The organism is Leucobacter muris (genome assembly GCF_004028235.1).
GTDB lineage: Bacteria > Actinomycetota > Actinomycetes > Actinomycetales > Microbacteriaceae > Leucobacter > Leucobacter muris.
This window is the reverse complement of sequence record NZ_CP035037.1, coordinates 225551-281802: the sequence shown is the minus strand read 5'-3', so window position 1 is coordinate 281802 and position 56252 is coordinate 225551. Positions and strand designations below refer to the sequence as shown.

Here is a 56252-nt window from a genome sequence, read left to right as displayed (position 1 = left end):
GCTGTCATCGCACCTGCTGAGCGAGGTGCAGCAGACCGTCGACGACGTGGTCGTGATCCGCCGCGGCGAGCTCGCCTTCGCGGGTACGCTGGCCGAGCTGCAGCACGGCGACGGCGAACGCACCGTGCTGGTCTCGGCCGCGGATCGGCCGGGCCTCGCGCAGGCGTTGCAGCGGGCGGGCGCCCAGGTGCACGGCGTGCGGGGCGAGACGATGCGCGTGAGCGGCCTCGAACCCGACGCCGTCGGCGAGGTCGCACTCGCGGCGGGGATCGCCCTCTCCCACCTCAGCGTCGAGGAGAGCGAGCTCGAGCAGAGCTTCCTCGAATTGATCGAGGGCGGCGCAACCGACCGGGCGCCTGCTCAGGCGGCCGGGGGCGCGACCGCCCCGACGGCCGCCGCTTCGATGGAAGGGGGTGCACGATGAGCGGATCGCGCATGGTTCGCAGCCTGTCGTCCGAGTGGCGCAAGGTGCTCGCGACCAAGATGTGGTGGATCCTCGCGATCGTGATCGCGGCCTACTCCGCGATGATCGCCTCGATGTTCGCGTTCATGTTCGGCGCGATGGGCGACGCACTCGCGGGGGCGGGCCCGGGAGCGCCCGAGCTGCCCGCGCAGGACGCCGCCAACATGGTCTACTCGTCGGTGTCGACCTTCGGCTACGTGGTGCCGCTGCTGCTCGGCGCGCTCGCGGCGACCGGCGAGCTGCGCCACCGCACGCTCGGGCTCACCTTCACACTCGAACCGCGCCGGGGGCTCGTGCTGCTGAGCAAGACGCTGGTGCTGGTGGTCTTCGGCGTCGCGCTGGGCGCGGCCGGGCTCCTCGGCGCCGTCGGGGCGGGGGCCGGTGTGACCGCCGCGACCGGCGGCGATCCGATGCTCGGCTCGCCCGAGTCGTGGGCGGTGATCGGCCGCGTGCTGGCGGCGCTCGGGATCTGGGCGATCATCGGGTTCGGCATCGGCGTGCTCGTTCGCAGTCAGGCCATCGCGATCGTGATCGCGCTCGTCTTCACCCAGTTCGTCGAACCGCTGCTGCGCACGGGGGCGCAGTTCTGGGAGTGGAGCGCGCAGGTCGCGAAGTTCCTGCCCGGGGCGGCGACCGACTCGTTCGTGGGGGCGAGTGTGATGAGCAGCCTCTCGTCGCTCGACCCCTCGGCTCCGCAGGGATCGAGCGCGCTCGGCATCTGGGCCGGCCTCGCCGTGCTCGTCGCGTACGCGGCGGTGTCGATCGCGGCCGGCTGGGCGCTGCGCTGGCGGCGCGACGTGATCTAGGCCGCCTCCGCACGCCCTCGAGCGGCGACCCCGCGGCACCCCGCGGCGACCGGTCGCCGACGGTCAGTCTCCGCGGGTCTCGGCGAGGCGCAGGTCCACGTTGCGATCCCGGATCGCGGCGACCGCCGCCTCGCTGAGCCCCGCGTCGGTGACGATGGTGTCGAAGTCGGCGAGGGCCGCCACCCGGTAGGCGCTGTACTGGCCGTACTTCGTCGAGTCGACGAGCAGCACACGATCCGTCGCGGCGGCCATCACGGCGCGCTTCACGTCGACCTTCGTCGGCACGGGGGTGGTGACGCCGTGCTTCAGGCTCCACGAGGACGCGCTGATGAAGGCGATGTCGAGGTTGAGCTGCTCGAGGATGCGAGTGGCGAGCGTGCCGACGGTCGAGCGGTTGGTGTGGTCGACGAAGCCCCCGATGTGGATGGTGCTCGCTCCGACGGCGCCCAGAGCCTCGACGATCACGAAGTCGTTGGTGACGACGGTGAGGTTCTTGCGTGCGGCCAGCTCGGGCAGCATCGCGAGCGTGGTGGTGCCCGCGTCGAGGTAGAGCACCATGTCGTCTTGCACGAGCGCGGCCGCGTCTCGGGCGATGGCCTGCTTCTCGGCCGTCTGCAGCAGCGACTTGTGCTGCCGCGAGGGCTCGGTCGAGATGTTCGTGGCGAGTTTCACCCCGCCGGGCACCGAGAGGGCCTGCCCTTCGCGCTCAAGCGCCGCGATGTCGCGACGCACGGTCATGTGCGAGACCCCGAGCAGGTCGGTCAGCTGGTGCACGCTGAGCACCTTCTCGCGGTGCAGCGCGCGCAGCAGGGTCTCTCGTCGCTGATCGGGGATCACCCGAACCTCGCTCTCCTCCTGCGCAGACATGTCTCATACGATATCGACACCAACGCGCGCTCACGAACACCGGCGCGCGGCTCCGCCCGTGCAGACCTGCCGCACAGGCGCCGGGGACCCGGGCGCCTGTGCGCCCGGCGACCGGGCCGGGCGCGCGAGCCGGGCGCGGGCCGCGCACCCGGCCCGCACGATTCAGCCGGCGGTGATGGGCTGCGGCCGGTAGACGCGCTCGGCGGTGCCGTGGAACACCGCGCGCTGCTGCTCGGGGGCGAGCGCGGCGAGCACGTCGCGGTACGTCGAGATGAGCCCGGCGTAGTCGGCGAACATGCCGTCGACCGGGAAGTTGCTGCCGAACATCACCCGGTCGGCGCCGAAGATCTCGACCATGTCGAGGATCGGTCCGCGCTGATCCTCCGTCGCCCACTCCCGACCCTCGACGCACAGCCCCGATGCCTTGATCACCGTGTTCGGCACGGCCGCGACAGTGCGCAGCGCCTCGCGCCAGTCGGCGAGCGTCGGCTCGTCGCGCGACGCGATCACGCCGGAGTGGTTGACCACGAGGGTGGTCTCCGGGAAGTCGCGCGCCAGGTCGGCCGCCTCGGGCAGATTCCACCACGGGGTCTGCAGGTCGAAGTGCAGCCCGTGCTCGGCGAGCCTCGCGTAGCCGGCGCGCCAGGCGTCGTCGCTCATGAGCGTGCGCACGCCCTGCTGCACCTCCTGCGGCGAGGTCGGGCCTCCCGGCTTGTGGCGCACGCTGCGCACGAGGGGGAAGGAGGCCTGCGCGGCGAGCACCTCGGCGGCATCGGGCGCGTCGAGCCAGGCCTGGGCGACCATGGCTCCCGGCACGCCGGTCTCCGCGTGCACGTCGTGGATGTAGCGGGTCTCGCCCAGGGGGTCGCTCGGATCCCACTCGGCCTCCATGTACACCGATGCCACGACGCCCTGCCCCGCGATGTCCGCGAGGTAGTCGGCGGCGCGGTAGCTGCGCTTGATCGCCGAGTAGTCGCCGTAGCGGTGCGGCACGAGAGTGCCGGGCTCGAGCCAGGGGTAGAGGTTGGTCTCGAGGTCCCACAGGTGATGGTGGGCGTCGATGACGGGTCCGTCGTAGAGATCAGACATGGACGGCGGCCTTCGGCTGCTTCTTGCCCTCGAAGTCGATCGAGAGCGAGCCGACGAGGTAGACGGCCGCGCAGATCGCGAGGTAGACGAGCACCGCGGTGTAGCCGCCGGTGAACTGCACGAGCAGGCCCGCGACGATCGGCACGATGATGCCCGAGGAGGTGCCGGCGAAGTTCATGACGCCGCCGACGAGGCCGACCTTGTCGGGCTTCGCGAGCATGCCCGGGATGGTCCAGTAGAGGCCGCCGAAGAGGTTGAAGAACACGCCGATGCAGAGCAGCGTGACCGCGGTGCCGGGGTCGGAGACGAAGGGCAGCATGGCGAGGGCGATGAGGCTGAGGGCGCCGGAGCCGCCGAAGAGGATCTTGAACGCGCGGTTGCGGTTCATGCGCTTCTGCAGGTAGTCGGCGAGCAGGCCGCTGAGGATCTCGCCCGCGGCGCCGCAGAGGAAGATGAGGAAGGTCGCGAAGCCCATCGCGGCGAGGTCGAGGCCTCGGGCGTTGGTGAGGTAGTTCGGGCCCCAGGTGACGAGACCCCAGAAGACCATCGCCCAGCCCATGCGGCCGACGACCATCCACACGAGGGTGGCGCGGCTCACGCCGGGGCGCTCCTCCTCGACGACGAGCTCGCCCTCGTTGGTGCGGATCAGCTCTTCCTCGGCGCGGTTGACGAGCTTGTGCTCGCCCGGGGTGTTGCGCACGTAGAGGTACACGCCCACGCCGATGAGGATCGTGGCGAGGCCGATGATCACGAACGACCAGCGCCACGAGCCGGTGGTAGTGATCAGGCCGGCGACGATGAGACCGCCCAGCGCGGAGCCGAGGGGCGCGCCGGAGTCGATGAGCGTGACGCCCGAGGCGCGGCGCTTCGGGGGCATCCACTTGGACACGAGCTTGCTGGCCGAGGGCATGTAGGGCGCCTCGAACGCGCCGAGGCCGAGGCGGGCGATGATGAGGGTGACCGCGTTCCAGGCGAGGCCGGCGAAGGCGGTGAAGGCGCCCCAGATCGCGGCCGCGACGCCGATGACCCCGCGGGGCCCGAACTTGTCGGCGGCCAGGCCGCCGGGGATCTGGAAGAGGCAGTAGGTCCAGAAGAAGGCCGAGAGGATCAGGCCCTGAACGGCCGGCTCGAGCAGGAACTCGGCGCTGATCGTGGGCAGGGCGACCGAGAGGGAGGCGCGGTCGATGCAGTTCACCGTGTAGAAGAGGAACAGGATGACGATGACCGACCAGCGGATGTTGGTCGGCCGGGTGCGGCGGGGGGCCGCCTCGCTTGCGACAGCGCTGTCTGCGCGATTCATGGGTGGGTACTCCTTGGGTTCAGAGGGGGCGGAACGATGACGTGATGAAAGTGGGGGCGACCGGTTCGGCGGTCAGGGGCGGAGGAACCCGTCGGCGAAGGCGTCGAGCGCGACGGGTGCGACGCCGTCGAGGTCGTCGAGTCCGATGAGCTCGCCCGCGGCGATGTCGCGGCGCAGGGTTGCGCCTCCGAGCAGGTAGTAGGCGGCAGCGCCGCGTCGCGCCTCGGATCCCGGCAGCATGACCGGTGCGACCCCGGCCACCTCGTGGTGGTGGCCCTCGACCGCGAGGCGGGTGCCCGAGGCGAGGTCGCGGCTGGCGCGGGCCGCGAGGAGGGTGTGGGGCGCGGGGGCGCGCGGGATCTGCGGCGCGACGGCGCCGCGGCCGGTTGCTGCGGCGATGGTGAGCGGCGTCTCGACGCCCATCGCGTGGTAGGGCCAGTAGATGCAGGCGTGGGATCCGTCGCGGCTGACCACGTGGCCCTTGCTGCGCAGCAGCTCCCAGGTCACGGGATCGCCCGTGCGCACGACGGCGAAGACGCCGCCGGCGAAGCTCGCCTCGCCGGGCAGGCGCAGCATGGAGAAGACGTCGACGGCGCCGGGCTCGGCGATCAGGCCGCCGCGCTCGCGCTCGGCGTAGATGTCGGCGAGCTCGTCGGGGCGCGCGACGGGGTAGTGCATCGACTCGGTGTCGGCGAGGTATCCGGAGTACTGCGAGACCACGGTCATCTCGCAGGAGTCGGCGGCGGCGGAGCGCTTGAGGCCGGTCACGGCTTCGGCGCGCGCGGCGAGCGTGGCCGCCGCGTCGTCGCCCAGTTCGAGCAGCTCGGCGAGGCTCGGCGCGTCGATCTCGACGTCGAGCTGCCGCACCCGGCCGGTGGCGGGATCGAGGACGAGGTCGTACTCGCTCGACTTGCCGCAGGCCACGACCTCGAGCCCCACCCGCTCGATCCAGTCGAGCAGGCGCAGCAGGTTGGCGGGCTGGTCGCCGTCGCCGGGCAGGTAGCTCACGCCCGCCGCGGCTGCCCGTCGGTGGAGGGCGATGCCGGCGACGGTCTCGATCTCCTTGCTCACCATCACCACGTGCACGCCGTGCTCGATCGCCCGCACCGCGTAGGCGGTGCCCACGTCGACGCGGCCGGTGGCCTCCACGAGCACGTCGACGGCGCCCCAGGGCAGTGCCTCGGCGCCCGGGACGAGGGCGATGCGTCCCGCGTGCACCGCGGCTTCGGCCGCGGCTCGATCGTCGGTGACGGTCATGCCGTCCTCGGCGCAGCCGAGTTCGAGCAGCATCTGCCGCACGCCGGCGGTGTCGGGGTCGACGAGCACGGCGGCGGTCTGGTCGCTCACGTGCCGCAGCTGCGCGAGCAGCGTGCGCCCGTAGCCGCCGCGCGCCCCGGTGACGGCGACGCGCACGGGCGCGCCGCTCGGGGGACGCTGGAGTCGTCGGGGGCGATCGCCCCGTCGCGGTGCTGAATCATGCCGTGCCTTTCACCCGGTGCGGGCTCCGGCGGAGTCCCGATTTCGCAAGGTAATCATAAATTCACATTAGAGTCAATTAGATTCACACTTTAGAACATGTACTCTGGTACTCCATCCCGCACGAACGGAGACCTCATGCGCAGACTCGGCTGCATCGCCGATGACTTCACGGGCGCCACCGACGTCGCCTCGGTGCTCGCGAGCGTCGGACGCGACGTCGTGGTGGCCTTCGGCCCGCAGCGGCTCACGGGCTCCGAATTCGCCGACGCCGACGCCGTCGTCATCGCCCTGAAGTCGCGCACCGCCCCCGTCGAGGAGTGCGTGAGCGACGTGCTCGACGCTGCCCGGGCCCTGCGCGCGTGGGGCGCCACTCAGTTCTACCTCAAGTACTGCTCCACCTTCGATTCGACGAGCGACGGCAACATCGGACCGAGCATCGACGCCCTGCTCGCAGAGCTCGGCCTCACCACCGCGCTCGCCGCCCCGTCGTACCCCGCCAACGGTCGCACCGTCTACCAGGGCCATCTCTTCGTCGGCCACGAGCGCCTCGACGAGAGCCCCATGCGCGACCATCCCCTCACCCCCATGCGCGACTCGCAGCTGCGCCGTCTGCTCGCACCGCAGACCGCGCAGCCCGTCGCCAACCTGTTCCTCGACGAGGTGCGGGCCGGCGGCGAGACGATCCGCGAGGCCCTCGCCCCTGAATCGCCCCGCACCGTCATCGCCGACGCCATCGACGACGACGACCTGCGCGCCCTCGCGCGCGCCTCGGACCCCCACGTCCTGCTCACCGGCGGCGCCGGCCTCGCCCTCGGTCTCGGCGCCGAGGGCGAGGCCGCGGATCGTCCGCTCCCCCACGGCGCCCCGCAGGGCGGGCGCCTCGTGGTCTCCGGATCCGCGTCGTCGAAGACGCGCAGCCAGATCGCGCACGCCCGCTCCGAGCTGCCCTCGCGCAAACTCGACCTGCAGCGCCTCGCCGCCGGCGAATCGCTCGCCCCCGAGCTCGCCGAGTGGGTCGTCGAGCAGTGGGCGGCGGAGGCGCACCGCCCCGTGCTCGTCTACGCGACCGACAGCCTCGACGACCTCGCAGCCATCCCCGCCGACGAGCGAGCCGGCGTCGCCGACCGCATCGAACGCACCCTCGCCGACCTCGCGGCCGCGACCCTCGACCACGGCCTCGGCGCGCTGCTCGTCGCCGGCGGCGAGACGAGCGGCCGCGTGGTGCAGACGCTCGGCATCGATGCGATCCGCATCGGCCCGCAACTCGCCCCCGGAGTCGTCTGGGCCGAAGCCGCCGTCGCGTCCGCCGCCGCGGCCTGCGACGGCTCCGCCGACCCCGCACTCCCGACACGATCGGCGCCGGAGCAGACCCGACGCATCGCGATCGCCCTCAAGTCGGGCAACTTCGGCGACGAACGCCTCTTCACCGACGCCTGGGAGCAGCTCCGATGACCTCACGCACCGAAGCCGCGAACCTCCTCGTCGCGGCGGCGGCCGAACTCGCGTCCTGCGGCATGAGCCCCGGTCGCTCCGGCAACATCAGCGTGCGCGACGGCGACCGCCTGCTCATGTCGCCCACCGACTCGAGCCTCGCCGCCCTCGACCCCGACCGGCTCTCGGTGCTGTCGCTCTCGGGCGAGCACCTCGACGGCCCGAGGCCCTCGAAAGAGGTGCCGCTGCACCTCGCCCTCTACCGGCGCGACGCCGCCCACACCGCGGTCGTGCACCTGCACTCCCCGCTCGCCGTCGCCGCCGCCTGCCGGGAGCCGTGGTCCGAGCACCACGCGATCCCGCCGCTCACCCCCTACATCTTCCTGAAAGTGGGGCAGGTGCCGCTCATCCCCTACTTCGGCCCCGGCGACCCCCGCCAGGCCGACGCCATCGACGCGAACCCGCTCGCGTTCCGCGCGGCGCTGCTCGCGAACCACGGCCAGGTGGCAGCCGCCGAGACCCTCGACGCCGCGGTGACCTCGGCGATCGAGATCGAGGAGGCCGCGCGGGTCGCGCTCACCCTCGCGGACGGCGGCTCCCGCCTGCTCGACGAGCACGACATCGAGGAGCTCGTCGCTCGCGGCGGCACCCCGTGGCGCGCCCTGCGCCCCGCCCTCGCCTCAGCGGGCCCCGGGGCGGAGCGGTGAGTGCTGCCCCACCCATGAGAACATGGCGACGGCGGCTGCCGCGCTCGCGTTGATCGAGCGGGTCGACCCGTACTGGGTGATCTCGACCACGGCCTGCGCCGCCGCGATCGCCTCGGCCGTGAGCCCCGGCCCCTCCTGACCGAACAGCATCACGCAGCGCTCGGGCCACTCGAAGGTCTCCATGGGCACGCAGCCGGGCACGTTGTCGATCGCGATGATCGGCACCCCCTCGGATCGCGCCCACTCCACGAGCGCCGCGACGTCGGGCCGGTGCACCACGTGCTGGTAGCGGTCGGTAACCATGGCGCCCCGCTTGTTCCACCGGCGGCGGCCCACGATGTGCACGGTGTCCGCGGCGAACGCGTTGGCGCTGCGCACGATCGAACCGATGTTCATGTCGTGCTGCCAGTTCTCGATCGCCACGTGGAACGGGTGCCGGTGCTCGTCGAGATCCGCCACGATCGCCTCCATGCGCCAGTAGCGGTAGCGATCGATCACGTTGCGGGTGTCGCCGTGCTCGAGCAGTTCGGGGTCGTAGTGCTCGCCGGAGGGCCACGCGTCGCGGCCTCCCGGCCAGGGGCCGACGCCCGCCGTGGTGCGCTCCGGATGCGGATCGGCCGCGGTCTCGGGGGTGCTGGGCTGTTCGGGATCCGGCTGCTGGCTCACCGCCCCATTCTCCCATCCGCGCGGCAGCGGCACGGCAGCGGCGGAGCCGGCGCGGTCGCTCAGGTCGCGGCTGGCCGCTCCCACGGCTCGACGCCACCGGGCACCTCGCGGAAGAGCGGGTGCGCGCTCGGCCCACCGGCCGCGTCCCAGCGCGCCGCGTCGTCGGGGCTGCGCTCGCGCAGCTTGCGCCCGAGGTGCTGCCACTCGTAGTCGAGCTGTCCGCGCGCGACCGGGATCGCGGCGCCGAGTTCACCGACGGGGGTCGGGCTCAGGATACGCGCGGCGTCGAAGCGGTAGCCGCGCGAGTGCGCCTCCCGCGCGACGACCCCGAGATACGCTCCCACGGCCGCGAGCGGGTCGGGCTGCGCCCGGAAGCGCTCGAGCTGCGGATGATTGCGGTAGCCGCGGGTGCGCCCGGCGAGCACCGCCTGCGCGAGCAGCGTCTCGCGCCAGCAGGCGAGCAGCCCCATGCGGTCGAGGTGCCGAGGGTGGAGCGACCAGATCCTCATCCGGGTCAGGCCGAGGCCGTCGCGAGCCGCTCGATCTCGGCCTCGCCGAGCTCGACGGCGAGCGACACGAGCAGGGCGGGCAGCTGCTCGGTGTTGCGGGCGCTCGCGATGGGCGCGGCGACCGTGGGCTGGGAGCGCAGCCACGCGAGCGAGACGGCGGCCACCGGCACCCGATGCGCCGCTGCGACCTCGTCGAGCGCGGCGAGCACGGCTCGGCCGCGGTCGTCGAGGTAGCCGACGGCGTCGCCGGCGCGCGGGCTCGCGCCGGCGACGGTCGCATCTGCCGCATCCCGGTACTTGCCCGCGAGGAACCCCTTCGCGAGCGAGAAGTAGGGGAACACCCCGAGTCGCTCGCGCTCGGCCGCCTCGCGCAGGCCGTTGCTCTCGAAGTCGCGCTCCACCAGGTTGTAGTGGGGCTGCAGCGCGACCGGCAGGTGGTAGCCGCCCTCCCGCGCGATGCGGAACCACTCGGCGACGCGATCGGCCGTGTAGTTCGAGACGCCGATCGCCCGCACCTTGCCGGCGTCGACGAGCGCGGAGAACGCCTCGACGGTCTGCTCGAGGGGGGGTCTCGGGGTCGTCGAAGTGGGCGTAGTAGAGGTCGATGCGATCGGTCTGCAGACGCTGCAGCGAGGCGTCGGCCGCGGCGCGCACGTTGTCCGGCGCGAGGCCGGAGAACTGCGGGTGGGTGGACACCTTGGTGGCGAGCACCACGTCGTCGCGGTTGCCGCGGGCGGTGAACCACTCGCCCAGGATGGTCTCGGACTCGCCTCCTCCGTTGCCGGGCGCCCAGTGCGAGTATCCGTCGGCGGTGTCGACGAAGTCGCCGCCCCCGGCGAGGAACGCGTCGAGCACGTCGAACGAGGTGTCGCGGTCGGCCGTCCATCCGAAGACGTTGCCGCCGAGGGCGAGGGCGGCGATCTCGATGTCGGACGAGCCGATGCGGGTGCGAGCGGGTGCGGTCATGTGCGGATCCTCCTTCGATCGGTACGCTGCCGACGCTATCAGCGCGACCTCGGCCGCGGCCGGGATGTGACCGAATGCGTCACGAAGCCGCGCGCCCAGTCGGGCGCGGCGCTCAGACGGGCGCTGGGCCGCGCCACTCGGCGAGGCTCACCGGGTCGTCGGTGACCACGAGGTCGACCCCGCGCTCCACCGCGGCACGCCAGCGCTTCTCGCTGTTGAGCGTGTAGACGAGCGAGCCGATGCCCACCGCTCGCAGGCGGTCGAGCAGTTCGGGGCGCTCGTCGTAGAGCTTCGTGCGGGCCCCCACCGCCGACACCTGCAGCTCACCGGCCAACCGCACCGTCGGTTCGTCCCACTCGCGGGTCAGCAGCACTCGGGCGAACTCGGGGCCGATCTGCTGCAGCATGCGCAGCGTGTGCACGTCGAACGACTGCAGCGCGACCCGGTGCACGAGCTGCCGCTCGCGCAGCAGGTCGACCACCGATGCGATCTGCTCGGGCGCCCACACGCCCTTGAGCTCGACGAGGGCGCGCGTGGGGGCGCCGCCCAGCAGGTCGACGAACTCCACGAGCGTCGGCACCGGCTCCCATGTGTAGGCGGGTGCGAACCAGCCGCCGGCGTCGAGCCGCTTGACCTGCTCGAGCGTGTGGTCGGCCACCCGCCCGCTGCCGCTCGTGGTGCGGTCGAGGGTGAAGTCGTGCATGAGGATCGGCACGCCGTCGGCCGTGAGCTGCACGTCGGTCTCGATGAAGTCGACGCCCTGGTCGATCGCGACGCGCATCGCCGAGAGCGTGTTCTCGGGGGCGAGCGCGGCTGCGCCTCGGTGCGAGATGATGCCGACGGGCCCCTCGCGGTGCAGCGCGCCGTGCAACCGGAGGGTGCTCTCGGCGGCGGCCGACTGCGGGTTGAGGCTGCACAGCAGCAAGATGAGGGAGACGAGGATCCAGGCGAGCAGCCCGTATCGCGCCAGTCGCCCGTGCCGCGCGACGGCGTGCGAGGGGGCCGCCGCGGCCGAAGCCGCCGAGGCCGTCACCAGGGTCATGTCGATCCTCCTCCCACTCGTCGTCGGGTGGTGGCTCAACAGCCTAGCGAACTCCGTTACCTTTTTGTGATCTTTTGAGCGGCGTGACCCGGATCGGGTCTACTGGTTCGAGAACGCCGAGTCGAACGAGGCCTCGGGCCGCTTCCAGAGCAGCGACCGGATGCGTCCGACCGCCTCGGCGGCGCCGTGCAGGCGGTCCATGCCGGCGTCCTCCCACTCGATCGAGATCGGGCCGGTGTAGCCGATCGACGCGAGCGCGCGGAAGCCGTCCTCCCAGTGCGTGTCGCCGTGCCCGGTGGAGACGAAGTCCCAACCGCGCCGCGGGTCGCCCCACGGCAGGTGGGATCCGAGGATGCCCGAGCGCCCGGTCGGCGGTCGCAGTCGCGTGTCCTTGCAGTCGACGTGGCAGATGCGGTCGGCGAAGTCGACGATGAAGCCGATGGGGTCGATGCCCTGCCAGACGAGGTGGCTCGGATCCCAGTTGATGCCGAACGCGTGCCGGTGGTCGATCGCCTCGAGCGCGCGCACCGTGGTCCAGTAGTCGTAGGCGATCTCGGAGGGGTGCACCTCGTGCGCGTACCGCACGCCCTCGGAGTCGAAGACGTCGAGGATCGGGTTCCAGCGCCGGGCGAAGTCGTCGTAGCCCGCTTCGATGACCTCGGCGGGCACAGGCGGGAACATTGCCACGTAGGGCCAGATCTTCGATCCGGTGAACCCGGTGACGACGTCGGCGCCGAGCTTGCGCGCGACGCGCGCGGCCCGCTGCATGTCCTCGGCGGCCCGCTGCCTCACCCCCTCGGGCTCGCCGTCGCCCCAGATGTAGGGGCGCACGATGGCCCGGTGGCGGAAGTCGATGGGGTCGTCGCAGACGGCCTGCCCGGCGAGGTGGTTCGAGATCGCCCAGACGCGCAGGCCGTGGCGGTCGAGGATCTCGAGCCGCGACCGCAGATAGGCGTCGTCCTCGTCGGCGCGGGCCAGGTCGAGGTGGTCGCCCGACGCCGCGATCTCGAGGCCGTCGTAGCCCCACTCCGAAGCCAGCCGGGCCACCTCCTCGAAGGGCAGGTCGGCCCACTGGCCGGTGAACAGGGTGACGGGGTGCGATGCCTCGTGGGTCATGGTCGACTGCTCCTTCGCTGCTGCAGATCGGTGAGGAAATCGAAGGTGATGCGGGCGAGTTCGTGCTGGCTCTCGGCGAGCGGCCGCCAGATGGACGCCGCGGTGGCGATCGTGTCGTTGTCGCCCGTGAAGCTCTCGAGGGTGAGCGGGCCCGCGTACCCGATGTCGTCGAGCGCGTCGAGGAACGCGGGCCAGTCGGTGTGATCGGGTCCGGCCGGGCCGCGGTCGTTGCCGCAGACCTGCACCACGGCGGTGTGGGATCCGGCGGCCCGGATCGCCGCCCCGGGCGAGCGCTCCTCGATGTTGAGGTGGTAGGCGTCGAGGGCCAGGCCGACGCCCGCGCCGAGCAGCGGCTCGAGTACGTCGAGCGCCTGCTCGACCGTGTTGACGAGACTCGTCTCGTAGCGGTTCAGGGGCTCGATCGCGAGCGTCACCCCGCGCTCGGCCGCGTAGCCCGCGACGGGTCGCAGCGCCTCGCGCAGCGCCGCGATCGCGGTCGCGCGCTCTGCGGGGCTCATGCGCCAGACGCGGCCCGTGCGGGCGGTGAAGGGGCCCGCGACGGTGGGCGATCCGACCACGGCCGCGACGTCGACGCAGTGGCGCAGGTAGTGCTGCGTACCCGACCGCAGCGCGTCGTCGAGCAGGTCGCGGCCCTGCCCCATCGCCCCGACCACGCGCGCGCCCATGCCGAGCGCGTCGAGCCTCTCGGCGGCGAGCACCGGCGACCAGTCTCCCGGCGACTCGACGGGCAGCTCGAGCAGCTCGTAGCCGATGCCGCGCGCCTCCCGCGCGATGCGCTCGAGGGAGGCGTCGTCGAGGGGCGAGGTCCACACCCAGGTGTTGACTCCGAGCTGTCGCTGCATCACTGCTCCTTCCGAACTCGGTCGTGCTGCGCGGAGTCGCAGGATCCACCCCGCGAACGGGGTGGATCCTGCGACTCGCGGGCGCCGCGAGATGCGGGATCGATCAGGGGATGACCCGATCCTGCCAGACCTGCGGGTACCCCGGCAGGTCCTCTCCGCCGAACTTCGCGTAGTGGCCGTCGGGCATGCCCTCGTTGCGCTCGAGGTAGTCGTCGAGCTCTTCCGCGGTGATCGGGCTCTGCGGCAGCACCCACTCGGTCGGCACCTGCTCGCCGGCGAAGATCTTCTCCATCGCGAGCAGCGGGGTGCGCCACTGGAAGTTCGAGTAGACGGGCGCCAGGCCGGTGAGGCCGGTGTCCTTCCACTTGCGCAGGAAGCTCAGCTCGTCCTCGCCCGTCATGACGGGGTAGGGCTTGCCGGCGTCCTCGAACGCCTCGATCGCCGCGACGGCGCCGTCGCCGGCGTCCATCCAGATGCCCTGCACGTCGCCCTTCGCGAGCTCGTCGGAGATGATCTTCTTGATCTCGGCGGGGTCGGCTCCGGTGAAGTAGTCGACGGCCTCGATGCCGGCCTCGTCGAACAGCTTCTCGGCCGCGGCCCAGCGCTGCTCGAGCACGTCGACGCCGGGCAGGATGCGCAGCGCCACGACCTTGTCGCCCTCGTCGAGGTTGTCGATGAGGAACTCGGCGGTGTCGATGCCCCAGGCGAAGCCGCCGATCGGGTGGATGAAGGTGACGGCGCAGTCGGTCTGCACGCCGCGGTCGAAGACGACGACGGGCTTGCCGGTCTCGCAGGCGCGCTCGACGGCCGGCGTCATCGCCGCCGTGGAGTTCGGCGAGATGATGAAGCCGTCGCAGTTGCCCTCCGCGATGAAGTAGTCGATGTCGGCGATCTGGGTGTCGTCGCTGTCCTTCGCGTCGCGGGTCTCCATCTCGGAGACCACGCCCGACGATTGCAGCTCCTTGAGCTGCTCGTTCATCGTGATCCAGCCGGTCTGCCGCCACGGGTTCGAGATGGAGGCGTTCGCGAAGCAGAGTTTCTTCGCGCCCTCCGACGCGTACTCGGCCGTGTCGCGCATCTCGGCGTTGATGGTCTGCAGGTACGGCTGCTCGGCGGGCCCCTCGGGCACGACCGAGCGCTCGGCGTCCTGCTTGTCGAAGAGCTCCTGGTCGAACCACTCGGCCGACGAGGTCTCCTCGCTCGTCTCCTCAGCCGGGGTCTCCACCGATGGATCGGTGGTGCACCCCGCCAGCAGGATGAGCGACGCCGCGCCGACGAGGCTCGCCGTAATGCTCAGCGATCGTTTCATGATCGATTCTCCTTCGTGTGTGCGCCCCGCGCGGCGACGGTGCCCGCGGGATCGGGTGACGGGGTGCTCCCCGTCGGTTCCGGCCCGGTGGTGACCCGGGGTGGTTCGTGCGCGCCACCGCTGCGGCGCCTGCGACCGCCGAACGCGATGCCCGAGTAGGCGACGGCGGCGATGATGATGGCCCCCTGAATGGCGTCGCGCATGGTCGACGGCACCGAGGTGAAGTTGAGCAGGGTGAAGAGGGTCTCGAGCGCGAAGGCGCCGGCGAGGGCGCCCCACACGGATCCCCGGCCGCCGCCGAGCACCACTCCGCCGAGCACGACCGCGGTGATGGCGGTGAACTCGTATCCGCGCCCGACCGAGGGGTGCACGCCGGCGTAGCCGACGAGCAGCACCCCGGCCACGGTGGCCGAGAGCGAGGAGATGACGAAGGCGGCGGTCTTCGTGCGCCAGACCGAGGCACCGGCGAAGACGCCCGCCGAGGGGTTGTCGCCGATCGCGATGAGCGTGCGCCCGAAGGGCCGCCTCGACAGCCAGGCCGCGAGGGCCAGCGCGGCGGCGAGGATCACCACGGCCCACGGCAGCATGCCGATCACGGGCAGCCCGTCGATGCCGCCGCGGCCGATCTGGCGGAACGAGTCGGCCGGGTTGCCGGTCGCGGCGCCGCCGGTCCACCACATCACTCCGCCGTAGAGGGCGAGCATCATGCCGAGGGTCACGATGAACGACGGCACCCTGAGCAGGGTGGTGACGAGGCCGTTCACGACGCCGACTGCGGTGCCGAGCACCACGAGCAGCAGCAGCACCGGCAGCGCCTTCTCGTCGTCCTGCCCGATGAGGGTGCCGGCGAGCACGACCTGGGTGGTGACGAGCGACCCCTGCGAGAGGTCGAACTCGCCGCTCACGATCACGAAGTACTGGCCGATCGCGACGATGGCGATCGGGGCGACGCGCTGGATGTAGCGCACGAACTGGCCCGGCTCGGCGAACGTCGGGTTGAGCACGGCGACGACCACGAGCAGCACGACGAGCAGCAGGTAGACGGCGCCGCGCGGGCTCACGAGCGTGCGCGCGAAGCGGGCGATCCCACCCCCTGCGGACTGCGCGGCGTTCATCGCGCACCTCCCTCGTTCATGGCCTCGAGCGGGGCCGCATCGGCTCCCGTACGGGTGAAGCGCTCGCGGCGGGCCACGAGTCGGCGGCGCGAGTACACGGCCACGGCGATCACGATGACGGCGCCCCGCACGACGTCCTTGAGGAACGGGGTGACCTGCAGCACGCTCATGAGGTTGTCGATCACCGCGAAGATCGCGACGCCGCCGATCGTGCCCCAGATCGAGCCGCGGCCGCCGGCGAGCAGCGTGCCGCCCAGCACGACCGCGGCGATGGAGAGGAGGTCGTACCCGCCCTGCACGCCGACGGTGGGACTGCCGACGCCGAGGCGGCTGGCGAGCAGCAGGCCGGCGATTCCCGCGAACACCGAGCACAGCACGTGCGCCCAGATGAGGGGGCGACGGGTGCGCACCCCCGAGAGCCGCGCGACCTCGGCGTTGCCGCCGACGGCGAAGAGGTGGTGTCCGAAGCCGCTGCGGGCGAGCAGGAAGGCGACGGCGCCGGCGAGCAGAAGCATCACGATCGTGGAGATCGGCACGGGCCCGACGCCGGTCGCGCCGAAGAGCTGGAAGGCCCACGGCACCGATCCGGCGGTGCCCTTGTAGTTGGTGTCGAGGTACCCCTTGAGGATGAGGCCGATGCCGAGGGTCGTCACGAAGCCGTGCACCCGCAGGAAGGTCACGATGAGGCCGTTCGCGAGCCCGATCAGGGCGGCCGCTCCGAGTGCGAGCAGCACGGCGGGCACGATCATGCCGGGCCGCCCGTCCATGGTCTGGGCGGCGATGAGGCTCGTGAGGCTGACGACGTAGGGCACGGAGAGGTCGAGGGATCCGCCGAGGATCACGAGCGTCTGGCCGATCGCGACGAAGCCGAGCACGCTCATGCCGGTGAGGATGTCGCGGATGCTGCCGGGGCTGAACAGGTTGCGGCCGGCGGTCGCGACCAGCACGGCGCTCAGGGCGAGCACCGCGATCAGCGCGATGAAGACGATCACGGTCGTGTCGAGCCCTCGCAGGCGTGCTCTCAGCCCGTCCATCACTGCTCTCCCCCGCTCCCGGCGCTGCCTTCGGTCGCGCCGCGCCCGCCGGTGGCCGCGGCCCCGGCGACGTCTTCGGCGGCGCCCGTGGCGAGCGCCAGCACGGTCTCCTCCGACGACGACGCGGGCAGTTCGCCCGCGATGCGACCGTCGCGCATCACGAGGATCCGGTCGGCCATGCCGATCACCTCGGGCAGCTCGCTCGACACGAAGAGGATGGCGACGCCCCGCTGCGCGAGCTGCCGGATGAGGCGGTAGACGGCGATCTTGGCACCCACGTCGATGCCGCGGGTGGGCTCGTCGAGCAGCACCACGCGGGGGGGCGGTCGCGAGCCATTTCGCGAGCACCACCTTCTGCTGGTTGCCGCCCGAGAGCGCCTGCACCTCCTGGCCGGGGCCGCGGCTCACGAGCTCGAGCGCGGTGAAGATGCCCGGGATCTCTGCGCGCTTGGCGCGGGTGCGGCCGGGGAAGACGCTGCGGATCGCGAGGAGCGCGTTGTCGAGGATCGACTGGTGCAGGGCGAGGCCCGTGCGCTTGCGATCCTCGGTGACGAGTGCGATCCCGCGCCGCACGGCCTGGCGGGGCCGACGGATGGTCGCCGCGGCGCCCGCGATGCGCAGCTCGCCGCGCGTGAACGGCGCCGCGCCGAAGATCGCCTCGACGAGCTCGGTGCGGCCCGATCCCTGCAGCCCGGAGATGCCCACGACCTCGCCGGCCCGCAGCTCGAGGTCGACGCCCTCGAGCTGGGCGTTGCCGCCGCCGCGAACCGACACGAGCGGGTCGCCGACCTCGGTGCCGGGTTCAGGGTCGGGGAAGTAGGCGCTGATGGGCCGGCCGACCATACGCCGCACGAGTGTCGGCTGGTCGAGTTCGGCGGCGGGGCCGCTCGACACGAGCGCTCCGTCCTTCATCACGGTGATGGTGTCGCAGAGGTCGAAGATCTCCTTCAGTCGGTGCGAGACGTAGAGGATCGCGACGCCCCGGTCGCGCAGGCGGCGGATCACCCGGTACAGGATCGCGACCTCGTGATCGGCGAGGGCAGCCGTGGGCTCGTCCATCGAGATGACCCGGGCGTCGATCGAGAGCGCCTTCACGATCTCGACGATCTGCTGCTCGGCCACGGTGAGCCCGCCGACGGTCGCGTCGGGCGAGATGCCCGCGATGCCGAGGTCGGCGAGCAGCTCGCGCGTCGCCCGACGCATCGCGGCCGTGTCGACGATGCCGAGACGGCGGGGCTCTCGCCCGAGGAAGACGTTCTGCGCGACGGTGCGGTCGGCCAGCAGGTTAAACTCCTGGAACACGGTCGCGACGCCGGCCCTGGCGGCTTCGACGGGGTGGCCGAAGTCGACGCTCTCGCCGTCGAGGCGCACGTCTCCGCCGTCGCGGCGGTGCACGCCGGCGATGACCTTCATGAGCGTCGACTTGCCCGCGCCGTTCTCGCCGACGAGTCCGTGCACCATGCCGGGCACGAGGTCGAGGGAGACGCCGTGCAGCACTTCGACGCCGAAGAACTGCTTGCGCACGTCGACGGCCGAGAGCACGGGTGCGGCCGAGCCGGTGTCGTTCACGCCTCGCTCACCTCCACCCAGCCGCCGCTGCGCGCCGACTCGAGCACGGCGTCGGTGATGGCGGCGGCGCGCGCCCCGTCGTCGAAGGTGGGCACGCCGTCGGGCCGCTCGCCGGCGGCGAGCGCGTAGGCGTCGGCGACGAACGCGTTGAACGCGTCCTGGTAGCCCTGGGGATGCCCGGAGGGGAGTGTGGAGAGGCGGGCCGCGGCGGCGGAGAGCGTGTCGGGATCGCGGCGCAGCAGCAGCGAGTGGCCTCGCCGCCCCACCCAGAGGCGCTCGGGGTCCTCCTGCTCGAAGCGCACGCTCTCGCGCGTGCCTGCGATCTCGAGCACGAGCCCGTTCTTGCGGCCGGGCGCGACCTGCGAGACGAGCAGCGAGCCGATGCCGCCGCCCGCCAGTTCGACCGTGAGCGCGACCGAGTCCTCGGTGTCGACCGCCTGACCGCCGCGCTCGGCGTGCACCGTGCGGGTCGTCGCCACGAGCCGCGCGATGCGGTCGCCGCTCACGAACTCGACGAGGTCGACGAGGTGGGATCCGATGTCGGCGAAGGCCCGCGATGGGCCGCCGGTGCCGGCCGCGACGCGCCAGTTGTCGTCGCCGGCGTCGAGCAGCCAGTCCTGCAGGTACTGCCCGGACACGGTCAGCACGGCGCCGGTTTCGCCGCCGGCGATTCGGGCGCGGGCCTCGCGCACCATGGGGTGGTACCGGTAGACGAAGGGCACGGCGCCGACGAGACCCGCCGCGCTCGCCTCGGCGGCGAGTTCGCGGGCTTCGGCGGCGTTCGTGGCGAGGGGCTTCTCGCAGACGACGTGAGAGCCGGCGCGCAGCGCCGCGCGGGCGTATCCGACGTGGCTGCCGTTGGGGGTGCAGACGTGCACGACCGGGAGGCTCCGGGCGAGCAGCTCGTCTGCGGCGAGCGCTTGCTCGTAGCCGAGCTGCTCGGCCGCGCGGGCGGCCCGCTCCGGCGAGGAAGAGGCGATCGCCGCGAGCCGGGCGCCGCCCGCGCGGGCGGCGATCGTGTGGGTGCGCGCCATGAAGCCCGCGCCGAGCATGCCGATGCTCGGCGGTCTGGAAGACAACGCTGTCTGTGACATGTGTCCATTCTGCTGCGAACGGCACCACTTTTGTCAATCTTCTTTCATAAGTGATCAAACCGTTATCAACTTTTGGCTGTGCTTTACTGAAAGGGTGGCGCTTCCTTCACTCCAGCACAGTCCCGTCATCTCGACGGCGGGCGGCCTGCTGCAACTGCTGCGTGACGGCAAACCGCGCACGCGCGCCAAACTCGCGCAGATCACCGGGCTCTCCCGACCCACCATCACCCAGCGCATCGACCAGCTGCTCGAGCTCGGCCTCATCGCCCCCGTCGAGGACGCTGCCTCGACCGGTGGCCGCCCCTCGTCGCAGATCGCGTTCAACCCGCGCGCCCGGGTGGTGCTCGCGGCCGACCTCGGCGCCCTCCACGCCCGCGTCGCCGTGACCGACCTCGACGGCGAGCTGCTCGCCGAGATGTCGTCGCCGAGAGACATCACCGACGGCCCCGAGGCCGCGATCGAGTGGATCCTGCGCTCGGCCGAAGACCTGCTCCCCGGCCTCGGCTACGCCCCCGAGCAGGTCGCCGGCATCGGCATCGGCGTGCCCGGGCCCGTCGAGTTCTCGACCGGGCGGCCCATCAACCCGCCCATCATGCCGGGATGGGACCGCTTCGACATCCCCTCCGCCATCCGCGCCCGCATCGACGCCCCCGTGCTCGTCGACAACGACGTCAACATCATGGCGCTCGGCGAACTCAGCACCTCGTGGCCCGGCGTCACCGACCTCATCTTCGTCAAGGTGGCGAGCGGCATCGGAGCCGGCGTCATCTCCGGTGGCACCCTGCGCCGCGGCGCCAACGGAGCCGCGGGCGACATCGGCCACGTCGCCCTCGCCCGCGCCGCCGACGCCCCCTGCCCCTGCGGCAACCGCGGCTGCCTCGAAGCCGTCGCCTCGGGCCGCGCGCTCGCCCACGCGCTCAGCACCGCCGAAAGCCGGTACCACCGCCCGAGCGAGGTCGTCGCCCTCGCCAAAAGCGGCGACGTCGCCGCGATCCAGGCCATCCGCCAGGCCGGGCGCGACATCGGCGAGGTGCTCACCGCCTGCGTCAGCCTCATGAACCCGTCGACCATCGTCATCGGGGGCACCATGGCTCAGGCCGCCGAGCATCTCGTGGCCGGCGTGCGCGAGGTGGTCTACGCACGGTCGATCCCGCTCTCCACCGAGCACCTCACGATCGCCCCCTCACGCGCGGCGGGCAACGCGGCGATCTACGGCGCCGCGCAGCTCGCGATCGACGCGGCGCTCTCCCCCGACCGGATCGCCGCGGCCCTCGGCGGCTGAGCGGCGCCGCCCTTGACGCCTCAGGCGAGATCCGCGCCGCGCACCGCGATCTGGATGAGCCGCGGCGGCTCCCCTCGCCGCAGGATGCGGGCGCGCCCCGGGATCGCCTGGTGCGCCACGACGCCCGGCCACAGCTGACCCTCGCCTCGCTCGCCCGACAGGAGCACACCCGTGGCGCCCAGATCCCGCAGCATCTGCAGCGCCGGCTCGTACAGCGCCCTCGCGGCCCCCGCGACCGGGCGCGTGACCCACACCGTGAGCCCGAGATCGCGCGCCTGCGGCAGATACGGCAGCAGCGGCTCGAGCGGAGCCGTGTTGCCAGCCGCGAGCACGTCGAAGTCGTCGACCACGGCGTAGATCCGCAGCTCGGGCGAGGCCTCGCCCAACCGACGCTTCTCCAGCTCCAGGGCGAGCGCGGCCGAGAGCTCCCTCGCGCGCCGCCCATCGGTCGCGCTGCCGCCGAGGTAGTCCTCCGGCACCTGGTCCGCGAGCGTACCGCGCGGGCTCATGAGCGCGACGACGGCCTCCTCCGGCGTGCGCCGAGTCACCAGACCGTCGAGCAGCACCGACAGCAGGTTCGTCTTGCCGCTGCCGCTGTCTCCGAGCACGAGCAGGTGCTGATCCTGCCCCGCCGAGTTCTCGAGGTCGAGCGCGCAGACGTCCATGGTGTCCTGTCGCAGCCCGAACGGCAGACGCAGCGGCTCCTCGGACGCGCCGGGCAGCTCGGCGACGTCGAGCACCTCGGGCAGTAGCCTGACCGGCGCCGCGGAGGGCCCCGTCCAGGAGGCGGCGGTGCGCTCCGCGAGCTCGGCGAGCGATTCGCCCACCAGCTCGTCCGGCACCGTGTCGGCGGTGGGCAGCGCCACCTGGGCGAAGAGCCGCTCGCCCGTGAGCGCACGGCCCGGCTGCGTGATCGTCGCCGCGAGCTTGCGCGCGATCGTCGACTCCCCGGGGTCGTTGAGCCGCAGTTCGATGCGGTTGCCGACGAGCGGCTGCAGGCGCATCGGAAGCTCGGCCCAGCGGGTGAGCGAGAACACCAGGTGGATGCCGAAGCTGCCGCCGCGCTGCAGCAGCTCTGACAGCGGCTCCTCGAGCATGGTGAACTCCGTGCGGGCGAGTCCGTAACCGTCGACGATCAGCACGACGTCGGCGGAGACGATCCCGGGCACCCGCCCCGCCCCGTGCAGAGCGCGGAAGTGCCCGAGCGACTCGATCTGCAGTTCGCGGAACAGGCGCTCCCGCTGCCTCAGCATGCCGTGCAGCTCCTCGAGCATGCGCGTCTGACGCTCGACGTCTCCGCGCACCCCGACGCCGCCGACGTGAGGGAAGCCCGCGATGCGCGTGAGCCCGGCGCCGGTCAGATCGAGCGCGTAGACCGTGGCGCGCGTGGGCGGCATCGTGGTCGAGATTCCGGCGGCGACCGTGCGCAGGAACGTCGAGCGCCCCGACTGGGGGGAACCGATGACGGCGAAATGCCCGCCGGCGCGATCGAGGTCGAGGGTCCAGGGGCCCTGATGCTGACGGGCCGGATCGTCGATCAGCCCCACGGGCACCTCGAGCGGCTTCCGCTCCGAGTCGATCACCGACAGCAGCGGGAAGCGCGCGGGAAGCGGCGGCAGCCAGATCGACGCCGTCGGCGGGGCGCCGTCGCGCAGCAGGCGCACGCTCTCCTCGACCACCGTCGGAGCATTCCTGCGCTCGTCGGGCACGGGTGCGGGTCGCCCGAGATAGGCGGCGAGCTGCATCTCGATGGAGTTGTCGCCGGGCAGCGGGAAGGGCACGGAGGGCACCTCCTCCGCGAGCCGGTCCGGCCCGGGCAGCGGCCCGGACACGAAGCCCGACTGGAAGCGGGTGTACACCGAGGAATCGACCTTCAGGTACCCGCCGCCGGGGGCGGACGGCAGATGGAAGGCGTCGGGCGTGCCGAGCACCGTGTGCGACTCCTGCTCCGAGAAGGTGCGCAGACCGATGCGGTACGAGAGGAACGTGTCGAGGCCGCGCAGCTTGCCCGCCTCGATCCGCTGACTCGACAGCAGCATGTGCACGCCGATGGAGCGCCCGATGCGCCCGATCTGCAGCAGCAGGTCGATGAACTCGGGTTCCGCGGTCAGCAGCTCGCCGAACTCGTCGAGCAGGATGAGGAGGTGGGGCATGGGATCGAGCGACGGCCGCAGCTCGCGCGCCGCGCGGTACTCGGTGATGGAGGCGAGCATGCCCGCGTCCTTCAGCTGCTGCTGACGGCGCACGATCTCGCCCGAGATGGAGGCGCGTGCGCGCTCGATGAGCCCGGCCTCGCCCTCGAGGTTGTCGATGACGCCCGCCACCTGCGGCAGCGGCTGGAAGGGGCTGAATGCGGCGCCGCCCTTGTAGTCGACGAGGATCATGGCCAGGTCGTCGGGGCCGTGCGATGCCGCCAGCCCGAGCACGAGGGTGCGCAGGAACTCGCTCTTGCCCGAGCCGGTCGCACCGATGCAGATGCCGTGCGGCCCCATACCGCCCTGTGCGGCCTCCTTCAGGTCGAGGGAGACGGGGGCGCCGTGCGGGCCGGAGCCGATCACGGTGGTGAGGAATCCGCGCCCGGCGGCCGCGCCCCAGCGCTCCCCGCTGAGATCCTGGATCCGCTCGACGCCCAGGATGTCCAGGCCCCCACCTCGGCGTCGGTCGTGGCCTGCGCGCGAGCCTCGGCCGAGAGCCTGAGCGGCGCGAGGGCGTGGCAGAGCCGCTCGAAGAGCTCGACGGCGGCGGCATCGTGGCGCACGCCCGTCGAGGCCGGATGGGCCCCGGGCTCGGCGCAGAGGTGCTCGATGCGCGTCTCGCCGCTCTCGTCGTCGACGGTGATGCGGGTGGTGGTCTGCTCGGGCTCGTGGAGTCGGTCGGCGACGAGCACGATCGACGAGATCCCGCACTCCGCCGAGGAGACGCCCGCGGGGGCGACGAGCGGCTTCGCCGGGCCCTCGACGAAGTCGCACAGCGCGATGAGCGGGGTCTCCGGCCGCACCACCCGTTCGCGTCCGCGCCGCGCACGCGCCGCGCGATTCTCCAGCTCGGCGCCCAGCATGCCCGCGAGGGCGGCGGGATCGTGCGCGATGCTGCGTGCGGGCAGCGGACCGTCCCAGATGCCGGGGGTGCGCAGGTGCGGCAGCAGGTCGATCCCCCGCCACTCGTCGCGCGCGGCGGGGTCGATCGCGGCGGCGAGCAGCACCTCTTCGGGAGCGTGCTGCACCACGAGCTGGCTCACGAGCGATCGAGCGAGCGAACGCCCCTGCTCGGGCGGCGCGATGATGGTCACGACCGCACCCGGGGCGAGCGGCACCGCGATGGGGAGGGAGTCCACCCGGGACGCGGTCTCCACCGTGCGCGCCGCCTCGGCGAGCAGGAACGGGTCGAACGGCTGCACCGGGTTCGGGTCCTCGGGCAGACGCAGGTCGAACCACTCCTGCCGGCCGGTCGCGGCGCGCAGCAGCAGGAAGTCGGCGTCGCCCGGCCGCCGCTCCCAGAGGCGCGCGGGCTGGGCGACGCACTGGGGCAGCAGCGCGGCGGACGGCGAGGCGAGGTGGCTCTCGGCGCGCACACGGTCGTGCAGCTCGCGGTACTCCTCGCGAACACCGTCGAGGTAGTGCAGGTAGCGCGAGCGCCCCTGCCGACGCGCACGGTTCTGCCTCCCGCGCAACGAGAAGGCCATGCCGAGCCCGCTGAGCAGCGCGACGACGAGGATCAGCGCGCCGATGACCACCATGAGCGGGTTCGAGCGCAGCACGGTCATCATGACGATCGACGAGAGCGAGCCGACGACCGGCAGCAGCGACTGCATGGGGATGCCGCTCGGGGCGTCGCCGAGCGGCGCAGGCGGCGCGAGGGTGCGCTCGCGGGGCCTCTCGGGGCCGCGGACCGTGCGCGCGGGCCGGTGGATGACGCGGGAGGTCACGGACGGGGCCCCTTCCGCTCGGCGGCCGACGCGAGCAGGCGCGCCGCGAGCTCCGCCTCGGCCGGCCCGCGCCCGCAGGAGCGGGCCCTCGGCCGGGAGCCCGTCACGAGCGGCAGCCGCACGACGGGCACGGGTGCGCGCTCCGCGATGAGCCCGGCCCAGCCGGCGCGGGATGCCGGAGGCTCGCACAGCGCGACCACGGTGGGGACGCCGGAGGGGTGCGCGGAGATCCCCTCGGCGAGCGCGATCGCCGGATCGGCGACCTCGCGCGCCGCGCTCGCCACCAGGCAGAGCGCGTGACCCCGCGCGGCGGCGGCGAGCGCCGCGTCGGGGCTCGCCGCGTGGCCGTGGTCGATGCAGACGACGTCGAAGTGCCGGTGATCGACGGCAGCGGCGGTGCCCCAGACACCCCCGGGAAGCGCGCGCAGCGCGCTTCGCACCTCGTCCGGCAGGCGCGGCAGCTGCCCGCGCCCGGGCGGCGCGAAGGAGGCGAGCCACTCCGCGCCGGCCGGGCGGGATTCGAGCAGCACGCGGCGCGGCTGCACCGCGGCCAGCGCCCGCGCGACCGCCCACGCGGCCTGGGGGCCCGCCGACGTCGGTCCGATCGAGGCGAAGACGAGCTTCCGTGCGGTCGCAAGGGGCGTGTGCATCCCCGTCAGCGTCTCCGAGAACCGAGTGCGCTGCTGCTCGCGGAGGCCTCGGATCACGAGAACACCCCGAGCATCTGCGCGTAGACGCCGAACCCGCCGAGACCGATCGGGACGACAGCGAGTGCGAGGAGCGTCTCGAGCGCGTCGCCGTACTGCCGCAGGCGCACCGAGGTGTGGGCCGCGGGGCTCGAGGCCGCGACCCCCGCGGCGAGCAGCACCGCGGCTCCGAGGCCCGCGAGCAGCATCGGCGACGGCGCCGCCAGCTGCGATCCGAGCCCCACGAGGAGGCCGCCGATCGCTGCCGACCAGAGCGCCCAACCCGGTGCCGCCAGCGGGATCACCCGCGCGCGCAGCACGACGAGCGCGGCGACGATCAGTCCGAGGCCCAGGAGCCACGGATCGCCGGAGCCGAGCAGCATGGGGATGGCGGAGAGCATCGCGCCCGCCGCCGCGAACGCCGCCCAGCGGAGCGAATCGTAGGCCGCCTCGATGCTCGCCAGCACCCGGTGGCGCTGCGGAGCGCGGTCGGACGCGGTGCCGTCGTCGAGACGGGTGAGACCGGACGCCGAGAGCGCGAGCTCGGGCAGCACCGCGAGGAAGACGAGCCCGGCCAGGGCGACGACCGCCGCCGTGCGGCCTGAGCTCAGTCCGAGCAGCTCGGCGCCGATCCCGATCGCTGACGAGGCGAGCCCCACGAACGCGCCGAGCAGCACCGACGGCCGAGCCCCGCCGAGACCGAAGACGATCCCGAGCACCCCCCAGATCGCTGCGCCGAGCAGCCAGACCGCCGCCGAGAGGGTGACGAGCGGAAGCGCCGAGAGCACGGCCGCCGACGCCGAGGCGAGCGCGACGGACAGCGCGACCCAGCTCGGCCCGCGCATCGCGAGGCGCACGAGCACCGCGCCGAGCACCGCGAACACCAGCGCCGAGATGCCGGCCGCGAGCGGCACCGCGGCACCCGGCAGCGCCAACAGCAGGAGCGCCGAGCCGACACCGGCCACGGCCGCCCCCGCGATACCGCGGTGCACATCCGACTTCGGCGCGAAGCCCTCCGGCTCCGAGACCATGGCGTCGACCACGTCCGACACCTCGGGCGGCGACGGCAGCTCCCGCGTCGGCACGATGCGCAGCACCGCCCCGTCGAGCACCCCTTGCTGCGCGAGGTTCAGCGCGGGATCGAGCTCCTCCCCCAGCCCGGTCACGAGGGCGACCAGCTCGCCGTTCGGCAGCGGCTCGTGCACCAGGGCGCACAGCGTGCCGAGATGCGCGCCGATCGGGTCGTCGCTCGGCACGACGAGCGTGGCCCGCTGGTGCGAGCCCACCACCGTGAGACGGGTGAAATCGATCACGTCGTGCTCCCTGACTCGAGCGGCGGCACCGCGGTCGGCGCCGGCTCGCTGTTGCTGATCTGCTGTCGTTCGATGCGCTGCTGTTCGAGCACGTGCTGCACGTAGCCCACCCCGACGCAGGCGGCGGCCGCGAGCGCCGCGATCACCACGCCGATCAGCAGCCGCGCGAGCATCGACCGTCGCGGCCGCTCGCGCCCCTCGGCGCCGAACAGCATCGCCGCGGCGAGCCGCGTGCGGTGCGCGCGAACCGACTCGAGCAGGTTCTGATCCGTGCTCACGCGACGACCTCCCCGTTCCTCTTGAACTGCACCGCGTGGCCTCCGATGCGCACGGTGATGAACTCATCGACGACCACGCTGCGCCCGCCCGCGACCAGGGCCGAGCGACCGTCGCGGTGCAGCAGCACCGTTCCGTTCGTCGATCCCAGATCCTGCACGATCGGCTCTCCCGCCTCGCTCAGGGTGACGCGCAGGTGGTTCTTCGACACCTCCCGTGCGAGGTCGGCGACCGCGATCGCGGTCTCGCCCGGCTGCTCGGCCGGGTTGCGGCCGAGCACGATGGGGCGGTCGAGGAACGCCGCGGCGGCGCCGTCGAGCAGCACCGTCCAGCCGCGCTCGAACGCCGGTGCGAAGATCGTTCGCTCGAGATGCTCCTGGGCGGGCTCGCGGCGCGGCGCTCCAGGCTGCACCGGCTCGCGCACCGCGGTCGGCGAGGCGACCGCGGCGGCGAACACCGGAACGGGGGTGCGCACGTCGACCGGGTCCGCCCCGCGGCGGAGATCCGCCGCGATGCGGCGCGAGTGCGGCGGCCGGTGCCAGCCGACGGCGGGGAAGCCGCCGATCGCCGCGAGGCGGATGCCGCCGAGCCGCCAGCCGGGAGTGAGGCCGCGCACCGCGAAGTCCCTGACGGCGAGCGCGACCGCGATGATCCCCGCGACCGCGATGGCCGGACCGAGCTCGGCGAAGCGCGTGCCCCGGAACGACAGGCTCGCGATGACGACCGCGGCGACGAGCGCGACGTCGACGCCGCACGCCAGCACCACCCGCCACGCGGGGGCTGCGATGACGTCGGACGTCGCGGGGCTCGGCTTCATGCGCTGACCACGGCTCCCTCCTGCGCTCGCGGTCGGGCGCGCAGTGGATCTCCCCCACCGCTCTAGCCACTCGACTGCGCCCCCTATAGCATAGGAGCAGATTGAAATCCGGAGCTGGGTTCGCATCGACATGCACCCGCTCCGTTCGTTTTTCTTCGGTATTGGAGCAACGTCATGAAGTTCGCAATGGGTGCAGAGGTGCTGACGCAGCTCACGAAGCAGACCTCGACCGCGGGCGACGACCTGGGAACGCTCGTGCGCGAGCTGGCCCAGGCCGCCGAGCCTCTCGAGGGGCGCTTCAACGGCGCCGGGCGTGCCGCGTTCGACCAGTTCAAGGCGAACTCCGAGCAGATCGCGGTCGAGCTCGATCAGGCCCTCGCCGGAGTGCTCTCCGGCATCTCGGGCATGGACCGCTCCTTCCTCGAGGGCGACGGCGAGATCGCCGATCAGACCCGCCAGACCCAGTCCTCCGTCTCGTTCGACGCCGCCCGCTTCAGCGCCTCGCGCTGATCACCGACCCGTAGAGATCTCAGGAGCAGACAGATGGTGAACCAGAACGATCGCAGAGACTACGACGTCGCGGCCTCCCAGAACGCGCAGGACAACTTCGACCGCGTGGCCTCCCGCCTCGAGTCGCTGATCGAGCAGCGCAACGCCGACGTGCGCTCGGCCATGAGCGACTATCAGGCCGACGGCGTGTCCGACGAGTACGCGTCGAAGGAGCAGCGGTGGAAGGACGCCGCGACCGGGGTGCGCGAGATCATCGCCACCCTGCGCAAGAGCCTCGAGCAGTCGGATCAGGCGGCCCAGGCCGCCATTCAGAAGGCGAAGTCCGCCGTCGACAACATCGGCTGAGCCGCAGTGTCGGGGCAGTGGAGCGTCGACGCCGCGGGCGTGATGGGCGTGCTGGCGCAGGTCGACGACGAGGGCAACGACCTCGAGACCGCTTCTCGCAAGTTCGCGAGCCTGCAGACCGAAGGCGCGAGCTCGCTCTCGGTCGACGGTCGCACGTCGCTCGCGAGCGCGTGGAACAGCTTCTGCGACGAGCGCACCGACGTGCCGCGCAAGCTGATGTGGATGCTGCAGCACCGCTGCGGTCAGGTGACCGAGGCGACGGTGGCCGTGCTCACCGGGGATGTGCAGATGGGCGACGACGTGCAGGCCGCCGAATCATACGCGCAGTCCGAGTGGGGCATCGCGTCGAAGTACCGGTACAACGCCGATTCGTACCCCGAGGGTTGAGGTTCGAGGTGAGTGAACATGGCCGTTGATCCGGCTTCGGTACACCAGGTGGTGGCGCAGAGCGCCGTCGAGTCGCTCGGCGACGAGCTGCAGACGATCGGCATCGACGCCTCGAACGCGGTGGCCACCGCCAACTCGCACTGGAAGAACCTCACCGACTGGTTCCAGGTGACGGGGGCCGAGGGCGTCTATCAGATGCTCGAACGGCCGGCGGCCGACGCGCTCGCGCTCTCGGAGGCGCTCATGGAGGCCCGTCAGCAGATCGTGCTCACGGCGCCCGTCTTCGGCACGCTCCAGACGAAGCGCGAAGAGCTGCTCAACCGCATCGACGAGGTCAACGCGGCGCTCTCCGCAGCCTCGGCGTCGGTCACGTCGACGTCCTCCGCCCTCACCTACGGCGACTTCGAATCCGGCAGTTCCGCCGAGACCGAGGCGCAGCGGAAGGCGGACGCGGCCGAGGCCGCCCTCAGCGCGCAGCAGGAGGAGGCGCGCCGGCTGAGAGAGGACATCACGCGGTTCAACGCCGACGTGATCTCGGCGGAGGACGAGCTCGCGAGCGCCCTGGGCCGGGTGTCCGGCGGCACCGACGTCTACCGCGTCGATGGAAAGCCCATGAGCTCCGAGCTCACCCAGTGGGGCGTCTACGGCAGCGACATGGACGACATCCCCATGTCCGAGCGACTGCGCAAGGCGCTCACCGACGAGGTCGAGCGGCGGCTCGACTGGTTCGTCGCCGAGGGTCGCAGCTCGAAGGAGATCAGCGACTGGATCGCGGCGCACTCGGGTTTCATCGCCGCGGTCGGCCTCGCCGATCCGGCGCGCGTGAGCCGCTGGTTCGAGGGCGTGGCCGGCACGGAGTTCCCGTCGGACTGGGAGCCGACAGGCGAGCTCGCCGTGCTGATGGCGGCCGCCCCCGGCGTGATCGGCAACCTCAACGGCATCCCTGCGCGGGTCAAGGACACCGGCAACTACCGGTATCTGCAGCAGCTGCTCGATCAGGACGATCTCGACGGGGCACGCGCGACCGGCTGGAGCAGGTCTACAACGCCCTCGTCGACGACAACGGCAAGCGCAGGGGCGACGTCTTCCTGCTCTCGCTGTTCCAGGATCTCAACGAGCCGCGGGCCGCCGTCTCCTACGGAGACATCGACCGCGCCGATCTGGTGCTCACGCTCACCCACGGCATCCGCACCGATCTCGAGCAGTTCGGAGACTGGAGCGGCACCGGACGGGACGTGCAGCGAGAGGTGAGCACGGAGCTCGAACGCCGCGGATACACCTCCGCGGACGGGCGGATCTCGATCGCCTCGGTCGTGTGGTTCGAGTACGACTCGAAGGGGGCGACCGCGGTGCAGGGCAGCATCCACGCCGAGGCCGGCGCCGCCCGCTACGCCCAGTTCGTGGGCGGCGTCTCGCAGCGCAATCCCGACTCGATCACCGCCGGCTGGTTCCACTCGTACGGCACCACGATGGGGGCGCAGGCCCAGGGCCGCCACCCCGAACTGCTCGACCAGATCTACACGGTGGGGTCGGCCGGCTGGACCGAGGACGCCGCCGCCGCCATCGGCCAGCAGAACGTGGAGGTGAACTCCACCGCCGCGGGCCGCGACTGGACCGCGTGGGCGGGCCGCAGCCCCGGCATCTCCTCGCACCCGGTCAACCCCATCGATCTCGACTACGTGACCGAGCTGAGCAGCGAGACCGGAACCGTCGACTTCGGGATCGGCGCCGACGGGAAGGTCCGCGCCCCGCAGGGCGAGCAGACCGAGGGGCACGGTTCGCACCACCACACCCCCTGGTACGAGTTCTGGAGGGGCCAGCGGGGGTACCTCGACACCGATGCCCGGTCGTTCCTCGAAGGCGTCGATCAGGCGGCCGACCTGCTGAAGGAGACGAAGTGAGCGCCCGCGATCAGAGATCCCGCCGCCGGATGGGGATCGGATTGGGCATCGCGGGGGCGGTACTCGTCGCGGCGATCGCCGGTGTCGGGATCACGGTTTGGAGAGGAGGCACGTCTGTGCCCAGTGGTGAAGAGCTTCTGACGCAGTCCGATGAGGTGCGCGCCGAGCTCAAAGAGAGCATTCATGGGGTGGCGCTGCTCATCGATCCGAGTGCGCCGTACGAGTCGCCCGACGAGGGCGACAACGACCGCGTCCAGCTGTTCGAGGAGCGGCTCGACCTGGTCGAGTGCGAGACCTCGGGCGGAGGCTACGCGTACACCCTCGACCGCAGCATCGGCAACGTCGACGGCTGGCGGTTCCCGGAGAGCCAGGAGGAGTTCCGGCAGCACGTGGCCGAGCAGCTCCACGCCGCCGGGTGGCAGGACGTGACCGGCACCAGCTACGACGGCGACGTCGACACGACCGTCGTCTACGCGCGCTACCCGGAGATCGTCGACAAGCTGACGATCATGTTCCACCCCGGGGCCGAGGCCGACGGCGTGAGCATCTCCGCCCAGGGCAGCTGCCACCCCGGTGATGTTCGCGAGGTGCGGGATCTCCGCCGCGAGCGCGCCGGCAACTGACCCGCTCGGGCCGGGCGCGGGTGGATCGGCGCCCGGACCGAGCCTCATCAACCGGGCGGTCTGGTCGGGCTGGAAGGCGATCGCGTGGGGCCTGCCGATTCTGCTGCTCGTCGTGCTGTGGACGTCGGGCAGCGACGGCTGGGACGTGCTCATCATCAGCCTGCTCTCCCCCGTGCTCATACCTACGATCGCGCTGCTCGATCTGATCCCGTACTTCCGACTGCGCAAGCGACGACCAGGCATCGGAGCGGCGCCGTCGGCGGTCACGGCCCTGATGCTCGTGCACTGGTGGGGGTTCACGATCTTCGGGCTGAGTCTGCGCGGCGTCGGCGACTCGGGTGGCCTCGATTCGGTTCTCGGCAACGCCCTGTTCCGGCTGCCCGAACAGCTCGAGGGCATGCTTGCGCTCGGCGGCGCCCTCGTCTCGGCCGCCGCCTGGCTCGCGGCGGTGGCCGTCGCGTTCGGCGCCGACGGCACCGGGCCCGCACGCGCGACCTCGCAGTGGCCCTGGGCAGCGCTCGTCGCACCGCCGGTCTTCGTGGCGATCCTGATCGGTGCGCTGTTCGGCGCGAGCCTCGACGGCGAGCGAGACGGAGCGGGCAGCACCGAGTCGGCCGTCGCGTGGATGCCTCAGGACGGGGCCCGAGCGCTGCAGCAGACGCGCTGGGACGAGACCCAGCAGCGGCTCGCGCCCCTCAGGGAGACGATCTCCGACGACGGCTGGCGCATCGACGCGGGCTTCGGCTATCTCGACGCCGGCGTGGGCTACAACACCCGACTCGACAGCAACCGGTCGGGCCCTCCGGGCTACAACCTCACCGCGGTCTGGCAGGTGCTCCGGCCCGGCTCCGCCGACGAGCTGCTCGCCGAGACGAGACGGATCGCGCTCGATCTCGGCTGGGCCGAGGCCGTCTCCGACGAGGGCGCGACGCGCTTCGAGAACGACGGCTACCGTTTGACGGTCGAGGTTCTTCCACCCGAAGCGGGCCTCTTCGGGGCGGATGCGGGTGCTGCCGGGGCGGAGGCGACCGGCGCGGAGTCGGCGACCGGCGCGGTCGAACCGCCGGACGGCGCGACGGCGCTCATCTCCCTGGTGCTCCAGAGCCCCGACTACTGGCGCGAGGGCTCATCCGTTCTCGACTGGGATGGCCTCGCCTCTCCCGATGAGCTCGACGATCTCTGGAGCGGATCCCGGTCGTTCGCGTTCGACGAGTGGCCGGAGCTGCGACTCATCGAGGCCTCCCTGAGCTGAGCGGCAGCGCAGCGGCCGCGGGATCGTCCGCCCGCCGCTCGGCCCCGCGCCGGGGGGGCGTCCAGTTCGGGATCGCCTCCCCGGCGCGATGGCTGCTCATTCGTCGAGCAGCTCGGCCTCGATCACGTCGTCGGGGCCGGACCCTCGCGATCCGCCGCCCGAGGGCATCGATCCGATGCTCTCGAGCACCAGCGAGTCGCCGTCGGGTGCGACGTCCACGCGCACGGCCTCGCCGTCGCGCACACCGCCCGAGAGGATCGCCCGGGCCAGCCGGTCGTCGATCTCGTGCTGCATGAGCCGTCGCAGCGGGCGGGCGCCGTAGATCGGGTCGTAGCCGCGCGACGCGAGCCAGGCCCGCGCCTCGGGCGTGACCCCCAGCGTGAGCCGGCGATCCGCCAGCCGCAGCTGCAGCCGGTCGATCGAGAGCTCCACGATCTGCGCCAGATCGGCCTCCGACAGCGGGTGGAAGATCACCATCTCGTCGAGGCGGTTGATGAACTCGGGCTTGAACGCGCGACGCACGGTCTCGCGCACCGCGCCCTCCTTCTCGGTCCACGACATGTCGGGATCGATGAGGTACTGGCTGCCCAGGTTGGAGGTGAGGATCAGGATCACGTTGCGGAAGTCGACCGTGCGTCCCTGCCCGTCGGTCAGGCGCCCGTCGTCGAGCACCTGCAGCAGCACGTCGAACACCTCGGGGTGCGCCTTCTCGACCTCGTCGAGCAGCACGACCGAGTAGGGGCGGCGGCGCACGGCCTCGGTGAGCTGACCGCCCTGCTCGTAGCCGACGTACCCGGGAGGGGCGCCGACGAGGCGCGACACCGAGTGCTTCTCGCCGTACTCCGACATGTCGATGCGCACCATGGCGTGCTCGTCGTCGAAGAGGAACTCGGCGAGCGCCTTGGCGAGCTCGGTCTTGCCGACGCCCGTCGGGCCGAGGAACAGGAACGAGCCGGTGGGGCGGTTCGGATCCGCGATTCCCGCGCGCGTGCGCCGCACCGCGTCGGCGACCGCGCGCACCGCGTCGCCCTGGCCGATGAGGCGCTTGCCGAGCTCGCTCTCGAGCGACAGCAGCTTCTCGGTCTCGCCCTGCAGCAGCCGGCCGACCGGGATGCCGGTCCAGGCGGCCACGACACCGGCGATGTCCTCGTCGGTGACCTGGTCGTTGACCATGCGGGGCTCGCCGCCCACCTCGCCGGCCATCTCGGCCTGCTCGGCCTCGGCGAGCTGCTTCTGGATCACCGGGATCTCGCCGTACAGCAGACGCGAGGCTCTCTCGAGGTTGCCCTCGCGCTGAGCGACCTGCGCCTGCATGTTCAGCTGGTCGAGCTTCTCGCGCAGCTCGCCCACACGGTTCAGCGAAGCGCGTTCGCGCTCCCAGCGGGCCTCGAGACCGCCGAGTTCGGCCTGCTTCGCGGCGAGGTCCTCGCGCAGCTTCGCGAGTCGCTCCTTCGACGCGTCGTCCTTCTCCTTCTTGAGCGCGAGCTCTTCGAGCTTCAGCCGGTCGACGGAGCGGCGCAGCTCGTCGATCTCGACGGGGGCCGAGTCGATCTCCATGCGCAGCCGACTCGCGGCCTCGTCGATCAGGTCGATGGCCTTGTCGGGCAGCTGGCGCGCGGTGATGTAGCGGTTCGACAGGCTCGCCGCGGCCACGAGGGCCGAGTCGGCGATGGTCACCTTGTGGTGCGCCTCGTAGCGCTCCTTGAGGCCGCGCAGGATCGCGACCGTGTCTTCGACGCTCGGCTCGCCCACGTACACCTGCTGGAAGCGCCGCTCGAGCGCCGCGTCCTTCTCGATGTACTCGCGGTATTCGTCGAGGGTGGTCGCGCCGATGAGCCGCAGCTCGCCTCGCGCGAGCATGGGCTTGAGCATCTGCGACGCCGCGACCGACGACTCTCCGCCGCCGGCGCCCATGAGGGTGTGCAGCTCGTCGATGAAGGTGATGATCTTGCCGTCGGAGTCCTTGATCTCCTGCAGCACCGCCTTCATGCGCTCCTCGAACTCGCCGCGGTACTTCGCGCCCGCGATGAGCGCGGAGATGTCGAGGGAGATGAGTTCTTTGTCCTTGAGCGACTCGGCGACGTCGCCCGCGACGATGCGCTGGGCGAGGCCCTCGACGACGGCGGTCTTGCCGACGCCGGGCTCGCCGATGAGCACGGGATTGTTCTTGGTGCGGCGGGTGAGCACCTGGCTCACGCGACGGATCTCGCTGTCGCGGCCGATGACCGGATCGAGTTTGCCCGAGCGGGCGACTTCCGTGAGGTTGACGCCGAACTGCTCGAGGGCGCTCTGCCCTTCTTCGCCCTGGGCGGGCTGCCAGTTTGCCTGCATCTGGGTCCCTTCTCGTTCAGCAGACTGCGGCGACCCGAGCCGGGCGGCCACAAACTTGAGTGATAATGACTCAAGTTTACTGCAGGGCGCTGCTTTCCGCTAGGGATCCGTGGCGAGGATATTCTCGATGATCCTCTGCACGACGCCCGTGAGCACCATCACGAACAGCGCATAGTAGCCGACCCCCGGTATCAGCAGCGCGGCCGCGAGCGCCGCGCCGAACAGCAGCACGAGCGAGAGGTCGACGGCGAGACCGGAGCCCAGCTCCCCGCGCTCCATCCGGTGCAGCACGGGATGCGCCCGCAGATACAGCCGCACGACGAGCGACATCGCGGCGGTCAGGATCAGGCTGCCGATGTAGAGCGCCTTCGCCACCCGGTCGCCATCGTCCATGCGACCCGCGACGGCGGTGGCGACCGGCAGCCAGACGATCGTGAGCAGCCAGGCGGCGAGCAGCCACATCAGCGTGGGCGTGACACGATCGACCGCCGAGAAGAGGCGGTGGTGGATCATCCAGAACATCGCGATCAGCACGAAGCTGAGCACGAAGTTCAGCAGCTGGCCGCCGTGCTGCGTGAGCCAGGCGAACGCACCGTCGCCCGCGCTCGCCACCTCGCTCACGCTGTCCATGAGGGGCAGGATCAGCAGCGTCAGCGCGATGGCCACGACCGCGTCGGCGAAGGCCTTGAACCGCTCCGCGGCGTAGCCGACCTCCGCACGAGGCTCCGATGCTGGCACCATGCGCTCAGTGTAATCTCCGGGGAGCCGATTCGGGACGGCGAGGCCGCCGGGTCGACTCAGACACCCGCCACGTTCTCGATCCAGTCGAAGACGCGCTGCGCCACCAGGCCGCGCGCGAGGGGCTCGCAGTGGCCGCCCGCGAAACTTCGTAGAGGACAGCCCTGTCAGCCGCTTCCAAAGCGCAAAGCCCGCCGCCAGTACACAAGGTATGGAATGACTATTAAGTTTCGCTAACCTTGGCATACACATGTAATGTTGCCCGCGCTGAAGACATTCGTTGTCCGCCACCCGTAGATACCTGGAGCATAGTTCTTTGCATGATGACCAGCACAACAACCAGGCCAGTTGGTCGACCTCGGGTGCGTACAGTCTGAATTGGCCTGGTTTGAGTTCCGACCGGTTTTCCTGTCAACCTGTCGGTGACAGAAGTTCCTCGGCCTCAGCATAGTAGGCCTGCTCGACCTCGATCGGGGTACGCATATCGAGCTCCCCGTGAAGGCGCTCATGGTTCCACCACCACACGTATTCGAGGGTCGCGAGTTCGACCTGCTCAACCGTCCGCCAGGGGCCCTGCTGTCGGATCAGTTCGGTCTTGTAGAGGTTGTTGACCGCCTCAGCCATGGCATTGTCAAAACTGTCGCCGACCGTCCCGGTCGAGGGCACTGCTCCGAGTTCCGCAATGCGATCCGTATAGACCATGGCGGTGTAATTCGACCCGTGATCGGCGTGATGGATCAGGCCATCGAGCCTGCCGCCCGATTGCCACGCAGCCATATCGAGTGCCTGCATCGGCAGAACCTCAGATTTCAGCGTCGCAGCGACATTCCAGCCCACGATTCTGCGCGAGTACACGTCAGTGACGAACGCGACATAGGCGAACCCAGACCAGGTGGCGACGTAGGTCACGTCGCACACCCAGAGCTTGCGCGGCCCGTCAGCGGCGAATCTCCGGTTGACGAGATCGGCAGGCAGTGCCGCCGTTTTGTTAGGGCGTGTGGTGAACACGCGCTTTGATTTCCGTACCCCGCGCACGCCGGCGAGCCGCATCAGACGCTCGGTCTGGTCGCGGCCGATCTTCCACCCCTCACGCTTCAGCAGGGCATGCATCTTCCGGCGCCCGTACACGCCATAGTGCTTCGCGTGGAGCCGCCGGATCTCAGGGAGGAGCAACTCGTCGCGCAGCTGCCTGGCTGAGGCCGACCGGGCTTTCGCGGCCCGGTATCCGCGGGAGGTGAGGAACCCACGAACTGCCGCACGCAGCGTACGACAGAGGAACTCGACCCCGAAACGATCACGGTACTCGTCGATGAATCTGATCATTTCGTTCGTGGCCGGTCGAGTTCCTTCGCGAAAAACACGCTCGCGGCTTTGAGTACCTCGTTGGCCTTACGGAGCTCGCTCACCTCGCGGCGTAACCGCCGGTTCTCCTGGGCCATATCGATCGAGGTGCCAGGCTTCGCGCCGGTATCGATGTCGTAGCGGCGCTGCCACACGCGCAGCGTCTCCGGGCTCACTCCGAGGAGCCCACCGACGTGTCGGCAGGCCGCGGTCAGCGACTCGTGCTCGGGACGGGCTTCGGCGAGCATCCGAAGTGCGCGCTGGCGAAGTTCAGGGTCATATTTGCTTGGCATCGTAGTTCCATCCTTGTATAAAGATCGGAACTCAAACCAGGCCAATTCAGCATCTGGTAACCCCCGGGGAGCAGTTCGCGCAGCTGCTCCACCGTCTCGGCCTTGATCTCCTCGGGCTCGTCGCGACGTGCGAAAACACCGCTTGCGGTGATCGCGGTGGTGCCCGCCTTCATCGCGACAGGGGCCGACACGAGATCAAATCCCTCCGGCCGCACTGCTCCAAGCGCAGCATGGATCGCTTCCAGGCCTTCACCCGCCACGGCCACAGTGATGGTCTCAGTACGGCGGATTGCGGCAGTCAGCATACCGACGAGGCTACCCCTCAGCGCACCAAACCTAGAACAGCCCGCACCGCGCTTTCTTCACAGCACCCCCACTCCGTGAACCTCATACCGCGAGCTGACGAAGTGCCGGGCACACACAAGAATCACGACGAACGCCCCCAGGACCCCTCCAGCGCGGAGCGCCGCCGGCCGAATTCACCTCGGTCGGCTTAGAAACGCCACCAAGCGTAGTGCTGGCCCTACAGCACGCCGCCGAGACGACCCGGCACGACAGGCACGCAACAAGGCCAAGATCGGAAGTGCCCCCGGAGAGATTCGAACTCCCGACCGGCGGATTAGAAGGCCGCTGCTCTATCCACTGAGCTACGAGGGCAACCACACCAGCGTACTATGCTGCCCGCCTGCGAGGGGTTCGGGGACTGTCTGAATAATGGTGTGTGAGGGTCCGGCCTGATCCGAAAGGAGATGGCCGTGGCTGACACGACCACTGTCGTTGTTGACGACGAGATGATTGATCCCGTGACCGGGGAGATCATCGATCAGAAAGAACTCGCAGAACGCTTGCTCGCGCAGGCGAAGGAGCAGGGCGTGAGCCTGACGGGGCCGGGCGGCCTGCTCAGCCAGCTCACGAAGAACGTCCTCGAGACCGCGCTGAATTGAATTGGCCTGGTTTGAGTTCCGATCTTTATACAAGGATGGAACTACGATGCCAAGCAAATATGACCCTGAACTTCGCCAGCGCGCACTTCGGATGCTCGCCGAAGCCCGTCCCGAGCACGAGTCGCTGACCGCGGCCTGCCGACACGTCGGTGGGCTCCTCGGAGTGAGCCCGGAGACGCTGCGCGTGTGGCAGCGCCGCTACGACATCGATACCGGCGCGAAGCCTGGCACCTCGATCGATATGGCCCAGGAGAACCGGCGGTTACGCCGCGAGGTGAGCGAGCTCCGTAAGGCCAACGAGGTACTCAAAGCCGCGAGCGTGGGTCTGTCCGATAAACGGTGTGTGGGATCCGGCGGTTTTCATTCGTGAGTGGTTTTCTCGAACCGTCCGGCGAAGGTGATCGCGAACGCGTTCAGCGCGGGCTTCCACCTCATCACCCAGCGTGCCCTTCCGCCGCCAGTCGGGTCAAGCGACCGCGTCACGAGGTAGAGACATTTCAGCGCGGCGGCCTCGTTGGGAAAGTGCCCCCGAGCTCTCACGGCGCGCCGATAGCGAGCGTTGATTGACTCGATCGCGTTGGTCGTGCAGATCACCCGCCGGATCTCGACGTCATACTCGAGGAACGGCACGAACTCCGCCCAGCTGTTCTTCCAGAGCTGCACGATCGCCGGATACCGTCCGCCCCACTCGGCGGCGAACTCCTCGAACCGATCCTTCGCCGCCTGCTCCGACGGGGCCGTGTAGACGGGTTTGAGGGAACGGACGATCGCGTCGCGGTGTTGCCGCCCGGCGTAGCGGAAGCTGTTGCGGATCAGATGGACGATGCACTGCTGGACGACCGTTTGCTCCCAAGTGGTGTTGATCGCCTCCGGGAGACCCTTCAGCCCGTCGCAGACCGCGATGAGCACGTCCTCGACACCCCGGTTCTTCAGCTCGGTGAACACCTGCAGCCAGAACCTCGCACCCTCCTGACCGTCACCGGCCCAGATGCCGAGGATGTCGCGTTCCCCGTTCACGGTGACGCCCATCACGACATAGAACGGGGTGTTCCTCACCTGCCCGTCACGGACCTTCACCACGATCGCGTCGACGAAGATCACCGGGTAGAGCGCATCCAACGGCCTGCTCGACCATTCGGCGAGTTCCCCGGCGACCTTCTCGGTGATCCGGCTGATCGTGTCCTTGGAGACCTTCGCCCCATAGACCTCGTCGAAATGCGCAGCGATCTCACCGGTCGTCAACCCCCGAGCGGAAAGGGACAGAACGATCTGATCGATGCCGTCCAGTCGGCGTTTCCGCTTGGGGACGATCACCGGCTCGAACGACCCGTCTCGATCTCGCGGGACTTCGATCTCGACGGGGCCGATCTCTGTCAGCACCGTCTTGACCCGCGTCCCGTTACGCATGTTCTCGCCGATTGGGGTCCCGCCGTGCTCGTGGCCGAGGTGCTCGGTCAACTCGGCATTCAGCGCGGTCTCGAGGACGTTCTTCGTGAGCTGGCTGAGCAGGCCGCCCGGCCCCGTCAGGCTCACGCCCTGCTCCTTCGCCTGCGCGAGCAAGCGTTCTGCGAGTTCTTTCTGATCGATGATCTCCCCGGTCACGGGATCAATCATCTCGTCGTCAACAACGACAGTGGTCGTGTCAGCCACGGCCATCTCCTTTCGGATCAGGCCGGACCCTCACACACCATTATTCAGACAGTCCCGCGAGCGTGTTTTTCGCGAAGGAACTCGACCGGCCACGAACGAAATGATCAGATTCATCGACGAGTACCGTGATCGTTTCGGGGTCGAGTTCCTCTGTCGTACGCTGCGTGCGGCAGTTCGTGGGTTCCTCACCTCCCGCGGATACCGGGCCGCGAAAGCCCGGTCGGCCTCAGCCAGGCAGCTGCGCGACGAGTTGCTCCTCCCTGAGATCCGGCGGCTCCACGCGAAGCACTATGGCGTGTACGGGCGCCGGAAGATGCATGCCCTGCTGAAGCGTGAGGGGTGGAAGATCGGCCGCGACCAGACCGAGCGTCTGATGCGGCTCGCCGGCGTGCGCGGGGTACGGAAATCAAAGCGCGTGTTCACCACACGCCCTAACAAAACGGCGGCACTGCCTGCCGATCTCGTCAACCGGAGATTCGCCGCTGACGGGCCGCGCAAGCTCTGGGTGTGCGACGTGACCTACGTCGCCACCTGGTCTGGGTTCGCCTATGTCGCGTTCGTTACTGACGTGTACTCGCGCAGAATCGTGGGCTGGAATGTCGCTGCGACGCTGAAATCTGAGGTTCTGCCGATGCAGGCACTCGATATGGCTGCGTGGCAATCGGGCGGCAGGCTCGATGGCCTGATCCATCACGCCGATCACGGGTCGAATTACACCGCCATGGTCTATACGGATCGCATTGCGGAACTCGGAGCAGTGCCCTCGACCGGGACGGTCGGCGACAGTTTTGACAATGCCATGGCTGAGGCGGTCAACAACCTCTACAAGACCGAACTGATCCGACAGCAGGGCCCCTGGCGGACGGTTGAGCAGGTCGAACTCGCGACCCTCGAATACGTGTGGTGGTGGAACCATGAGCGCCTTCACGGGGAGCTCGATATGCGTACCCCGATCGAGGTCGAGCAGGCCTACTATGCTGAGGCCGAGGAACTTCTGTCACCGACAGGTTGACAGGAAAACCGGTCGGAACTCAAACCAGGCCAATTCAGACCCTATTTTTGAATCTGCTAGGCCGGTGATGAAATTGTTGCCTCGCTCATATGGACGCCCCCGCCTGCGCGCTGTCTCTGACGCTCCCTGACGCGGGCATCAATGAAGCCCTGCCGAACACTATACGCGCCGATCAAGATCACCCCCAGTCCCCCGATTACTGTCCACCAAGGAAAACCCGGAACCGTGGGCACCGCACCAGCGCTGGCAAGGTCATCGGGAAGTGTTGGGGTGATCCTCTCACCAGTGACTACGATCCGCTGAGAGTTAATCCCTAAAGGCGTGCACGTGATCAGCGTTACAAGATCCCGACCAGGCTGCACACGCAACGAGCTTATTTCATCAGGATCAATAATCTGAATATCAAACACACGATACGTGAGCACTTCCCCAAGCACCTCAACAGTAAACGTATCCCCAGAACGCACCTTGTCGAGATTCGTAAACATCGTCGAGTTCACCAAACCGCGGTGAGCAGTCACCACCGACTGCGTACTCGCGCCGCCGACCGGAAGATGACTCCCCTCAAGATGCCCAGCCCCCTTCAACAGGGTCGCGTCAGACGTGCCATGGTAAATAGGCAAGTCAACAGAAATACCAGGAATCTTGATCCGCCCCATGAGTCCTTCATCATTAGCGTTGAGGAGCTCGTCATAACGAAGATCAACACCTGACAGATTGCCCGTGCCGACTGGAACATTGCCTCCTGCTTCAAGCCTTACCCCTGCAGAAAGGGCGTCATTGTAGGCATGCGCCGCAGCGAGCTGATCTTCCCTCCCCGGGGAAAGTGAGTCGATGTCCGTCTGAGCATTCTGGATCACTTGAGACTGATTGTAAGAAGACAACCACGCCGCAGTCATCGGATACAGCCCCGCAATCATTCCCGCGGTTGCCAGCACTACAACCAACCAGGTTAAAACACTCGGCCGCCACCGCCTCCGATTTCCACGCCCCGCTACTCGCTCAGCACTCACAACAGTCACGACCCAACCGCCGATTCATTATCTCAGACACTTCAGGCCGCTGAAATCTGATGCACAGTTAGACCTGGTCCCATTCTTCAGCATAGATGATCGTTCCAGCAGACAAGACGGGTCTGTCCGATAAACGGTGTGTGGGATCCGGCGGTTTTCATTCGTGAGTGGTTTTCTCGAACCGTCCGGCGAAGGTGATCGCGAACGCGTTCAGCGCGGGCTTCCACCTCATCACCCAGCGTGCCCTTCCGCCGCCAGTCGGGTCAAGCGACCGCGTCACGAGGTAGAGACATTTCAGCGCGGCGGCCTCGTTGGGAAAGTGCCCCCGAGCTCTCACGGCGCGCCGATAGCGAGCGTTGATTGACTCGATCGCGTTGGTCGTGCAGATCACCCGCCGGATCTCGACGTCATACTCGAGGAACGGCACGAACTCCGCCCAGCTGTTCTTCCAGAGCTGCACGATCGCCGGATACCGTCCGCCCCACTCGGCGGCGAACTCCTCGAACCGATCCTTCGCCGCCTGCTCCGACGGGGCCGTGTAGACGGGTTTGAGGGAACGGACGATCGCGTCGCGGTGTTGCCGCCCGGCGTAGCGGAAGCTGTTGCGGATCAGATGGACGATGCACTGCTGGACGACCGTTTGCTCCCAAGTGGTGTTGATCGCCTCCGGGAGACCCTTCAGCCCGTCGCAGACCGCGATGAGCACGTCCTCGACACCCCGGTTCTTCAGCTCGGTGAACACCTGCAGCCAGAACCTCGCACCCTCCTGACCGTCACCGGCCCAGATGCCGAGGATGTCGCGTTCCCCGTTCACGGTGACGCCCATCACGACATAGAACGGGGTGTTCCTCACCTGCCCGTCACGGACCTTCACCACGATCGCGTCGACGAAGATCACCGGGTAGAGCGCATCCAACGGCCTGCTCGACCATTCGGCGAGTTCCCCGGCGACCTTCTCGGTGATCCGGCTGATCGTGTCCTTGGAGACCTTCGCCCCATAGACCTCGTCGAAATGCGCAGCGATCTCACCGGTCGTCAACCCCCGAGCGGAAAGGGACAGAACGATCTGATCGATGCCGTCCAGTCGGCGTTTCCGCTTGGGGACGATCACCGGCTCGAACGACCCGTCTCGATCTCGCGGGACTTCGATCTCGACGGGGCCGATCTCTGTCAGCACCGTCTTGACCCGCGTCCCGTTACGCATGTTCTCGCCGATTGGGGTCCCGCCGTGCTCGTGGCCGAGGTGCTCGGTCAACTCGGCATTCAGCGCGGTCTCGAGGACGTTCTTCGTGAGCTGGCTGAGCAGGCCGCCCGGCCCCGTCAGGCTCACGCCCTGCTCCTTCGCCTGCGCGAGCAAGCGTTCTGCGAGTTCTTTCTGATCGATGATCTCCCCGGTCACGGGATCAATCATCTCGTCGTCAACAACGACAGTGGTCGTGTCAGCCACGGCCATCTCCTTTCGGATCAGGCCGGACCCTCACACACCATTATTCAGACAGTCCCGACAAGACTTGCAATGCGACGGACTTACTGTTGAGTGCGATTGGGATGACCCCTTCAAGGCGGGTCTGTCCGATAAACGGTGTGTGGGATCCGGCGGTTTTCATTCGTGAGTGGTTTTCTCGAACCGTCCGGCGAAGGTGATCGCGAACGCGTTCAGCGCGGGCTTCCACCTCATCACCCAGCGTGCCCTTCCGCCGCCAGTCGGGTCAAGCGACCGCGTCACGAGGTAGAGACATTTCAGCGCGGCGGCCTCGTTGGGAAAGTGCCCCCGAGCTCTCACGGCGCGCCGATAGCGAGCGTTGATTGACTCGATCGCGTTGGTCGTGCAGATCACCCGCCGGATCTCGACGTCATACTCGAGGAACGGCACGAACTCCGCCCAGCTGTTCTTCCAGAGCTGCACGATCGCCGGATACCGTCCGCCCCACTCGGCGGCGAACTCCTCGAACCGATCCTTCGCCGCCTGCTCCGACGGGGCCGTGTAGACGGGTTTGAGGGAACGGACGATCGCGTCGCGGTGTTGCCGCCCGGCGTAGCGGAAGCTGTTGCGGATCAGATGGACGATGCACTGCTGGACGACCGTTTGCTCCCAAGTGGTGTTGATCGCCTCCGGGAGACCCTTCAGCCCGTCGCAGACCGCGATGAGCACGTCCTCGACACCCCGGTTCTTCAGCTCGGTGAACACCTGCAGCCAGAACCTCGCACCCTCCTGACCGTCACCGGCCCAGATGCCGAGGATGTCGCGTTCCCCGTTCACGGTGACGCCCATCACGACATAGAACGGGGTGTTCCTCACCTGCCCGTCACGGACCTTCACCACGATCGCGTCGACGAAGATCACCGGGTAGAGCGCATCCAACGGCCTGCTCGACCATTCGGCGAGTTCCCCGGCGACCTTCTCGGTGATCCGGCTGATCGTGTCCTTGGAGACCTTCGCCCCATAGACCTCGTCGAAATGCGCAGCGATCTCACCGGTCGTCAACCCCCGAGCGGAAAGGGACAGAACGATCTGATCGATGCCGTCCAGTCGGCGTTTCCGCTTGGGGACGATCACCGGCTCGAACGACCCGTCTCGATCTCGCGGGACTTCGATCTCGACGGGGCCGATCTCTGTCAGCACCGTCTTGACCCGCGTCCCGTTACGCATGTTCTCGCCGATTGGGGTCCCGCCGTGCTCGTGGCCGAGGTGCTCGGTCAACTCGGCATTCAGCGCGGTCTCGAGGACGTTCTTCGTGAGCTGGCTGAGCAGGCCGCCCGGCCCCGTCAGGCTCACGCCCTGCTCCTTCGCCTGCGCGAGCAAGCGTTCTGCGAGTTCTTTCTGATCGATGATCTCCCCGGTCACGGGATCAATCATCTCGTCGTCAACAACGACAGTGGTCGTGTCAGCCACGGCCATCTCCTTTCGGATCAGGCCGGACCCTCACACACCATTATTCAGACAGTCCCCCGCGCAGCGGCGCTGCTAGTTCACTAGATTACGTGCTTCACGGATAGTGAGGGAAAGGTGAGTGAGGGGCGTGAGTTGTTGGCGAAGCTGGCAAGGGAGGTGAGCTGAGGATGCGGACGTGGCTGTTAGGGGTGCAGGTGAGGAGGGTCGGAGGTGAGATCGAGGATGGGATGATCGAGCGCAGCGAGCATGTGCAGTAGCTCTTCGCGCAGCTCCTTAATGGTCGCGCCGGCAGGCGCTACGGGGTCGGTGGTGTAGCTGAATTCTGGCCCGTCTTCGGCGGGGTAGAATTCGCGAATCTCGAACGCTTCACCATCCAGCTCCGAGGAGTTGGACGTGCGGGAGACGACATAGCGCCAGATACCCGGTGTGTTTGGGGTTGTGCCGGGGGCACCTCTTCGCGACGGGCCGAGATGTTCACCGTCGTAGTCTTCTTCGGTTTCGCCTTGGTCGTCGAGGATGAAGCCCAGCTTGGTAGCAAGCTCGCTGAGTGGGCGTGCTTGTTCGTGCTGTCGTTCACGAACGATGTGCGCGATTTCGTGTTCCTCAGCGCGCTGTTCTGCGATGAGCTGTTCACGCCGTTCGTTGGCTGCTTCTCCGTGAGCGTCGGGGCAGTCAGCCGCGCAACACCCGCACAGCGGCATCCCGCCGAGGGTGAGGTCGGCCGGTTCGGTGTAGGTACAGCGTTCACACCCGCATTTAGCTGTCGGCATCACTCATACAGCGGCATGTGCCCATTCTGCGAGAGCTTCGCGGATTGCCTCTGACCGTGTGCGGTGTTCACGCTCGGCGCGGGCCATGACTGCGGCCAGCTCAGACTCGCTCAGACGCACCGTTACCGCTTTCGAGGGTTCGTCGGTGCGCGCTGGGCGACCAGGCGACCGAAATGTTGCACCAGGGAACTTGTCCTCGGCGTTCTTCACGAGGCGGGCGATCACTTCCTCGGTGATTTCCACGCCGTCAATTACGCCGTAGGAACCATTCACGGGCTTGGCGATCTTGTCACTCATTTCAACCTCCTCTGCATCTTGGCTACTACTGACCGGCGGGCGGGCATTGCGTGGATCACGAGATACCTGGCACCGTTCCCAAAGCTCAACGCCCCAAGCTCCCACGGTCGACCTGCGCTGTCGAACGCGAGTCGCATGTACCGCGGGGGTTCGTCGTCGTCGATCATGGTTTCTTCGGTGCCCTCCTTCCACATGCGGATCACTTCGTCAGCGTCCAAACCACGCTTGAGCGCTGATTCGTGTACCTGCACGTACAGCAAACGTCACCACCAATTCTTTTCGCACACAAAACTATCATTTTTTCGCACACAAAACTATCGGGTCTGTCCGATAAACGGTGTGTGGGATCCGGCGGTTTTCATTCGTGAGTGGTTTTCTCGAACCGTCCGGCGAAGGTGATCGCGAACGCGTTCAGCGCGGGCTTCCACCTCATCACCCAGCGTGCCCTTCCGCCGCCAGTCGGGTCAAGCGACCGCGTCACGAGGTAGAGACATTTCAGCGCGGCGGCCTCGTTGGGAAAGTGCCCCCGAGCTCTCACGGCGCGCCGATAGCGAGCGTTGATTGACTCGATCGCGTTGGTCGTGCAGATCACCCGCCGGATCTCGACGTCATACTCAAGGAACGGCACGAACTCCGCCCAGCTGTTCTTCCAGAGCTGCACGATCGCCGGATACCGTCCACCCCACTCGGCGGCGAACTCCTCGAACCGATCCTTCGCCGCCTGCTCCGACGGGGCCGTGTAGACGGGTTTGAGGGAACGGACGATCGCGTCGCGGTGTTGCCGCCCGGCGTAGCGGAAGCTGTTGCGGATCAGATGGACGATGCACTGCTGGACGACCGTTTGCTCCCAAGTGGTGTTGATCGCCTCCGGGAGACCCTTCAGCCCGTCGCAGACCGCGATGAGCACGTCCTCGACACCCCGGTTCTTCAGCTCGGTGAACACCTGCAGCCAGAACCTCGCACCCTCCTGACCGTCACCGGCCCAGATGCCGAGGATGTCGCGTTCCCCGTTCACGGTGACGCCCATCACGACATAGAACGGGGTGTTCCTCACCTGAATTGGCCTGGTTTGAGTTCCGATCTTTATACAAGGATGGAACTACGATGCCAAGCAAATATGACCCTGAACTTCGCCAGCGCGCACTTCGGATGCTCGCCGAAGCCCGTCCCGAGCACGAGTCGCTGACCGCGGCCTGCCGACACGTCGGTGGGCTCCTCGGAGTGAGCCCGGAGACGCTGCGCGTGTGGCAGCGCCGCTACGACATCGATACCGGCGCGAAGCCTGGCACCTCGATCGATATGGCCCAGGAGAACCGGCGGTTACGCCGCGAGGTGAGCGAGCTCCGTAAGGCCAACGAGGTACTCAAAGCCGCGAGCGTGTTTTTCGCGAAGGAACTCGACCGGCCACGAACGAAATGATCAGATTCATCGACGAGTACCGTGATCGTTTCGGGGTCGAGTTCCTCTGTCGTACGCTGCGTGCGGCAGTTCGTGGGTTCCTCACCTCCCGCGGATACCGGGCCGCGAAAGCCCGGTCGGCCTCAGCCAGGCAGCTGCGCGACGAGTTGCTCCTCCCTGAGATCCGGCGGCTCCACGCGAAGCACTATGGCGTGTACGGGCGCCGGAAGATGCATGCCCTGCTGAAGCGTGAGGGGTGGAAGATCGGCCGCGACCAGACCGAGCGTCTGATGCGGCTCGCCGGCGTGCGCGGGGTACGGAAATCAAAGCGCGTGTTCACCACACGCCCTAACAAAACGGCGGCACTGCCTGCCGATCTCGTCAACCGGAGATTCGCCGCTGACGGGCCGCGCAAGCTCTGGGTGTGCGACGTGACCTACGTCGCCACCTGGTCTGGGTTCGCCTATGTCGCGTTCGTCACTGACGTGTACTCGCGCAGAATCGTGGGCTGGAATGTCGCTGCGACGCTGAAATCTGAGGTTCTGCCGATGCAGGCACTCGATATGGCTGCGTGGCAATCGGGCGGCAGGCTCGATGGCCTGATCCATCACGCCGATCACGGGTCGAATTACACCGCCATGGTCTATACGGATCGCATTGCGGAACTCGGAGCAGTGCCCTCGACCGGGACGGTCGGCGACAGTTTTGACAATGCCATGGCTGAGGCGGTCAACAACCTCTACAAGACCGAACTGATCCGACAGCAGGGCCCCTGGCGGACGGTTGAGCAGGTCGAACTCGCGACCCTCGAATACGTGTGGTGGTGGAACCATGAGCGCCTTCACGGGGAGCTCGATATGCGTACCCCGATCGAGGTCGAGCAGGCCTACTATGCTGAGGCCGAGGAACTTCTGTCACCGACAGGTTGACAGGAAAACCGGTCGGAACTCAAACCAGGCCAATTCATCATCGAGGACACCGTCGTGATGTTCCGCAACGTGGCCGTGATCTCGCGCCCCGGCGCCGACAGCCGCAAGCCCGAGACCCCGGGCACCCGCCGCGCGCTCGAGACGCTCGGCTGCCCCGTCGTCGAGATCCAGGAGCCCGGCACCCTCGACGGCGGCGACGTGCTGAAGGTCGGCGACACCGTCTACGTGGGCCGCGGCGGCCGCACCAACGCTCAGGGCATCGCGCAGCTGCGCCGCATCCTCGCCCCCCTCGGCGGCAGGGTCGTGGCCGTGCCGGTCACGAAGGTGCTGCACCTCAAGACCGCCGTGACCGCGCTCCCCGACGGCACCGTGATCGGCTACCCCGACTTCGTCGACAACCCCGGCATCTTCCCCGCCTTCCTGCCCGTGCCCGAGCCGCACGGCACCGCCGTCGTCTGCCTGAGCGACTCCGAACTGCTCATCTCGGCGTCGGCGCCGCAGACCGCCGCGATGCTGCGCGACCTGGGCTACGACGTCACCGAGGTCGCTATCTCGGAGTACGAGAAGCTCGAGGGCTGCCCCACCTGCCTCTCCGTGCGCGTGCGCTGCCTCGACTGAGACGCCCGCGCCCCCGGCGCCCCGTGGGTGCTGCTCTTCGTCGCGGTCTGCCTGGTCGCGATCAACATGCGCATGACCATCACCGGGGTCGGCCCCCTGCTCGAGGACATCGCGGCGGATCAGGGCGTCAGCCCTGCCTCGCTCGGCCTGCTGGCGTCGATCCCGCTGCTCGCCTGGGCGGTGGTGTCGCCTCTCGCGCAGGGGCTCGCGGCGCGAATCGGCCTGAACCCGGCGGTGGGCTGGTCGCTCGTCGTCCTCACGATCGGCACCGTCTGGCGCTCGCTGCCCGGATCGCTCTCGAACCTCTGGCTGGGCACCGCGCTCGTGGGCGCGGCGCTCGCGATCGCGAACGTGCTGCTGCCGGCGACGATCAAGCGCGACTTCGGCCGGCGCGTGCCGCTCGTCATGGGCATCTACTCGACGCTGCTGAGCGGGGCCGCGGCGATCGGGGCCGGTATGGTCGCGCCCATCGCCCACGCCGCGCTCGGGGAGGGCGAGCCGGTCGGGTGGCGGATCGCGCTGCTCGCGACCGGCGTCATGGCGCTTCCCGCGCTCGTCGTGTGGATCTGGGCGGCGCGCAGCCGGCGCGGCCTGGCGCTGCGGCGCGCGGCCGAGACCGGGGCCGCCTCCGGCGCCGCCGATCCCGAACCCCGCCCCTCCGTTGCACCCGCCCCTGCGCCCTCCCGGCTGGGCAGCCGCATCTGGCGCGACCCGGTCGCCTGGAGCATCGCGGTCTACATGGGCACCCAGTCGTCGACGTTCTACGTGTGGGCGACCTGGCTCGCACCCATCGACCTCTCGCGCGGCGCCGACCCCGTCACGGCGGGGTTCAACGTGATGGTCTACCACGTGTGCGGCATGCTCGGCTCGCTCGCGGGCCCCTTCGTCTCGCGCGGCGCGATGCGGCGGATCCTGCCCCCGCTGCTGCCGATCCTCGCAGGCATCGGGGCGATCGGCCTGATCTTCGCCCCGGCGGCGCTGCCGCTCTGGCTCGTGATCTGCGGCCTCTCCTCGGGATGCTCGCTGACCGTGACGCTCACCTTCATGGCGCAGCGCTCGGCCGACGCCGCCACCGCCGCAGCCACCTCGGGCATGTCGCAGTCGGTCGGCTACCTGCTCGCAGCGGTGGGGCCGGTGCTGTTCGGGGCCCTCTACGGCGCGACTGGCAGCTGGGTGCCGCCGCTCTTCGTGCTGCTGACGGGCATCACCCTGCAACTCGGCGCCGGGCTGCTGCTCTCACGCGAGCGCATGGTGTTCGAACCGCGCAGACCTCGGGGCTGATGCGGCTCACCCCGCCGGCTCGCGGCGGTGGAGCAGGCCGGTGAGGATCGCGAGCGCCGAGCCGACCATCGTGTCGAGCAGCCGCTCCCAGGCCGCTCCGGCCACGTCGACGGTGCCGGTCGCAGCGGCCGTGATGAGCAGCACGAGCGGCGTGATGAACACCAGTGCGAGCGCGTAGTTGCGCACCACGACGAGCTCGATCCCGAACTGCAGCAGCATCAGCAGCGCGACGAGCAGCAGCGGGTTCGCCGCGACCGGCGCCAGCACAACCGCGAGCCCCGCGCCGAGCAGCGTGCCGACCGTGCGGTGCAGGCCCCTGCCCAGCGAGTAGCCGCGCGAGGGGGTGAGACCCACCACGGCGACACCGGCCGAGACCGTCCAGTACGCCCGGTGCGGATCGAGCAGCACCATGCTCACGAGCGCGCCGAGCGCCGAGACGACCGCGATGCGCAGGATCAGCCGCCGCTCACCCGGGCCGAGCCACGGACCCGGCATCAGCTGCCGCAGCGTCCGGGCCGGCCGCCGCCGCTCGCTCCGCAGCAGCAGCGGCGCCAGCGCGACGAGGTACGAGAAGAGCGATCCCCCCCCCGCCACCGCGGCGAGGAACGGCAGCGGGTCGGTGATCCGCTCGCCGTCGACGACGCCGGTGATGTTCGCCGCGAGCCCGTAGCTCAGCACGAGGAAGACCGGGCCGGGCGGGCCCACGCGGTAGGCGAAGCAGCAGGCGCTCGCGACCACCGCCACGGCCACGAGCCCCGCGGCCAGCAGCCACGGCCACGGCGAGAGCACGGCCCCGAGCGCGGAGCAGACGAAGAGCGCACCGCCCACGACGGGCAGCGCCTTCGCGCGCTCCACGGCCCCCGCCGACGCGAAGAACAGCGCCACGAACGCGCCGGCCGCGGTCTGCAGGCCGATGTCCTCGTGCCCGAGCAGCACGAGCACCCCGAACGGCGCGCCGATCGAGACCGCCGCACGCACGGCGATCCAGAACCGGGGAGCCGGGCCCGGCGGCAGCGTGAAGAGCCTGACGAGGAGCGCCCTCATCGATCCATCCGGCCTCGGCTCACACGGCGCGGAGCACGACGGCGCTGCCCTGGCCGCCGCCGCCGCAGATGCCGACCGCGCCCAGCGAGCCGCTGCCGAGCTCGGCGAGCTGCCGCGCGAGCGTGCCCACGATTCGCGCGCCCGACGCGCCGATCGGGTGCCCCAGCGCGATCGCACCGCCGTGACGGTTCACGACCGCGGCATCCAGCCCCAGCTCGCGCGCCGACTGCACCCCCACGGCCGCGAACGCCTCGTTGATCTCGACCGCCCGCAGATCCTCGACCGATGCACCTTCGAGCTTCGCGAGCGCCGCGCTGATCGCGCGCGCCGGCTGCGAGTGCAGGTGCGTATCCGGGCCCGCGACGAACGCGGTCGCCTCGACGCGCGCCACCGGCGAGACGCCGAGACGCTGCGCGGCGGCCTCGCTCACGAGCACCAGCGCCGCGGCGCCGTCGGTGATCTGCGACGCGTTGCCCGCCGTGATCGTGCCGTCCTTCGCAAACGCCGGCCGCAGACCCGCGAGGGTCTCGACGGTGGTGCCGGCTCGGATCCCGTCATCCTCGGCGACGACGGTGTCGCCGCGCCGCGAGACGACGGTGAACGGGTCGATCTCACCCGCGAAGAACTCGCCCGACTCGGCCGCGCGACGATGCGACTCCGCAGCGAAGGCGTCCTGCTCCTCGCGCGTCAGGCCGAGCGGGGCGTTGCCGTCTTCGGTGAGCGCACCCATCGCGACCTGGTCGAACGCGTCGCTCAACCCGTCGTGATCCGCGGTGTCGACCAGCTGCGCCGGACCGTACTTCGTGCCCGCCCGCAGCGGGATGACGTGCGGCGCGAGCGACATCGACTCCTGCCCCACCGCCACCACCACCTCGGCCTCGCCCGACGCGATCAGTCGGGCCGCCTGCGCGACCGCCTCGGCGCCCGACAGGCACACCGCGTTGAGGGTGATCGCTGGGACGCTCATCGGGATCCCCGCCCCCACCGCCGTCTGACGCGCCGGGTTCTGCCCCGCACCCGCCTGCAGCACCTGGCCCGCGACCACCGCATCCACCTGCTCGGCGGCGATCCCCGCCCGCGACAGGGCGGCGCGCACCGCGTGAGCGCCGAGCACCGTCGCCGGCTGAGCGGCCAGCTGACCGGTGAAACGGGTGAACGGCGTGCGGGCGTAGCCGGCGATCAGAGCGGAGTTGGGAGCGGTCACGGGAGACCTCCTGGGGTGCGACGGGTGCGACGGGCGGTGGGCCGGATCGCGGCGGCGCGATCCGTCACGGCCATTCTGCCCGATCCGCCGCGGCGGCACCCGTCCTCTCGGCACAGTCGCCGCAGCGATCGCTGTGCACGGTCGCCGCCGTTCCAGATCTCAGTCATTCCTTTCCTTCGCTCGAGAGCGGCGTCGCTCGTGGCCGCGCGTCGCCACGACAGCCGATCCGCGAGCGACCCCGCGACCCGCGGGCGCGTGACCGGCGCCGCCGCCGCGTACGCTGGAAGGCGTGAACCGCTCCCGCCCGCGAGGCCGCCGCGCCCTCATCGCCGCCCTGTCCGTGTTCGTCGTCGCCGCGCTCGCCGCGGGCGGCTACACGGCGGCGTGCGCGCTCGCCCCGCTCCCGGCGCCGACGATCGAGACGAGTCCCGACTTCGCCGAGGGCGGTGAGGGCGCTCTCATGGCGGGCGACGCCGCGGCGGCGCAGGCCGCAGTCGACGCGCAGCACCTGCCGACGGCGATCGGCTACCTGCACGAGGACGAGGTGTGGGCGAACGACGCGACCGCGTATCCGCTCGCGAGCATCTCCAAGCTGGTGACGGTGCTCGTGTGCGCGGAGGTGCAGCCGATCGAGCTTGGATCGGACGGGCCCGTCTACGTGTGGACGGACGCGGATCGCGAGCGGCAGGACGGCTACCTCGCGCTCGACGGCGTCGCCTACCCGATCCCTGTCGGCACCGAGATCACGCTGCGCCAGATGCTGCAGTTCATCTTCCTGCCCTCGGCCAACGACTACGCCGCCGCGTACGCCCGCTGGACGTTCGGCGACGACGACGCCTTTCTCGCCGCGGTCGACGACTGGAAGCAGCGGCACGGCATCGAGTCGCTGCAGTTCGTCGAGCCGACGGGCATGGACGAGGGGAACATGGCGAGCGCCCCCGATGTGCTGCGCATCGCCCGCCTCGTGCTCCAGAACCCGGCGCTCGCCGAGTTCACCCGACTGCCCTCGGCCGAGATGCCGTGGGGCGTGGGCCTCATCGAGAACACGAACCCGCTGCTCACCGAGATGCCCGGGATCGTCGGCGTGAAGACCGGCCGCTCATCGATGGCCGGCTTCAACTTCGCCGTGGCCCAGCAGGTCGACGTGGTCGGGCGCGATGTCGTGCAGATGTCGGTGACGCTGGGGCGCGACTCGACAGAGGCCCGCGCGCAGTCGGGCCGCGACATGCTCGCCGCCCTCGACGCACTGCCCGGGATCGCACCGATCCTGGAAGAGGGCGCGGTGATCGGTGAGGCGGTGACCGTCGATGGAACGCGGATCCCGCTCGTCGCCGAGCGGGGCGCCGCCGTCACGCTGCTTCCGGGGGAGAGCGCCCGGCGCAGCGCCGCACTCGATGCCGGTTCGCTGGGCGAGGCGGGCGCCGAGGTGGGCTCGGTGGAGGTCGATGCTCCGAGCGCCGCCCAGAGCATCGCGGTGATCGCTACCGCCGAGGTCGTCGAACCCGACCTGTGGTGGCGGCTCACCCACCCCTCCGAGCTCTTCGGCTGGTAACGCGAGACGGAGCACTGGCTGCGCGGCGGGATCAGGATCGCTCAGCGGAGCACGCAGGATCCGAGACCAGGCCTGGTGATGCCCGGTGCCGCTCAGTAGGATGATGCCACGAGAGCCGCGATCTCACGCGGTTTCTCGAGTTTCGGCGGGACGGGACCATTCACCGGGTTGAGCCTGCCCCCTCTGAGCATTCGGGAGGCCCTCGCTCATGGGCTACTTCGTTCTCGTCATCGCGCAGACCCTGGTGCTGCCGGTCGCCTCTGGGATCGTCGAACTCGCCGCCGCAGGCGGAGATCCCGTGCTGGTCTTCGGCAAGTGGTGGGTGTTCTGGGGTGTCGGCACGCGACTGCTGGTCGCCGGAGCGGCGCAGCTTTCCGGCAGAGGGCCGACATCGGAGATTCTCGGCGCTGCGGCGCCGAGCCCGCAGGAGACGCAGCTGACGCGAGAGCTCGGCACCGCCAATGTCGGGATGGGCCTCGCGGGGCTGTTCGCGCTCGTTCCGGGATGGGCCGTTCCGGCGGGGCTCGCCGGCGGCGTGTTCCTGCTGCTCGCCGGGCTGCTCCACGTCGCGAAGAAGGGCAAGGAGCCCCGAGAGTCGCTCGCCACCTGGACCGATCTGCTCGTCGGAATCGCGGTGCTCGTCCTGGCCGGGTACACGCTCTTCGGGGCGCTCGCCTCATGAGCACGACGCCGCTGCACGGGCGCCCGTCCCGCTTGCCGCGGGCCCGCGCGTGCAGCACAATGCGACTGTGACCCAGAAGCGCAGCGTGTTCGGCCGGGAGCGATCGGAGTTCGATCGAGGGCTGTCGTTCTTCGACGCCATCTACGGCTTCGCGATCACACTGCTGATCGCGAACCTCGACATGCCCCCGGCCTCCGCGTGGCGCGATCTCGACGCCCTGCTCTCCAGCGGTCTCGCCGGTCAGCTCACTGGCTTCCTCATCAGTTTCGTCGTGATCGCGGTCTTCTGGAGCCGCAACACCTCGCTGCTCAGCGAGTTCGGCGCGCTCGATGGCGCGGCCATCGCAGCGAATCTCGTCACCGCCCTGCTGATCGTGCTGATGCCCTTCACCACGCAGGGATCAGCGACGCCGAGACCAGCGAGCTGCCCCTGCCGACCGCACTGTACGCCGCGAACGTGGCGCTCGCGCTGGCGTCGCTGCTCGTCACCCGCGAGATCGGCCACGCCCGGGGCCTGATCGAGCCCCCGGTGGCAAGACCGGTGAGGCGCGCGCAGCGCATCGACGCGTGCGCGCAGATCCTCGTCTTCGTCCTGTCGATCCCCGTCGCGTTCCTGGTTGACGCGGACTGGGGCAAGGCCACCTGGCTCGCCCTGCTCGTCGTGAGCCCCGTGCTCGGCCGTCGGAGCGCTCGGATCGCCGAGACCGAGAGCAGCCGAGCAGAGAAGGCCTCGGCCTGAACCCGCTTCACGGCAACGGCGGATGCGCGGCAGATACAGCAAAACCCCCGGAAGACCAGGGGCTTTGTGTGACTCTGGTAGCTGAGGCGGGGCTCGATCCCGCGACCTCACGATTATGAGTCGTGCGCTCTAACCAGCTGAGCTACTCAGCCAAACTCTGATCCGAAGACCAGCAGAGTCAGAGCCCCGAGCCAGGATTGAACTGGCGACCCCTTCCTTACCATGGAAGTGCTCTACCACTGAGCTATCGGGGCGAAGCCACCGTGCGATGACAACCGTTAGAGAATATCACTACTCTCACGCAAATAAAAAATCAGGTCGGGGTCTCGCGTCCCGCTCGCGTGTCGCGAGACCCCGGGCGGATCAGAAGACCGTTCGGCCGCCCGAACAGGTCTGCTTGCTCGCAGGCTGCCCGGTGATGTTCTCCGGCAGCTGCACCGGCCCCTCCTCTGCGGGGGCGATGGTCGCGGGGTCCGTCGGCGCACCCGTAGACGGGTCGATGGGCCACCCGGTTTCGGGATCGATGGGCCACCCGGTCGCGGGATCGATCGGCAGGCCGGTGGCCGGGTCGATCGGCAGGCCCGTCGCGGGATCGATCTCGGCGGGCGCCTCTTCGACCGGGGCTTCGCCCCCGGCCGAGTTCGGGTCGACCGCGGCCTTGCCCACACCCGTGACCTCGAACGGCTGACCGCTCTGGATGATCTCGAACAGGGCGTCGGCGCTGGCGCGATCCGGGGTGAGGCGGCCCTCCTGATAGGGGTGCGTGTAGGTGGGGTACTGCA

At 69.7% G+C, this 56252-nt stretch carries 53 protein-coding genes, 3 tRNA genes and 5 pseudogenes (2 of these 61 running past the window's edge); 22 read left to right on the top strand and 39 right to left on the bottom strand.

Features of this window, described 5'->3' with window-relative positions; all coding sequences use genetic code 11:
* Positions 1-424, top strand: the end of a protein-coding gene (locus tag Leucomu_RS01330; RefSeq protein ID WP_128386089.1) for an ABC transporter ATP-binding protein. Its footprint begins 557 nt before the window's first position; only the last 424 of its 981 coding nucleotides appear in the window; the start codon falls outside the window, past its left edge; it ends in the stop codon at positions 422-424.
* A complete protein-coding gene (locus tag Leucomu_RS01325) occupies positions 421-1269 on the top strand; it encodes an ABC transporter permease (protein WP_128386088.1) in 849 nt (282 codons plus the stop codon). Before Leucomu_RS01330 ends, Leucomu_RS01325 begins: the two co-directional genes overlap by 4 nt.
* A gap of 63 nt (positions 1270-1332) precedes the next feature.
* On the opposite strand, the gene Leucomu_RS01320 is transcribed toward Leucomu_RS01325, so the two are convergent.
* The 4 genes from Leucomu_RS01320 to Leucomu_RS01305 form a co-directional block, all read right to left on the bottom strand.
* Positions 1333-2136 (bottom strand): DeoR/GlpR family DNA-binding transcription regulator, encoded by an 804-nt coding sequence (locus Leucomu_RS01320; RefSeq protein ID WP_128386087.1) that lies wholly within the window; start codon positions 2134-2136, stop codon positions 1333-1335.
* 162 nt (positions 2137-2298) lie between these two features.
* Positions 2299-3225, bottom strand: a complete 927-nt coding sequence (locus tag Leucomu_RS01315; RefSeq protein ID WP_128386086.1) for an amidohydrolase family protein — start codon at positions 3223-3225, stop codon at positions 2299-2301.
* Complete coding sequence (locus tag Leucomu_RS01310; RefSeq protein ID WP_017884334.1) at positions 3218-4525, bottom strand: MFS transporter; 1308 nt, start codon at positions 4523-4525, stop codon at positions 3218-3220. The genes Leucomu_RS01315 and Leucomu_RS01310 overlap by 8 nt, the downstream gene beginning before the upstream one ends.
* Positions 4526-4597: 72 nt before the next feature.
* A complete protein-coding gene (locus Leucomu_RS01305; protein WP_128386085.1) occupies positions 4598-5938 on the bottom strand; it encodes a homoserine dehydrogenase in 1341 nt (446 codons plus the stop codon).
* Between the two features lie 162 nt (positions 5939-6100).
* Here Leucomu_RS01305 and otnK point away from each other — a divergent pair, with 162 nt between their 5' ends.
* Together otnK and Leucomu_RS01295 are read left to right on the top strand one after the other, a co-directional pair.
* Complete coding sequence (gene otnK / locus Leucomu_RS01300; RefSeq protein WP_228407177.1) at positions 6101-7456, top strand: 3-oxo-tetronate kinase; 1356 nt, start codon at positions 6101-6103, stop codon at positions 7454-7456.
* On the top strand, positions 7453-8142 hold the full coding sequence (locus tag Leucomu_RS01295) for a class II aldolase/adducin family protein (RefSeq protein ID WP_128386083.1): 690 nt from the start codon (positions 7453-7455) through the stop codon (positions 8140-8142). Before otnK ends, Leucomu_RS01295 begins: the two co-directional genes overlap by 4 nt.
* Here the strand turns inward: Leucomu_RS01295 and Leucomu_RS01290 are convergent.
* The 11 genes and pseudogenes from Leucomu_RS01290 to Leucomu_RS01240 all read right to left on the bottom strand — a co-directional run bounded on the left by Leucomu_RS01290 (position 8116) and on the right by Leucomu_RS01240 (position 19425).
* A complete protein-coding gene (locus tag Leucomu_RS01290) occupies positions 8116-8808 on the bottom strand; it encodes a TrmH family RNA methyltransferase (protein WP_128386082.1) in 693 nt (230 codons plus the stop codon). The two genes, Leucomu_RS01295 and Leucomu_RS01290, sit on opposite strands and share 27 nt — an antisense overlap.
* A gap of 59 nt (positions 8809-8867) precedes the next feature.
* A complete protein-coding gene (locus tag Leucomu_RS01285; RefSeq protein ID WP_128386081.1) occupies positions 8868-9317 on the bottom strand; it encodes a pyrimidine dimer DNA glycosylase/endonuclease V in 450 nt (149 codons plus the stop codon).
* A gap of 5 nt (positions 9318-9322) precedes the next feature.
* Positions 9323-10283, bottom strand: a pseudogene (locus Leucomu_RS01280) (aldo/keto reductase).
* A 112-nt stretch (positions 10284-10395) separates the two neighbouring features.
* The gene (locus tag Leucomu_RS01275; RefSeq protein ID WP_128386080.1) at positions 10396-11325 is read right to left on the bottom strand and encodes a glycerophosphodiester phosphodiesterase; all 930 of its coding nucleotides are present in this window, start codon (positions 11323-11325) and stop codon (positions 10396-10398) included.
* 99 nt (positions 11326-11424) lie between these two features.
* Positions 11425-12441, bottom strand: coding sequence for a sugar phosphate isomerase/epimerase family protein (locus Leucomu_RS01270; protein ID WP_128386079.1), 1017 nt, complete (start codon positions 12439-12441; stop codon positions 11425-11427).
* Positions 12438-13304 (bottom strand): sugar phosphate isomerase/epimerase family protein, encoded by an 867-nt coding sequence (locus Leucomu_RS01265; RefSeq protein ID WP_128386078.1) that lies wholly within the window; start codon positions 13302-13304, stop codon positions 12438-12440. Before Leucomu_RS01265 ends, Leucomu_RS01270 begins: the two co-directional genes overlap by 4 nt.
* Positions 13305-13407: 103 nt before the next feature.
* Positions 13408-14613 (bottom strand): substrate-binding domain-containing protein, encoded by a 1206-nt coding sequence (locus tag Leucomu_RS01260; protein ID WP_017884323.1) that lies wholly within the window; start codon positions 14611-14613, stop codon positions 13408-13410.
* Positions 14610-15728, bottom strand: coding sequence for an ABC transporter permease (locus Leucomu_RS01255; RefSeq protein WP_128386077.1), 1119 nt, complete (start codon positions 15726-15728; stop codon positions 14610-14612). Before Leucomu_RS01255 ends, Leucomu_RS01260 begins: the two co-directional genes overlap by 4 nt.
* Positions 15725-16570: pseudogene (locus Leucomu_RS01250) on the bottom strand (ABC transporter permease); the annotation flags it as partial. The pseudogene Leucomu_RS01250 and the gene Leucomu_RS01255, both read right to left, overlap by 4 nt.
* A 191-nt stretch (positions 16571-16761) precedes the next feature.
* Positions 16762-18331: pseudogene (locus tag Leucomu_RS01245) on the bottom strand (sugar ABC transporter ATP-binding protein).
* Positions 18328-19425, bottom strand: coding sequence for a Gfo/Idh/MocA family protein (locus Leucomu_RS01240; protein WP_164884486.1), 1098 nt, complete (start codon positions 19423-19425; stop codon positions 18328-18330). Before Leucomu_RS01240 ends, Leucomu_RS01245 begins: the two are co-directional and overlap by 4 nt.
* 94 nt (positions 19426-19519) lie before the next feature.
* On the opposite strand from Leucomu_RS01240, the gene Leucomu_RS01235 reads away from it, so the two are divergent.
* Entirely contained in the window at positions 19520-20707 is a 1188-nt protein-coding gene (locus Leucomu_RS01235) for an ROK family transcriptional regulator (protein ID WP_128386075.1), read from the top strand.
* A 20-nt stretch (positions 20708-20727) separates the two neighbouring features.
* Here Leucomu_RS01235 and eccCb read toward each other — a convergent pair whose 3' ends face one another.
* The 6 genes from eccCb to Leucomu_RS01205 are packed head-to-tail and all read right to left on the bottom strand — an operon-like array spanning position 20728 to position 27724.
* The gene (gene eccCb / locus Leucomu_RS01230; RefSeq protein WP_128386074.1) at positions 20728-23265 is read right to left on the bottom strand and encodes a type VII secretion protein EccCb; all 2538 of its coding nucleotides are present in this window, start codon (positions 23263-23265) and stop codon (positions 20728-20730) included.
* Positions 23262-24632 carry a hypothetical protein gene (locus Leucomu_RS01225; protein ID WP_128386073.1) on the bottom strand — a complete coding sequence of 457 codons (1371 nt, stop codon included), beginning with the start codon at positions 24630-24632 and terminating at the stop codon, positions 23262-23264. Before Leucomu_RS01225 ends, eccCb begins: the two co-directional genes overlap by 4 nt.
* Entirely contained in the window at positions 24629-25282 is a 654-nt protein-coding gene (locus Leucomu_RS01220; RefSeq protein ID WP_128386072.1) for a hypothetical protein, read from the bottom strand. The genes Leucomu_RS01225 and Leucomu_RS01220 overlap by 4 nt, the downstream gene beginning before the upstream one ends.
* A 53-nt stretch (positions 25283-25335) precedes the next feature.
* Positions 25336-26631, bottom strand: coding sequence for an EsaB/YukD family protein (locus Leucomu_RS01215; RefSeq protein ID WP_128386071.1), 1296 nt, complete (start codon positions 26629-26631; stop codon positions 25336-25338).
* The gene (locus Leucomu_RS01210) at positions 26628-26909 is read right to left on the bottom strand and encodes a hypothetical protein (protein ID WP_017884314.1); all 282 of its coding nucleotides are present in this window, start codon (positions 26907-26909) and stop codon (positions 26628-26630) included. Before Leucomu_RS01210 ends, Leucomu_RS01215 begins: the two co-directional genes overlap by 4 nt.
* On the bottom strand, positions 26906-27724 hold the full coding sequence (locus tag Leucomu_RS01205; RefSeq protein WP_031290084.1) for an FHA domain-containing protein: 819 nt from the start codon (positions 27722-27724) through the stop codon (positions 26906-26908). Before Leucomu_RS01205 ends, Leucomu_RS01210 begins: the two co-directional genes overlap by 4 nt.
* 174 nt (positions 27725-27898) lie before the next feature.
* On the opposite strand from Leucomu_RS01205, the gene Leucomu_RS01200 reads away from it, so the two are divergent.
* From Leucomu_RS01200 to Leucomu_RS01170, 7 genes are all read left to right on the top strand, one after another.
* The gene (locus tag Leucomu_RS01200; protein ID WP_017884313.1) at positions 27899-28234 is read left to right on the top strand and encodes a hypothetical protein; all 336 of its coding nucleotides are present in this window, start codon (positions 27899-27901) and stop codon (positions 28232-28234) included.
* A 33-nt stretch (positions 28235-28267) separates the two neighbouring features.
* Positions 28268-28579, top strand: a complete 312-nt coding sequence (locus tag Leucomu_RS01195) for a pore-forming ESAT-6 family protein (RefSeq protein ID WP_128386069.1) — start codon at positions 28268-28270, stop codon at positions 28577-28579.
* Positions 28580-28585: 6 nt separating this feature from the next.
* On the top strand, positions 28586-28966 hold the full coding sequence (locus tag Leucomu_RS01190) for a DUF6507 family protein (RefSeq protein WP_017884311.1): 381 nt from the start codon (positions 28586-28588) through the stop codon (positions 28964-28966).
* A gap of 18 nt (positions 28967-28984) precedes the next feature.
* A complete protein-coding gene (locus Leucomu_RS15340) occupies positions 28985-30217 on the top strand; it encodes a hypothetical protein (protein ID WP_128386068.1) in 1233 nt (410 codons plus the stop codon).
* Positions 30130-30867 (top strand): alpha/beta hydrolase, encoded by a 738-nt coding sequence (locus tag Leucomu_RS15335; RefSeq protein ID WP_128386067.1) that lies wholly within the window; start codon positions 30130-30132, stop codon positions 30865-30867. The genes Leucomu_RS15340 and Leucomu_RS15335 overlap by 88 nt, the downstream gene beginning before the upstream one ends.
* A gap of 116 nt (positions 30868-30983) precedes the next feature.
* Complete coding sequence (locus Leucomu_RS01175) at positions 30984-31490, top strand: hypothetical protein (protein WP_128386066.1); 507 nt, start codon at positions 30984-30986, stop codon at positions 31488-31490.
* On the top strand, positions 31444-32742 hold the full coding sequence (locus tag Leucomu_RS01170) for a hypothetical protein (RefSeq protein ID WP_128386065.1): 1299 nt from the start codon (positions 31444-31446) through the stop codon (positions 32740-32742). The genes Leucomu_RS01175 and Leucomu_RS01170 overlap by 47 nt, the downstream gene beginning before the upstream one ends.
* 96 nt (positions 32743-32838) lie before the next feature.
* Here the strand turns inward: Leucomu_RS01170 and Leucomu_RS01165 are convergent, their stop codons facing one another.
* The 5 genes from Leucomu_RS01165 to Leucomu_RS01145 form a co-directional block, all read right to left on the bottom strand.
* A complete protein-coding gene (locus tag Leucomu_RS01165; protein WP_128386064.1) occupies positions 32839-35073 on the bottom strand; it encodes an ATP-dependent Clp protease ATP-binding subunit in 2235 nt (744 codons plus the stop codon).
* 99 nt (positions 35074-35172) lie between these two features.
* The gene (locus Leucomu_RS01160) at positions 35173-35814 is read right to left on the bottom strand and encodes a TMEM175 family protein (RefSeq protein WP_164884484.1); all 642 of its coding nucleotides are present in this window, start codon (positions 35812-35814) and stop codon (positions 35173-35175) included.
* A gap of 408 nt (positions 35815-36222) precedes the next feature.
* A protein-coding gene (locus tag Leucomu_RS01155; protein ID WP_128387728.1) for an IS3 family transposase occupies positions 36223-37445 on the bottom strand; the annotation gives its coding sequence in 2 pieces (ribosomal slippage) (positions 36223-37160 and positions 37160-37445; 1224 coding nt in all).
* Complete coding sequence (locus Leucomu_RS01150) at positions 37364-37750, bottom strand: hypothetical protein (RefSeq protein WP_128386062.1); 387 nt, start codon at positions 37748-37750, stop codon at positions 37364-37366. Before Leucomu_RS01150 ends, Leucomu_RS01155 begins: the two co-directional genes overlap by 82 nt.
* Positions 37751-38029: 279 nt before the next feature.
* Positions 38030-38102, bottom strand: a tRNA-Arg gene (locus Leucomu_RS01145).
* A gap of 134 nt (positions 38103-38236) precedes the next feature.
* Between Leucomu_RS01145 and Leucomu_RS01140 the strand changes: the two are divergent.
* Positions 38237-38383 (top strand): annotated as a pseudogene (locus tag Leucomu_RS01140) (IS256 family transposase); the annotation flags it as partial.
* A gap of 7 nt (positions 38384-38390) precedes the next feature.
* On the top strand, positions 38391-38759 hold the full coding sequence (locus Leucomu_RS01135) for a transposase (RefSeq protein WP_128386061.1): 369 nt from the start codon (positions 38391-38393) through the stop codon (positions 38757-38759).
* On the opposite strand, the gene Leucomu_RS01130 is transcribed toward Leucomu_RS01135, so the two are convergent.
* Entirely contained in the window at positions 38750-40003 is a 1254-nt protein-coding gene (locus Leucomu_RS01130) for an IS256 family transposase (RefSeq protein WP_228407350.1), read from the bottom strand. The genes Leucomu_RS01135 and Leucomu_RS01130 overlap by 10 nt on opposite strands.
* Before the next feature lie 136 nt (positions 40004-40139).
* Here Leucomu_RS01130 and Leucomu_RS01125 point away from each other — a divergent pair, with 136 nt between their 5' ends.
* Positions 40140-41051, top strand: a complete 912-nt coding sequence (locus Leucomu_RS01125) for an IS3 family transposase (RefSeq protein ID WP_164884483.1) — start codon at positions 40140-40142, stop codon at positions 41049-41051.
* Positions 41052-41107: 56 nt separating this feature from the next.
* Here Leucomu_RS01125 and Leucomu_RS01120 read toward each other — a convergent pair whose 3' ends face one another.
* The 7 genes and pseudogenes from Leucomu_RS01120 to Leucomu_RS01090 form a co-directional block, all read right to left on the bottom strand.
* Entirely contained in the window at positions 41108-41989 is an 882-nt protein-coding gene (locus Leucomu_RS01120) for a class C sortase (protein WP_228407174.1), read from the bottom strand.
* Between the two features lie 232 nt (positions 41990-42221).
* Positions 42222-43475 carry an IS256 family transposase gene (locus Leucomu_RS01115; RefSeq protein WP_228407350.1) on the bottom strand — a complete coding sequence of 418 codons (1254 nt, stop codon included), beginning with the start codon at positions 43473-43475 and terminating at the stop codon, positions 42222-42224.
* Between the two features lie 192 nt (positions 43476-43667).
* On the bottom strand, positions 43668-44921 hold the full coding sequence (locus tag Leucomu_RS01110; protein WP_228407350.1) for an IS256 family transposase: 1254 nt from the start codon (positions 44919-44921) through the stop codon (positions 43668-43670).
* A gap of 218 nt (positions 44922-45139) precedes the next feature.
* Positions 45140-45727: a hypothetical protein gene (locus Leucomu_RS01105; RefSeq protein ID WP_128386059.1), complete on the bottom strand. Its 588-nt coding sequence runs from the start codon at positions 45725-45727 to the stop codon at positions 45140-45142.
* A gap of 3 nt (positions 45728-45730) precedes the next feature.
* The gene (locus Leucomu_RS01100; protein ID WP_121689720.1) at positions 45731-46024 is read right to left on the bottom strand and encodes a ribbon-helix-helix domain-containing protein; all 294 of its coding nucleotides are present in this window, start codon (positions 46022-46024) and stop codon (positions 45731-45733) included.
* Complete coding sequence (locus Leucomu_RS01095) at positions 46021-46275, bottom strand: toxin (RefSeq protein ID WP_121689727.1); 255 nt, start codon at positions 46273-46275, stop codon at positions 46021-46023. The genes Leucomu_RS01100 and Leucomu_RS01095 overlap by 4 nt, the downstream gene beginning before the upstream one ends.
* A 107-nt stretch (positions 46276-46382) precedes the next feature.
* Positions 46383-47096, bottom strand: a pseudogene (locus tag Leucomu_RS01090) (IS256 family transposase); the annotation flags it as partial.
* A gap of 32 nt (positions 47097-47128) precedes the next feature.
* Between Leucomu_RS01090 and Leucomu_RS01085 the strand changes: the two are divergent.
* The 3 genes from Leucomu_RS01085 (at position 47129) to Leucomu_RS01075 (ending at position 50250) form a co-directional block, all read left to right on the top strand.
* Positions 47129-48351, top strand: a protein-coding gene (locus Leucomu_RS01085; protein WP_128387728.1) for an IS3 family transposase whose coding sequence is annotated in 2 segments (ribosomal slippage) — positions 47129-47414 and positions 47414-48351 — 1224 coding nt in all. Because the reading frame shifts where the segments join, the coding sequence is not laid out codon by codon here.
* A gap of 57 nt (positions 48352-48408) precedes the next feature.
* A complete protein-coding gene (locus Leucomu_RS01080) occupies positions 48409-48969 on the top strand; it encodes a dimethylarginine dimethylaminohydrolase family protein (protein WP_323368315.1) in 561 nt (186 codons plus the stop codon).
* 27 nt (positions 48970-48996) lie between these two features.
* Entirely contained in the window at positions 48997-50250 is a 1254-nt protein-coding gene (locus tag Leucomu_RS01075) for an MFS transporter (protein WP_228407172.1), read from the top strand.
* 6 nt (positions 50251-50256) lie between these two features.
* On the opposite strand, the gene Leucomu_RS01070 is transcribed toward Leucomu_RS01075, so the two are convergent.
* Together Leucomu_RS01070 and Leucomu_RS01065 are read right to left on the bottom strand one after the other, a co-directional pair.
* Complete coding sequence (locus Leucomu_RS01070; RefSeq protein ID WP_128386058.1) at positions 50257-51294, bottom strand: FUSC family protein; 1038 nt, start codon at positions 51292-51294, stop codon at positions 50257-50259.
* A gap of 19 nt (positions 51295-51313) precedes the next feature.
* Positions 51314-52498, bottom strand: a complete 1185-nt coding sequence (locus Leucomu_RS01065) for an acetyl-CoA C-acyltransferase (RefSeq protein WP_128386057.1) — start codon at positions 52496-52498, stop codon at positions 51314-51316.
* Positions 52499-52787: 289 nt separating this feature from the next.
* Between Leucomu_RS01065 and Leucomu_RS01060 the strand changes: the two genes are divergently transcribed.
* The 4 genes from Leucomu_RS01060 to Leucomu_RS15330 all read left to right on the top strand — a co-directional run bounded on the left by Leucomu_RS01060 (position 52788) and on the right by Leucomu_RS15330 (position 55470).
* Positions 52788-54050 (top strand): D-alanyl-D-alanine carboxypeptidase family protein, encoded by a 1263-nt coding sequence (locus tag Leucomu_RS01060; RefSeq protein ID WP_128386056.1) that lies wholly within the window; start codon positions 52788-52790, stop codon positions 54048-54050.
* 208 nt (positions 54051-54258) lie between these two features.
* Entirely contained in the window at positions 54259-54732 is a 474-nt protein-coding gene (locus Leucomu_RS01055) for a hypothetical protein (RefSeq protein WP_128386055.1), read from the top strand.
* Between the two features lie 67 nt (positions 54733-54799).
* On the top strand, positions 54800-55249 hold the full coding sequence (locus Leucomu_RS01050) for a TMEM175 family protein (protein WP_228407170.1): 450 nt from the start codon (positions 54800-54802) through the stop codon (positions 55247-55249).
* Positions 55189-55470: a hypothetical protein gene (locus tag Leucomu_RS15330; RefSeq protein ID WP_228407168.1), complete on the top strand. Its 282-nt coding sequence runs from the start codon at positions 55189-55191 to the stop codon at positions 55468-55470. Before Leucomu_RS01050 ends, Leucomu_RS15330 begins: the two co-directional genes overlap by 61 nt.
* Before the next feature lie 75 nt (positions 55471-55545).
* Here the strand turns inward: Leucomu_RS15330 and Leucomu_RS01045 are convergent.
* From Leucomu_RS01045 to Leucomu_RS01035, 3 genes are all read right to left on the bottom strand, one after another.
* Positions 55546-55622 (bottom strand) — tRNA-Met (locus Leucomu_RS01045).
* A 30-nt stretch (positions 55623-55652) separates the two neighbouring features.
* Positions 55653-55724: transfer RNA gene (locus Leucomu_RS01040), tRNA-Thr, on the bottom strand.
* A 109-nt stretch (positions 55725-55833) separates the two neighbouring features.
* Positions 55834-56252, bottom strand: the 3' end of a protein-coding gene (locus Leucomu_RS01035) for an LCP family protein (protein ID WP_128386054.1). Its footprint extends 907 nt past the window's final position; 419 of the gene's 1326 nt are visible here — the last part of the coding sequence; its start codon lies off the right edge, out of view; it ends in the stop codon at positions 55834-55836.

Excerpts from the sequence above, each read along its gene's own strand:
- Leucomu_RS01260 (WP_017884323.1), bottom strand. The coding sequence starts at position 14,613 with ATGAAACGATCGCTGAGCATTACGGCGAGCCTCGTCGGCGCGGCGTCG.
- Leucomu_RS01315 (WP_128386086.1), bottom strand. The coding sequence starts at position 3,225 with ATGTCTGATCTCTACGACGGACCCGTCATCGACGCCCACCATCACCTG.
- Leucomu_RS01285 (WP_128386081.1), bottom strand. The coding sequence starts at position 9,317 with ATGAGGATCTGGTCGCTCCACCCTCGGCACCTCGACCGCATGGGGCTG.
- Leucomu_RS01165 (WP_128386064.1), bottom strand. The coding sequence starts at position 35,073 with ATGCAGGCAAACTGGCAGCCCGCCCAGGGCGAAGAAGGGCAGAGCGCC.
- Leucomu_RS01325 (WP_128386088.1), top strand. The coding sequence starts at position 421 with ATGAGCGGATCGCGCATGGTTCGCAGCCTGTCGTCCGAGTGGCGCAAG.
- Leucomu_RS01265 (WP_128386078.1), bottom strand. The coding sequence starts at position 13,304 with ATGCAGCGACAGCTCGGAGTCAACACCTGGGTGTGGACCTCGCCCCTC.
- Leucomu_RS01320 (WP_128386087.1), bottom strand. The coding sequence starts at position 2,136 with ATGTCTGCGCAGGAGGAGAGCGAGGTTCGGGTGATCCCCGATCAGCGA.
- Leucomu_RS01160 (WP_164884484.1), bottom strand. The coding sequence starts at position 35,814 with ATGGTGCCAGCATCGGAGCCTCGTGCGGAGGTCGGCTACGCCGCGGAG.
- Leucomu_RS01295 (WP_128386083.1), top strand. The coding sequence starts at position 7,453 with ATGACCTCACGCACCGAAGCCGCGAACCTCCTCGTCGCGGCGGCGGCC.
- Leucomu_RS01080 (WP_323368315.1), top strand. The coding sequence starts at position 48,409 with ATGTTCCGCAACGTGGCCGTGATCTCGCGCCCCGGCGCCGACAGCCGC.
- Leucomu_RS01070 (WP_128386058.1), bottom strand. The coding sequence starts at position 51,294 with ATGAGGGCGCTCCTCGTCAGGCTCTTCACGCTGCCGCCGGGCCCGGCT.
- Leucomu_RS01105 (WP_128386059.1), bottom strand. The coding sequence starts at position 45,727 with ATGCCGACAGCTAAATGCGGGTGTGAACGCTGTACCTACACCGAACCG.
- Leucomu_RS01055 (WP_128386055.1), top strand. The coding sequence starts at position 54,259 with ATGGGCTACTTCGTTCTCGTCATCGCGCAGACCCTGGTGCTGCCGGTC.
- Leucomu_RS01220 (WP_128386072.1), bottom strand. The coding sequence starts at position 25,282 with ATGCACACGCCCCTTGCGACCGCACGGAAGCTCGTCTTCGCCTCGATC.
- Leucomu_RS01100 (WP_121689720.1), bottom strand. The coding sequence starts at position 46,024 with ATGAGTGACAAGATCGCCAAGCCCGTGAATGGTTCCTACGGCGTAATT.
- Leucomu_RS01115 (WP_228407350.1), bottom strand. The coding sequence starts at position 43,475 with ATGATTGATCCCGTGACCGGGGAGATCATCGATCAGAAAGAACTCGCA.
- Leucomu_RS01195 (WP_128386069.1), top strand. The coding sequence starts at position 28,268 with ATGGTGAACCAGAACGATCGCAGAGACTACGACGTCGCGGCCTCCCAG.
- Leucomu_RS01255 (WP_128386077.1), bottom strand. The coding sequence starts at position 15,728 with ATGAACGCCGCGCAGTCCGCAGGGGGTGGGATCGCCCGCTTCGCGCGC.
- Leucomu_RS01110 (WP_228407350.1), bottom strand. The coding sequence starts at position 44,921 with ATGATTGATCCCGTGACCGGGGAGATCATCGATCAGAAAGAACTCGCA.
- Leucomu_RS01275 (WP_128386080.1), bottom strand. The coding sequence starts at position 11,325 with ATGACCCTGGTGACGGCCTCGGCGGCTTCGGCCGCGGCGGCCCCCTCG.
- Leucomu_RS01130 (WP_228407350.1), bottom strand. The coding sequence starts at position 40,003 with ATGATTGATCCCGTGACCGGGGAGATCATCGATCAGAAAGAACTCGCA.
- Leucomu_RS01310 (WP_017884334.1), bottom strand. The coding sequence starts at position 4,525 with ATGAATCGCGCAGACAGCGCTGTCGCAAGCGAGGCGGCCCCCCGCCGC.
- Leucomu_RS01150 (WP_128386062.1), bottom strand. The coding sequence starts at position 37,750 with ATGCTGACTGCCGCAATCCGCCGTACTGAGACCATCACTGTGGCCGTG.
- Leucomu_RS01240 (WP_164884486.1), bottom strand. The coding sequence starts at position 19,425 with ATGTCACAGACAGCGTTGTCTTCCAGACCGCCGAGCATCGGCATGCTC.
- Leucomu_RS01170 (WP_128386065.1), top strand. The coding sequence starts at position 31,444 with ATGTTCGCGAGGTGCGGGATCTCCGCCGCGAGCGCGCCGGCAACTGAC.
- Leucomu_RS01270 (WP_128386079.1), bottom strand. The coding sequence starts at position 12,441 with ATGACCCACGAGGCATCGCACCCCGTCACCCTGTTCACCGGCCAGTGG.
- otnK (WP_228407177.1), top strand. The coding sequence starts at position 6,101 with ATGTACTCTGGTACTCCATCCCGCACGAACGGAGACCTCATGCGCAGA.
- Leucomu_RS01205 (WP_031290084.1), bottom strand. The coding sequence starts at position 27,724 with ATGAAGCCGAGCCCCGCGACGTCCGACGTCATCGCAGCCCCCGCGTGG.
- Leucomu_RS15340 (WP_128386068.1), top strand. The coding sequence starts at position 28,985 with ATGGCCGTTGATCCGGCTTCGGTACACCAGGTGGTGGCGCAGAGCGCC.
- Leucomu_RS01125 (WP_164884483.1), top strand. The coding sequence starts at position 40,140 with ATGATCAGATTCATCGACGAGTACCGTGATCGTTTCGGGGTCGAGTTC.
- Leucomu_RS01200 (WP_017884313.1), top strand. The coding sequence starts at position 27,899 with ATGAAGTTCGCAATGGGTGCAGAGGTGCTGACGCAGCTCACGAAGCAG.